We start from the raw sequence: 51,756 nt of genomic DNA, 5'->3' as shown, positions 1-51,756 counted from the left end.
GAGGGCCGGGGCCCGGCACGCCGAGAGCACGCACCTGACGCCGCGCGGCCCGCCCTCCGGGCGGACGACGGGAGTTTGACGACAGGACCTAGCCCCGAGCGACCGCTATGCCGTGCGCCAGGCGTCCTCCGCCGCGTAGTCGAACAGGTCCGGGTAGACCTGGGCGAGCAGCGGAAAGACCTCCCGCCAGTCCCGGCCGCGCAGCGCCCCGGTCAGCCACTCCACCGTCTCCGGCAGGCTCTCGGCGTACGACACCACCGGCCGGTAGCCCAACTCCCGCTCGGCGGCGGACATGTCGCACACCACCGGCCGCGGCACCGACCACGGCGTCCGCCCCACCGAGCCCTCCGGCGGCCCGTCGAGGTACACGGTGCGGGTCTCCACCCCCATCACGGCGTCGATCGCGGCACCGATCCCGGCGACCGTCGGCGCCTGACCGTCACAGGCGTTCAGCACCCGGGAGCCCGGCCGGGCCGCCGCCAGCCGCACCAGCTCGGCGATGTTCCGGACGCTCGCCGGATGGAACCGGCTCTCGCCCCGGTACGCCAGCACCCGGTCGTGCCGCCCGTCCAGCCTGCGCTTCACGAAGTACAGCTCGCGCGGCAGCGGGCTGTACGGCCCGTGCACCGCGCCCGCCCGCAGCACGGTGACCGGCAAGTCGGCGCCGCAGTCGAGGAGTTCCCGCTCCAGTGCGGCCTTGCGGGTGCTATAGGTGGCCTCACCCGGAGCGACGGCCGGCTGGGTCTCGGGGACCGGCACCGGGTAGTCCGGGAAGCCGTCCGGCTCGCCCATCGTGTCGAAGCCCCGTCCCGCGCCGTCCTCGTACACGGACACACTGGAGATCACCACCGCCGAGCCGATCCGGCCCGCGAGCCCCGTCACCTGCCGCGCGTGCCCGGCGTCGTAGGCGACCACGTCGACCAGCAGGTCGCAGCCGTCGCCCACCACCGCGGCGAGGGCCGTGCCGTCGGCGCGGTCCAGCCGGACCGTCCGCACCCCGTCGTCCCACACCGCGTCCCGGCCGCCGCCGCGCGAGGCGGCCGTCACCGCCCAGCCGTCCCGCGTCAGCGCCTCCACCACCGGGCGCCCGATCTGCCCGCTCGCCCCGATCACCACAGCTGTCTTCATACGGCGAGCCTAGGCATCCGGCCCCGGCCCGCTCCCTTCTTTCTGCCGACGGCAGAGGTCAGCTGAGCGGCGCCCGAGGGAACCTGCGTTTCGCGTTCTGCTCCGCCGCCTGCCGTTCCTTGACGACGGCGGCGTACTCGTCGACGTACTCCTGCCCGGACAGTGCCAGGATGGCGTAGATGATCTCGTCGGTGACCGCCCGCAGCACGGCCTTCTCGTGCTCCATGCCGGCATAGCGTGAGAAGTCCAGGGGATCGCCGAAGCGGATGGTCACCGGGCGGATCCTGGGGACGATCTTCCCGGGCGGCTGTGCCTCGAACGTGCCGATCATCGCGCACGGCACCACCGGCACCCCTGCCGTCAGGGCCATGACGGCGACCCCGACCTTGCCCTTGTACAGCCTGCCGTCGTGCGAACGGGTGCCCTCCGGGTAGATGCCGAGCAGCTCCCCCCTGCGCAGCACCCCGAGCCCCTCACGGATCGCGGCCTGCCCCGCGTCCTTGCCGGAGCGGTCCACCGGGATCTGCCCGGCGCTGCGGAAGAAGAACGCGGTGAGCCGGCCCTTCACCCCGGGGCCGGTGAAGTACTCCGCCTTGGCGAGGAAGGTGATGCGGCGTTTCAGCATCGCCGGCATCAGGAAGTGGTCGGAGAAGGACAGATGGTTCCCGGCGATGATCGCCGGCCCCGACGCGGGCACGTGCTCCAGGCCTTCGATCCGGGGCCGGAAGACCACTCTGAGCAGCGGGCCCAGGACCACGTACTTGAGCAGGTAGTAGAACACGGCTCGCTCCTCACTCGACCAGCTCCGCCTGGAACCGGCGTTTCCCCAGGTCAGCGCAGGGATCACGCACATGGGCTGATGTGCGCCTGCCGTCATCTGTAACCATGTTCGAGCGGTCTTATGCTGACCCGTTGGCGAGTCAGCTGATGGCCAGTCAGGTCTGGATGCCGCGGTCCGGCCCGAGGCTCGCCATCGGTCAACTTCGACAGCGATTTTTCCGGTCACGCGACAGCCTGTGTGGCGTGCCCTCAGACTGTGAACTGTCCCCGCCATCCCCGCCATCGCTTGCCGCGCAGCCTGGCATGATCGGCGGATGTCCAGTGAACCTACGCGGCCGGGCCGCATGAAGTGCGTGCTGTTCGACGTCGACGGCACGTTGATCGACGCGGTGAGCAACCAGCGCGAGGTCTGGAGGACTTGGGCGGAGCGGTTCGGGCTGGATGCGGACGAGGTCTACCGGGTGGCTCTGCGGACGCGGCCGACAGAGACGTTCGCCCAGGTCGCTGCGGACCGGGATCCGCGCGAGTGTCTGGCCACGCTGCATGAGCTGGAGGACGAGGACGTCCGATCCGGCGTCTACGCGGCCTTCGACGGCGCGTCGGAGCTGCTGCACGGCCTGCCACTGACGTCCTGGGCGCTCGTGACCTCGAACTACGAGCACCGGGTACGCGGCCGTTTCCTGCGGACGGGCTTGCCGATGCCGGGGGTGATCGTGGACGCGGCTGCTGTCGAGGAGGGCAAGCCCTCGCCCGCACCGTATCTGCTGGCCGCTGAGCAGCTCGGAGCCGAGCCGGGAGACTGCCTGGTGATCGAGGACGCCCCTTCCGGGGTGCGGTCCGGGCTATGCGCCGGAATGACGGTGTGGGGGGTGAACGCCGCCGCCGCGGTGGAGGGCGTGGATCGCCACTTCGTCACTCTGCGTGAGGCGGTTCCTCACATCCTGGCCTTCGTCTCCGACTCCCACGGGAATGCCGCAGCCTGAGCCTGTTCGTCGCGGGACCACACGGTTGCCGAAGAACTGCACGTACGCGGACGACGGCTACCGCGGACGGCCGTGTCAGCGGAAGGCTGCGGTCGCGCTGAGCACGGGCGTGATGATCTCGTCGGCGAGCCATCGCACGACCTGTGAGGGATAGGGGCTGCGCAGGCTCAGCACGATGTGCGTCATGCCTGCGGCGATGAGTTCCGTGATGGCCTCGCGGTCGGCGGCCGGATCGTCGTAGGAGACGATGTACTGCACGGAGCGGGTGATCGTCCGCGGATCACGGCCGATGGCGGCGCAGTGGTCGTCCAGGACGGCGCTGCGCTCGGTGATGTAGTCCAGTGTGCTGTGCGGCGGTCCGGGGATGTTCCGGATGTCGGCGTGCTCGGCGACCAGGCGGAGCGTTCGGTTGCCCCAGCCCCCGATCAGGAGGGGCGGGCCCGGTGTAGTAGCGCCCCTGGAAGTCGAAGACGTCCCGCGTCCACATGCCGCGGAGGATGGCGATGGTCTCCTCCATGCGGGCGATGCCTTCGCCGGGCGGGACGAGCGTGAGGCCGTAGGCGGCGTACTCCGCGGCGGCCGGGTTCTCGCCGGTGACACCGCCCGCGTCGGGTGGCTGGACGGTGCCGCCCACGCCGAGGCCCATGATCAGGCGGCCCCAGGAGATCGCGTCGATGGTTGTGGCGATCTTGCCGAGCACGGCGGGCGGCCGGATCCGATTGCTCGTCACGAGCAGCCCCAGGCGCAGCCGCTGGGTTCTGGCGGCCAGGGCGCTCACGAGCGTCCACCCTTCGAGGATCTGCCCGTCCCCCCTTGGGGCCGGCGATCGGCATCAGGTGGTCCCACAGCCAGGCGTCCGCGATCTCGGGCAGGTCGTCGGCCTCTCACTCGGCATGACGGACGTGACGGTGACCACCTCCGCGAACCCCGGCGATACGGGTCTCCAGCCGTTTCGGGCCGGGCTGCGTGAACCCTGGGGTGCGTTCGACGAGCCGGCCGCGTTCGAAGCGGGCTCCCAGGTGCGGTGAAGCGCTGCGCCCGCAGATCCCCAGGACCCGGTGCGGGTCGCCTCGGCGGGCGTGCCGACCCGCACCGAGCCGCTCGGGAAGCCGCCCGTACGTCCGTGTGACCGCACACCAGATCCCGTACGCGGCACAGCGGTACCGTTCGGCCGGGACCGGAGGATCCCGCGCGCGACCTCGACACCTGGGTGAGGACGACTTCCGTCAGGTCCTCATGGCGGCATCGACACGTGCGTATCGACCTTGGAGGAAGAGCAGCGGGCCCCCAGCGCCCGTCGAAGCAGCCAGGTCGCGTACGCGGCCCAGGACGAACCAGTGGTCTCCGGCGTCGGAGACCGTGTCGATGTCGCACTCGATCCAGGCGATGACGTCCTGGAGAACGGGTGCGCCGTTGGAGGCGCGGTGCCAGCGGATGCCTGTGAACTTGTCGCCGCCGCTGGTGGCGAAGGCGCGGCAGACGTCCTGCTGATGGTCGCCCAGGACGTTCACCACGAACGAGCCGGCACGCTGAATGAGTGGCCAGCTGGTCGAGGACTTGCCGGGAAAGAAGCCGACCATGGGCGGATCGAGGGAAACGGAGGCGAAGGACCCTACGGCGAAGCCGACCGGCTCGCCGTCGGCGATGGCGGTGATCACTACCACCCCGGTGGGGAAGTGGCCCAGGACTCGGCGGAAGTGGGCTGAGTCGATCGGCGGAGGCGCCTTGATCGTCGTGGGCGGCTTGCCGGTTGCCGTGGTCACGTCCGTAGCCATGCGGACTCCCTGGAGGAGAGTGGTGGACAGTCAGTCGTCCTGAAGGGCCAGGTCCCTGATGTTGCGGTTCCCCTCGGCCCAGATGATGTTCATGGTCAGTGCGCTGATGCGCCAGCCGTCTGCCGTGCGGGTCAGGCCGTAGTGGTACTCGCCGCCCAGTGTCCAGGTCGGACCACCGAACGGGTTCGGCAGCAGGTGGGTGGCCTGGAACATCGCTGTGGCGCGCGCGGTGGCTCCCTCGACGGTGACGAGGTGGTTGGAGACCAAGTGCTGTGTGGCCTGGAGGCCTTGGCGGTTGCTGCGCCACTTGCCGATGACGTCCTTGCGCGGGAGCGTCACCGGCTCCCCGCCGTTGAGGCTGGTGTAGTCCAGGCGGATCTCGTCGGTGAACAGGTCGAGGAGCTGGTCCCATTCGCAGTGGTCCAGATGCCACCCCATGCGGGCGCACAGCTCAACGATCTCGTACCGGTCGCGGAGTTGCTGATCGGTCACGGTGAACTCCTTCGTCGGGTGGGACGGTTCGCTGGCGAGTATCGGCAGGGCGGTCCGCGCGCTGCCAGAGCGGATTTCTGCTAGGGGCCGCAGACGTGGTGGTCGAAGCACCAGGGCACCGTCTCCCCGCCGCTCCCATGTGCCCCTGTTTAACCCTCCGTTACGCGTCGTAAAAAACCTTCCGGAAGGTTTGACAGTGCGGGAACGTCCTGTCTAGCGTCGATCACGTGGCCAAAGATTCAACGGTGGGCAGTTCCAGAAGGCAGCGTGAGGCGTTACGCCACTTCCTGCGGTCCCGCAGAGCACGGCTTTCACCCGACGACGTCGGGTTGCTTGCTACCGGTCGGCGGCATACGCCGGGGCTGCGGCGTGAGGAGGTCGCGGTCCTCGCCGGAGTCAGCGCCTCGTGGTACACGTGGCTCGAGCAAGGGAGGGATATCAAGGTCTCGGACGGCGTTCTGGACGCGATCAGTCAGGCTCTGAGACTCGACGACATCGAACGGGCGCACCTCTACCGGCTGGCCGGGGTCAATCCGCCGCAGTCGGTGCCGGCAACCGCGGGACACACAGAGACGTCCCGGCTCCAGCTCATCGTGGACGGCTGGCTGCCGGCACCCGCTTTCGTCGTCGACCGCTACTGGAACACCCTGGCGGTCAATCAGTCGGCACAGTCCCTGCTGGGCGTGGAGGCGGGCGGCCGGAACTACCTCGCGGCGTTCTTCGCCGAGCCGTCCGTTCGCACCCGCTACCCCGACTGGGACAAGCTGGCGACCCGACTGGTCGGTCAGTTCCGTGTCCAGGCGGCACGTTTTCCGGAGGATCCGCGGTTCGACAGGATGGCTCGCAAGCTGTGTGCCACCGACCCGGCCTTCGCCGCGCTCTGGGCCCGGCACGAAACCTGTGACACGGCGACGACGAGTGTGCGGGTGCGACCGCCGGGTCAGGAAAGCGTCCGCTACGAACACCTGATCCTGTCGCTTCTAGAGAACGCGGATCTGCGGCTCATGCTCTACATGCCCCAGGGCAGGCACGTCTCCGCCGAGACCGGTCTCCGGCTGGTGGCCAGTTGACCTTCCTGGCGCAGGGTTCCTCCGCCGCGTCCCCGGTCGTCCGACGACGTCACGACCTGCCGAGCGGCACATCCGTTCCCTGACTGCCTGCAGGGCTGCGCGGCTGCCGGAACAGGCAGACGCGTGTACACACCCACGGAAAGCCAGAAAGCACCCGAAGGAGTTATCACCATGACCAACACCCGCACGTCCCTGCGCATCGGTGTCCTCGGTGCGGGCAATATCGGTCGCCCGATCGGGCGGCACTGGGCGGTGTCCGGTCACGAGGTGGTGTTCGGATCGCGCACCCCCGAACAACTCACAGAGTTCGTGGGCGCCCTCGGCCCGGCCGCGCGGGCCACGACACTGGCCGAGACCGCGGAAACGAGCGACGTGCTCCTGCTGTCGGTGCCCTACGCCGCCTGGGACGACCTCCTGCGGACGGTCGGCGACCGACTGGCCGGCAAGCTCGTCATCGATGCCACCAACCCCATGGGCCTGTCCGAGGAAGGCCGCATCATCTCCACCCTCGACCCGGGCGTGACCCAAGGCCGACACGCCGCGAAGCTGCTGCCGGATGCCACGGTCGTGCGGGCGTTCACGCACATCATGGACGAACTCCTGTGGTCGCGCGGCACGCAGCAGAAGCACTTCTGGGGGATGGCGTACGCCGGCGACGACGCCGGCGCGAAGGATGTCGTCGCCGGCCTGATTCACGACACGGGATTTACCCCCGTCGATCTGGGAGGCCTCGACGACTCCGCCGCACTCGACCCGGGCGGTGTCCTCTTCCCCCACATGTTCACCCCGGCCGACCTGCGCGCGGCGGCCGGCCTCAGCGCGTGAGCGAGCAGGAGAGCCGTCCGGCAACCGGCCGGACGGCGCCACCTGGCCGGGAACCAGCCATCCGAAGGGACAGATTCGTGCCCAGCACAGCTCCGCCTTCCGCCACGGCAGCGCCACTGTTCGGGCCCTTCACCGTGGGATCACTGGCTCTCGAGAACCGGATCGTCATGGCCCCGATGACCCGGGAGCTCTGCCCCGAAGGCGTACCCGGGCCCGAGGTGGCTGCGTACTACGCACGCCGCGCCCGGAACGGCGTGGGCCTGATCATCACCGAGGGGGCCGCCATCGGGCACCCCTCGTCCGAGCGCCGCGCCGCGGTTCCCCGTCTCCACGGTGCCGACGCCCTTGCCGGGTGGGCGAGAGTGACCCAGGCAGTCCATGCGGCCGGCGGCCGGATCGCCGCCCAGCTCATGCACGTGGGTCTGGATCCGCTGCTGTGGGGCGTGACTCCCGCGGAGACGGACGTCGCTTCGCCGGCCGGTTTCGAGCTGGTCAGTCCGTCGGGCATCGATCCGTCGCAGCCCGAGGCGGGCACCGTGGGGCGCGTGATGAGCGACGCCGACATCACGCGTGTGATCGACGCCTACGCCCGTGCCGCCGCGGACGCCCGTCAGGTCGGGTTCGACGCCATCGAGTTGCACGCCGCTCATGGCTACCTCATCGATCAGTTCTTCTGGGCTGTCACCAATCGGCGCAACGATCGCTACGGCGGGGACCTGTCGGCCCGCACACGTTTCGGCGCCGAGGTGGTGCGAGCCTGCCGTCACGCCGTGGGGGAGGATTTCCCGATCTTCCTGCGGTTCTCCCAGTGGAAGGTCGGGCACTACGCGGCGCGGCTCGCCAACAGCCCGGACGAACTCGCGGCCCTGCTCGGCCCGCTGGTGCAGGCGGGGGTGGACGCCTTCCACTGCTCGACGCGCCGGTTCTGGCAGCCCGAATTCGAGGGATCGGATCTCAACCTGGCCGGCTGGACCAAGAAGGTGACGGGCCGGCCCGTCATCACGGTCGGCTCGGTCGGGCTGAAGGACAGCGACTTCCTCACCTATCTCGACGGCAAGGGAGCCGACGTCGGAGATGTCGGTGCGGTCGCCGACAGGCTCGCACAGGGCGAGTTCGATCTCGTCGCCGTGGGGCGTGCCCTGATCGCCGATCCCGCCTGGCCCGCCAAGGTGCGGGGCGGGCACTTGGCCGATCTGGTCCCCTTCGACGCACGAATGCTCACCAGCCTGCAGTGACGCCGTCCACGGCGGTGACGCCACGGCCCGGGTCGTTTTTCGCGGAGGCGGGCCCGGGCCGCGCGCTGTGGGAGCGGGCAGGCTCGTTCGGTGCCCGCCCGCTCCTGCGGCCGGCCTCACGCGCCTCCGGCGACGTCCAGAACGATCTTTCCGAACTTCGGTGCCGTCTCGGCGAGTTCATGTGCCTTGGCAGCTTCGGCAAGCGGCAGCACCGTATCCACCACCGGCGCAAGCCGCCCCTCACCGACCAGCTCGGTGAGGGCGAGCAGACCCTGGCGATCGGGTTCGACCAGCATGAACACCGCACGCTTGTCCTGCTCGGCTGCGTGCCGGACCAGCGCGTCCTCGGGCGGGCCGGGCAGGGTCACCAAGATGCCACCCGGCCGCAGCACGGACAGTGACCGCAGTGCGCAGTCTCCGCCCACGGTGTCGATGACGACATCGACGTCCCGCACGCTGTCGGTGAAGTCCTCGCTGACGTAGTCGATCACGTCATCCGCGCCCAGCGCCACCAGCCCGCCGTGCTGGGACTGTCGGGCGGTCCCCGTCACCTTCGCCCCGAGGGCTTTGGCGATCTGCACCGCGAGGTGGCCCACACCGCCGGCGGCGCCGTGCACCAGTACGTGCTGCCCCGACCGAAGGTTCGCGGTGTCCGTCAGTGCCTGCCACGCCGTGAGGCCGGCCAGGGGCAGTGCCGCGGACTCCCGGTGGCCCAGCCGGTCGGGAGCCTGGACGAAGTGCCGTGCGGGGCCCGCCACGAACTCCGCGTACGCCCCCGCCGGATGCGGGAAGCCCGGCATGCCGATCACCGTGTCGCCCGGCCGGAAGAGCGTGACGCCCACACCCACCGACTCGACGGTTCCGGACACGTCCCACCCGAGCACGAACGGCGGGGAGCCGAGGGTGCCCAGTCCGCCGTCCGCGCGGGTGCGCCAGTCCACCGGGTTGACGCCGGCAGCATGGACCCGTACCAGGATCTCGTTGAAACCGGGCGCCGGCCGGTCCGCACTCACGACAGCGAGCACACCAGGCCCGCCGAATTCGCGCTGACTGATGGCGAGCATCTGCCTCACCAAGGTGTCCTCCTCGTCTCCAGGAACCAGTGCAGGAAAATCGTCGTCACGCCCGGGCCGGAGCGGAAGAGACCGGCATTCCTGGTTTCCCCACCACCACCATGGGCCGTACCAGCAGAATTTCGCTCTGGAAATCCGTCCGGCGACACCGGAATAGTGGCGTCACATCGATTGCACCTGTCGGGAAAACACTGGAGGGTGCATGCCAGTCAGCGGCTCCATATCGCCGAAACTGTTCCATCGCTCTGTCGACGACGTTCTGGGACCCAGGGAAAGACGCTTCTTCGGTGAGGGTTTCAAACGGGCCGAGCACCGGGTGTGGCACGTCTCCGTCGCCCCCGGGCCTGATCAGACGGCGCGCGCCGATGCCCGCGTCAGCGTGCGTTACCCCCCGGACTGGTCGCGCAAGGGCGACGCAGACCAGCGTCCGCACCTGTCCACCGTGGACGTCCTGGTGATCGGCGCCCAGCTCAGCGAGGTGCACCTGGCGCATGTCCTCGGGCTGAGCCCGGATCAGCGCGCACGGGCGGTGCTCCAGCGGGTCCGCATCAAAGCGGGCACGTCCCCGGTCGAGGAGGACCTGGCCGACTTCGCCGCCACCGCTCAGCTCGTGGCAACCGGCCCGTCCGGCCAGGCGGCCGGCCTCTTCGTCAGCACCGTGGAGTGCGTGGTCGGCACCCTGCGGATGCGGTGCGAGATCCGCCACGAGGCGGGCGTCCCGAACCAGGCCCCCGGCTCCTACGCATCACTGCGTGACCTGCTCGGTGACCCGCGTCCGCGGCTGTTCGGCGAGGGCTTCACCGCCCGCAGGCAGTTCGTCGAGGACGTCGTGGTCGACCCGCGGACCCGCGAGGCCGCCGCCGCCGTGCGCGTGACCACACGGCAGGACGTTCCCTCGCCTGCTGCCGGACTCGAGGGCGCGCATCACGACCGCGCGTCCGCGATCGACGCGTTCGTCATCGGGCTCCAGCTGGGCCAAGTGCTGCTCTACGCGCTCGACGACGTGCCACGCGCCAGGAGCAACACGCTGTGGATGCGCGAGACGGTGCTCCAACTCGATCCGCTGCGGGCTCCGCTGCCCGCGACCTCGACCGTGACCACGCGGCTCGAGCGCTGCAAGCGGCTCGAAACCAGCAAAGGTGAGGTCTGGCGATCGGCGGACATCGTCGGCGAGTTCCTCGGCGTGCGTCTGTGCTGCTCGGTCGCCCACCTCCTGCCCTGACCCGCTGTCCGCACCCGGTCGGCCGCCGGCCCGCCCCGCAGGACGGGCGGCATCCCACGAGCCGCCGCTTCTCATTTCCATGGATCTTCCGGGATCCGCAGACTCAAAGAAAGCAGAAAACTCATGAACCTGGCCATTTCCGGTACGTACTCGGTGGGCAAGACCCTGACCACCATGGCCGTCTCACACCTGACCGGACTTCCGCGCAGCGCTGCGAAGACGATGCGTGAACTGCTGCCGATTTCCGTGCCGGGGAAAACCCTCGAAGAGTGCACGGCACCCGAGATCATCATGCTGATCATGCGACGCAACCAGGAGCGCGCGGTCAACGAGAGCCACCTGCCCGGCGGATTCGTCTCCGACGGGTCCTCGCTCCACGAGTGGTGCTACGGGACCGTCCGCGTCCTGGTGGGCATCAACCCGAACGACTCGGTCAACCTCGAGAACGTCGAGATGACGGACGAGATACGGTTCTTCTCCGAGGTCATGGAGCAGATGGGCATCCCCGCCAAGCAGCACGCCAAGGCCTCGTACGACTCCTTCGTCCACCTGCCCATCGAGTTCCCGCTGGTCGAGGACGGCCACCGGCCCGTCAACGAGCGCTTCCGCTCGCTGGCGGACGAGATGCTGCTGAAGGTCCTCGACGAACTGCGGATCCCGGTGCACATCGTCGGCGGCACCATTCCGGAACGGCTGCAGAAGATCATGGACATCTACGACTTCACACCCCAGATGTCCATCGACGAAGCCATCGCCCGGGCCCAGGAGGACTACGCGAAGATCGACACCACCAGCGAGACCGACCGCGCGCCGGTCACGGCGGCATGAGCGGCGCGGGCGTTCTCGCCGGGCTGGGCACCGCTCTGCCGGCGCGGCTGGTCACCAACGAGGAGCTGTCCCGGCACCTGGACACGGACGACGAGTGGATACGGTCGCGGACCGGCATCAGGCAGCGCTACTGGAGTGACGGGGCGTCCACCGGTGACCTCGCCGTCGAGGCGGGGCGGCGGGCGCTGAAGGCCGCGGGAACGGACACGGTGGACCTGGTGGTGCTGGCCACCACCACCCCCGACCACCCGTGCCCCGCCACCGCTCCGGACGTCGCGGCCCGGCTGGGCCTGAACGGAGTCGCGGCGTATGACGTCGCCGCGGTGTGCAGCGGTTTCGTCTACGCACTCGCCTCTGCGGCCGCGCACATCACCGCCGGTCTCGCGGGCAGTGCCCTGGTCATCGGTTCCGAGACCTACTCCACCATCCTCGATCCGCAGGACCGGACCACGTCCGTCATCTTCGGCGACGGTGCCGGTGCGGCCGTACTGCGGTCGGGTTCCGTCGACGAACAGGGGGCGTTCCTCGGATTCGACCTCGGCAGCGACGGGGCACTGAAGGACCTCATCATGATCCCGGGCGGCGGGTCACGCGAGCGGGCCGGGGCGGTACGCCCCGAGCCGGCCGGGACATACTTCACGATGCAGGGCAAGCCGGTGTTCCGGCACGCGGTGACGCGGATGGCTTCGTCGGCCGACGCGCTGCTGGGCCGTACCGGCTGGTCGCCGGCGTCCGTCGACTGGTTCGTGGGACACCAGGCGAACGCGCGCATCCTGCACGCCGTCGCCGATCAGCTCGGCATCGACGGCGAACGCGCTGTCATCGATCTCGACCGAGTCGGCAACACCTCGGCGGCCTCCATTCCCCTGGCGCTGTCGCGTGCCGTCGGGGAAGGGCTGCTCTGGCCAGGTGCCCGAGTGCTGCTGAGCGCGTTCGGCGGCGGAGTGACCTGGGGATCCACAGCACTGCTGTGGCCCGACATCACCGCCCTGTGAGGTCCGCGCGTCGCATGCGAGCGGCGACCGGACCATTCATCCTCCTGCGTACGAAGGAGAACGGCATGACCGATCCCACGGTCGCGCGCATCATCGCGATCATCCGCGAGCACTTCGACACCGGTGACACGGAGGTGTCGGCGGTCACCGACTTCGAGTCCCTGGAGTTCGACTCGCTGGTCCTCGTGGAACTCGCGGTCATCCTCACCCGTGAGTTCGGTGTCGAGGTGACCGACGAGGAACTCGCCGACGGCAAGACCATCGGCGAAACCGCAGCCGTCGTGGCCCGGAAGAGCGCCGCTCTGGCCCGATGACCCCGCAACAGTCACCCGTCTCCAGCGAGGAGAGGTGACCGACCCGGGTGGGGAGGGTGCCGTCGGCGCCCTCCCCACCCGGGTCTTCCTTCTTTCGCCCACTTCCCGCCACACAGGAGAAAAGTGCCTGACGTCCCACGGTCCGCGGCCTTCTTCGACATCGACGGAACGCTGACGGCCACCACCACCATGTTCGATTTTCTCGCCCATCACCTGTCCGTTCGCGGCAGGTCCTCCGAGTACGCCGCACTGCGCGATCGACTGCGCGCCATGACGGAGGCCGGTGCGGGCCGCGCCGACCGGTGCCGTGCCTACTACCGCGTCTATGCGGGGACGGATGAGTCGAGTCTTCTCACCGAAGGCGAGCGATGGTTCCGCGACCGGGTCGGAACACCCGGCTTCTTCAACGAGCCCGCACGTGCCGCGTTCGGTGCCCACGCCGCCGCGGGCGATCTGACAGTCCTCGTGTCGGGTTCGTTCGCCGCGTGCCTGGAACCGCTCGCCGAGCACCTCGGCGCCGACGTCCTGCTGTGCTCGCGCCCCGAGGTCCGCGACGGACGCTACACGGGCGCCGTCACGACTCCGATGATCGGCGCCGCCAAAGCCGCTGCGGTGTCCCGTCTCGCCGCCGAGCGCTCACTGTCGCTGAAGGACTCCTACGCGTACGGGGACCACTTGTCCGATGTCCCGTTCATGGAGCTCGTCGGCAATCCGGTCGTCGTCGGTCGCGATCCCGGGATGGTCCGTCATGCCCGCGCACGCGGCTGGCGGTGCCTGGAGCACTCCCCGCTGCCGGGGACGGCACGGGGGAGCAGGTCATGACGCGCAGCCGCCCCCTACGGATCGCCGTCGCGGGCGCCTACGGCAACGGCAAGACGACGCTCACCACCGAGCTGTCCCGGCAGCTCGGGCTCCCGCGCACCCATGGCTCGCCCATGCGCGACCCGGCGGGAGGATCGGGCAAGTCGTTGGAGGACTGCACGGACCCGGAGCTGATTCAGCTCGCCGTCCGCCGGTTCACCGAACGGGTGGTGGACGAGGCCCGCTGGGCGGAGGGGTTCGTCTCCGACGGATCGGTCCTGCACGAGTGGATCTACACCAAGGTGCGTCTGGTGCTCGGCCGCCTGCCCACTCCGTCCGCCCGGCTCGACTCCACCTCGCGGCCGGCCGTGACCGCGGCGTACGAAGAAGTCACCGATCAGATCGGCCTGCTGGCCCAGGAGTACGCCTGCGACACCTATGACCTGGTGGTGCATCTGCCGGCCGACGTGCCGTTGCCCGAGGGGCACCGTCCGATCAGCGAGCACTTCCGCCGCGTGTCCGACCAGCTTCTGCTGGAGACGCTGGAGGCCTGGCGCATCCCGTTCCAGGTCGTCACCGGCAGTGTCCAGGAGCGGGTCCGCCGGTGCCGGGAGCTCGTCGAGACCTGGAGCGCGTGAGCAGCGACATGCGCAAGGAGGCCCCGACGCTGTCAGGGCCTCCTTGCGCGGGGTGCGGGTCCGCGGTCAGGCGGTCGCGGCAAGGGTGTCGCGGCGTTCGGACCGGACGATGAGCCGCCAGGCGCTGAGGCCGCCGAGGAGATAGGCGAGGCCGACGGCCAGGAAGGATGTCGCGGCTCCCTGGTCCCAGTCACTGGTCGAGTGCAGAACCACGCCCATGACCGCGATGCCGACGAGCGAGCCGATCTGCCGGTTGGCGTTGAGGACCGAGCCGGCCACGTTGGCGTTCTCCGGTCCGGCGGCGTCCACGAGGGCAGCGGTCATGCCGGGGGAGATGATCCCTGCCCCGATGTTGGCGACGCCCACCGCCACGGCCACGACCCAGTAAGGGGTGGACGCCGAGATGGTGACCATGGACAGGGAGGCGGCACCGGCAAGGAGCAGGAAGGTGGTCAGCAGAGTGCCGTTGGAGAACCTCGCGGAGATCCGCGCGTACACGATGTTCGCGACCGGGAAGAAGATCGTCATGGGCAGCAGTTCCAGCCCGGCCTGGAAGGGGGTGGCGCCCCGGGCGTGCTGGAAGTACAGACCGAGCATGAAGGTCGAGCCGAACAGCGCGAAGTTGAACAGGAAGCCGACGATGTTGGCTCCGGCGAATCCGGGGCCGCGGAACAGCTGCCAGGGCATGACCAGGTTGGCGGCACGGCGTTCGCGGAGCGTCAGCAGCGTGGCGGCGGCCACGGCACCCACGTACGCGATGAGCACGGGAGTCGCCGTCCAGCCCAGCTGCGGGCCTTCGATCAGGGCGAAGCTCACGGAGGCCAGCGCGATGATCCAGATCAGATGGCCCGGAACGGCGAGCCGGGTGGCGCGGCTTTCCGCGGCAGCGATGTAGCGATAGGTCATGACCATGCCGATGGCACCGATCGGCAGGTTGAGCAGGAAGATGGACTCCCAGCCGAAGGCGCTGACCATGAGCCCGCCGACGGTCGGCCCCAGGCCCGACGAGGTGGCGACGATCGCGGACCACAGCCCCAGCATGCGGGTGCGCTGCCGCTTCTCCGGGAAGGAGAAGACCAGCAGCGACAGGGAACTGGGCATGAAGAGCGCAGCGCCCGCGCCCTGTACCAGCCGGGCGGCGATCAGCGTCTCCGCCGTGGGAGCCAGGGCACAGGCCAGGGAGGCCAGGAAGAAGACGCCCATGCCCCACAGGTAGATGGTCTTCGCGCCGATCCGGTTGGCCAATCCGCCCGCGAGCATCAGCAGCGAGGCGAAAGTCAGTACGTAGCCGTCGACGATCCAGGTCAGCTGAGTCAGCGTGGTGCCCAGGCTCTCCTGGATGGTGGCTCCGGCGACGTTCACGACGGTGACGTCCAGGGTCGCCATGACGAATCCCGTGGCCAGAGCGGTGATCTTCACACCGCTGGGGACGTCCCGCCGGCCGCCCGCGGGGCCTGCGGCGGTCTGTGCCCCGCCTGTTCGGACAGTGGTCATGCTCTTCTTCTCCTGTGGGGGGGGTCGGATGACGGGCTGCGGTCCGCTGAGGAGTGGCCGGCAGATGGCGGCCAAGAGGGTGCTGCCGCCCAACTGCGCCTGAGACGCCGCGTGTTCTCCACTGAACCCCATATGACGATGGCTGTCAAACTTTGATGCTCATCAACCTATGATGGGTGTCGTAGCATGGCGGGAAGACACGCGACGAGGAGGCGGACAGCCGTGGCGGCACGGATCACCACAGAACGCATCACCGACCATCCCGATGCCGATGCCATCACTCTCCAGGGCGTCCTGGACGCGCTGGTCGATCCGGTGCGCCGCAGCATCGTCCGGCAGCTTGCCCAGGCACCCGAGGACATCGCCTGCGGCACCTTCGACATCACCGTGTCCCGCTCCACCGGCACCCACCACTTCAAGGTGCTGCGCCAGGCCGGGATCATCAGGCAGTACTACATCGGCACCTCGAAGATGAACGCGCTGCGCACCGACGACCTGGAGCAGGCCTTCCCCGGCCTGCTCACCGCGATCGTCAACGCTGCGGCCAAGGAGATCTGACCGGCCACCGCCCGTCCGCGCGGCGCTCCACCCGGCAGCCCGCCGCGGCGGACAGCCGCACGGCGTCCAGCAGCCGGTGCACCCCGAGTCCGTCGGCGAAACGGGGCACACGACTGCCGCCCGCGCGGATGTCCGCGGCCAGAGCCGCGTACTGCGCAGCCATGGTCTGCTGGGCGGCATCGAGACCGGCCGCCGGCCCCGCCGTGCCGCGGGAACCGGGAAGCGGCAGCTCCCGCAGGGCCGACCCCGTCCCCCGCGCTCCGAGCAGGGACAGTCCGCTGATCTGCAGCCCGCGGTCGCCCCCCGGCCCGGCGGACACGACGGCCAGCTCCCCTTTCGTGCCGGAGATCTCGATCCGCGTGCGTCCGCCGCTGTTCTTGGCGTCGTGGATGTGGGCGACCAGTACGGCGTCGCCTTCCAGCGTCGCGTGCAGCGCGACGTGATCCGGGCCGGTCGCCCCCACCTGCCGTGCGTCCTCGTCGAGTGTGATCCGCGGATGCTGAACGGACAGCGCGGCCGACACGCCGGTCACCTCCCTGCCGAGCAGGTACTGAACTGTGTCGAGCGTGTGCCCGCCGGCGACCTCGAGGGTCCCGGCGCCGTTCGTGGAATCGAGGGTGTAGGCGAAGGCGGCAGGCAACCGGGCCCCGGCCGCGACCCCCCGCGCGCTGTACACGGTGACGGAGGTGACCCGGCCGACGTAGCCCTGCACGATCAGTTCCCGGGCTCGGACGACCGCCGGGGCGTGCCGCGCCTGCAGACCGACGGCGTTCACCACGCCGGCCGCGTGAGCGGCTGCGGTGAGCTCGGTAGCCTCCTCAGTGGTCCGGGCGAGGGGCCATTCGCACAGGACGTGCTTGCCCGCTGCGAGCGCCGCTTTCACCAGCCGCGCATGGTCCGGCACCTTCACGACGATCGCGACCAGTTCCACGTCCGGATGTCCGGCCAGGCTGCGGGGGTCGGTGAAGGCGTGAGCCGCCCCGTACCGGCGAGCGGCCCGGTGCGCACTGTCCGCGTGACGGGTGCCGACCGCGGTGATCTCGTACTGCGGCAGGTGCCGCAGGACCGGAAGGTGTGCGGCGGCGGCCCAGCCCCGGTCAGGGGAGGCGCCGATGACGCCGATGCGTATCGGTTCGGTGGTCATGCGCTGTCGCTGTCGCTCCGAGGAGGGATGCCGTGCCCGGGGCGACCCTGCACGCCCGCGGGCACGGCGTGCAGGGTTCACGGGATGAGCTGCGGGAACAGGTCGCGGTTGTCCTGGTACCAGTGCACGGACTCGTACAGCCGCCGGGTGGAGCCGGTGAAACGCGGGGCGACGTAGCGGGCCAGCAGGTCGTAGCTCCGCTTGGTCTTCTCCCAGTCCGCCCAGTCCTGCGCGTAGACGAGCAGGGTCCCGAAGCCGCCGACCTCCTCACGGAGCCGCTCGATGCCGGCCACCACGTCGTCGACGGAGCCGACGATGACGCTGCCCGCTTCCGCGGCAGCCTCCAGAGCGTGCGCGCGCTTGACGCCGGGCACGCTGACATCGAGGCCGCGGATGTCGCCCCAGTAGCCGTATGCCCAGCGGTCGTAGCCCTCCCGGACGTCGGCGAGGGCTTGCTCGCGCGTTTCGGCCACGTACACCGGCAGGGTGATCCGCCAGTTCCTGCGGTCCACCGTGGTGCCGTGTTCGGCTGCCGCCTCCTCCGCATACGCCCACTGGGCCCGCATGTCGGGCCGGGGATGGCCCGGCCGCGGCGCGCCGAACGAGACGGTGCTGATCCCGTAGCGGCCGGCCAGCCGCATGCTGTTGCCGGACGCGACGCTGGCGGCGGCGATCTCCAGCCCCGACGCGCGGTACGGGGACAGCTGAAGCTTGGCATCCTTCAGCGTGAACCACGACGTCTTCTTCGTCACCCGCTCCTCGCCGTTGACCAGTGCGACGATCGCCTCCAGCGCCTCGCCGAACATGGCGCGCAGTTCACCCATCTCACGGCCGATCATGCGGGCGTCGGTCGGGATGCCGCCCGCGCCCACACCGAGCACGAACCGGCCACGGGTCAGATGGTCCAGGTGCACCGCGCGGCTCGCCACCATGAACGGGTGGTGGTAGGGCAGCGTCATGACGCCGGTGGCCAGGGTGATGCGGCGGGTCCGCTCGGCGGCCGCCGCAACCATCAGCTCGGGGTTGCCGATGGTGTTCCAGCCCATGGAGTGATGCTCGCCGACCCAGAATTCGCGGTAGTCGAGACGGTCGAGGAGCTCTATCAGTTCGAGATCGCGCTGGAACTGCAGCGTGGGGTCCTCGCCCAGCGGATGCATGGGGGAGAGGAAAGCACCGAATTCGAGCGTCTCGGGATACATGAACGTCCTCCAGTGTTGAGGGAAACGCTTTTACGAAGCGACGGTGGCAGGCATGGGCCACGCCGCGTCGGCAGCCCATTCCGATGGCTGTGCAAGCACGCTGCACAGCCGGTGAAAGAACGCGTCCTTCGATTCCGGGGTTTCGCGCGTGAAGAAATGTCCGCCGGGAATCCGGTGTACGCGGCAGCCTGCGCGGGTGTGGTACCGCCACGCGGCGGCCTCGGCGTCCGTCACCAGCGGGTCGCTGGTCCCGGTGAACACGTCCACCGGACACCGCAGCGGGTCACTTACCCGCTGCGGGGAGCCGTGACCGGTGCGCTCCGGACCGCTCGGTGCCGCCGGAGCGGCGCTGTCGCAGAGGCCGAGGTGCAGGCGCAGCCGTGCCGCGGCCGCTGCCGCCAGGCCGGGGGCTCGGTGCAGCAGGAGGGAGTGGCGCGCGGGCTGCGGCGGCAGCAGCGCGAGCAAATCCTCGTCAGGCAGGTGCGCGCAGCCGGCGAGCCGGTGCGGCAGATGGGGTGCCGGGTAGGCGCCGATGAGCAGCCGCTCCGGCAGGGACCGGCCGCGGGACTGCCGCAGGCGGGTGAGGTGGTATGCCACGAGGGCGCCCATGCTGTGTCCGTAGAAGACGAAGGGCCGCCGCAGCAGAGGACCGATGTCGTGGTCGATGGCCGCCACCACGGGGGCCATCGACATTTCGTTCCCGCCTGATCCCTCCGGCGAGACGTCCTCGGGCCGGGGCAGCCGGACGGGAATCACCTCCGCCCGCGCTCCGAGTCTCTTCTGCCATCCGAGGAATGCCGTTTCCTGGCCGCCTGCATGATGAAAACAGAACAGACGCAACGCTGCGGCCGGGGCTTCCGCCCGCGCGCTGGTTGTCGCGGTGTCCGCAATCATGCAGAGAACGTAATCGGCAACGGAGCACAGGGAGAAGAGTGAGATTCTCCTATCAGCGGCACCACCAGTTTTCCCGAACGCTCAGGCGCGGAGCGCGAAGAACATCAGCTCCCGCAGCTCCTCCCACCGTTCCATGATGTCCGCTCGCTGGTGCAGATTGTCGGAGATGTGCTGCATCCCGAAGAAGGCGGCCACCAGCGAGCGGGCCGCCGCTGCGGGGTCGACGCCCGCCCGCAACTGGCCGGTTTCACGGGCCTCCTGCAGCAGAACGGCCAGCAGGTGGGTCCAGTCCACATAGGGCAGCGGCAGTTCCGCGTCGATGAAGGCGCGCTCACTCTGGAGCCGGGCACCGGCCTGCATCACGGGGTCGTCACGGAAGGACTGCGCCGCGCGACGGAGCATCTCCTCGACCGTCTCCAACGGCGTGAAGCCCTGGGCGCGGATCTCTTCCATCGTCGCGGGCCAGCGCGTGTAGTGCTCCTCCACCACGGCGATGGCCAGCGACTCCTTGCTGGGGAAGTGGAAGTACACCGCGCCCTTGGTCATGCCGACACGCTCGGCGATGTCCTTGACGGAGGCTCCCCGGTAGCCGCGCGCCGCGAAGATCTCCGACGCCGCCTCCAGGATCTGGGCCCGGGTTCTGATCGACCGCTCCTGCTGCGGGTGAGGTCCGCGCGGCACGTTGGGCTGGGCCGTGAAAGCCGTGGGCTGTTGGACGCTCGTCATGGCTGCCTTCCTTCGTGGGTGCTCGCCCTGCGGGCGCCATGCTGCTTCGGCTGGAGCCGGGCACGAAACCCGTTGCAGAATACCTTCCCGCAGGTATATTTCTTCTGGTGATCACCTTACCGATCCCGGCTTCCTTGCAGCGCGGCAAGCCAGCCGGTGGTCCCGTATGAGGACACACCAGGAGACGTAGAGCCCCATGAACCACACCGACCGCCCGTCACCGTCCGCTCCCCACGCCCCCTTATTCGGCGGCTGTCCCTCGCTCTCCTTCGCCCGTCCCCTGCCGCCGGCCGACGTGCACAAGGCCGCCGCGGCGGAAGTGCTGCTCACCGACGCACGGCCACTGGGCGAGAACCGGTTCGCCGTGGCCGCCCTGTGGCCCCGGGACGCCTTCCTCACTCACCGCGCGACATCGAGCCCGTGCGACCCCCTCCTCGCCGCGGAGACCGTACGACAGTCGGCGATCCACCTCTGCCACACCTTCTACGACGTGCCGAAGGGCCACCACTTCGTACTGTCCGGCCTCGACTTCGATCTCGACCTCCCCGCCTGGGGCCCCGGTCCGCTGCCTGTCGTCCTGGACGTCACGAGTACGAGGACCACCACCAACCCGCGCCGGCTGGCCATGGCGTTGAGCGCCGACGTGTACGTGGCCGGAGTGCAGCGCGGCCGCTGCGGTATTCACTTCGAGGTCCTTGCCCCCCGGCGGTACGCCGTGATCCGCGACCGCACCAGGCTCGCAGAGCGCTCCGCACCGCAGGTGCCCGCCGGCGCAGCGACTGCCCTGCCTCCCGAGGCCGTCGGCTTCCGCGACGACCTGCACGTCCTGCTCGCCACCGCTCCCGGTCTTCCCGACCACACCTGGCAGCTGCGGCTGCGAAGGGACCATCCGGTGCTCTTCGACCACGAATCGGACCACATATCAGGCATGGCACTGCTGGAGGCCTGCCGTCAGGCCGCCACGGCCCTCACCCCACGCGCGCCCGGATCCTCCGGCCCACGACTGTGGACCCTCATGGCCGCCACGGCTTCCTACCAGGCATTCGGCGAACTCGACTCCCCTGTCACCGTCACCGCCCTCCCTGCCACCAGCGGACATACCCCGGCCTGCGGCACGCGCACGCTGCACCTCACCGCCCGGCAAGGCAGCCGGACGCTGACCACCGCGACCGTCACCACGACGACAGCCGGGACGATCAGACCCGGATGCGCGGTCCCGCACCGCGGCGACCGGGCGAAGGTGGCCTCATGACCGCGTCACCGGGTGCATTCTCCCCGGACGCGGTGGCACGCGCCGCGGCCCTCGCGGACCGGGACCGTCATGCCCAGGAGACGCGCCGGCGGCTCACGGATGACGTGGTCCAGGCGGTCACCGACGCGGGATTTCCACGCCACTTCGTCCCCCGGCGCTTCGGTGGCCGCGCCGGCACGTTCGGCGAACTGCTCACTGCGGCGACCATGCTCGCCCGGACCTGCGCCGCCACCGCCTGGTGCGCCACGCTGTACGCCGCCCACGGACGGCTGGCCTCGTATCTCCCCGAGCAGGGACAGCGCGAACTGTGGCACTCCTCGCCCGACGCCCGTATCGCCGCGGCCATCGTGCCCCCGTCGGGTGAGGCGAACGCCGAACCGGACGGCTGGCGGCTGACCGGCCGCTGGGGGTTCGCCAGCGGCGTCGACCACGCCGACTGGGTGCTTCTGGGGAGCCGGACACCAGGCCGCAACGATCCCGAGCGGCACCGCCTGTTCGCCGTCCCCAGGCACGAGGTGACAGTCACCGACACCTGGCACACCCTCGGCATGCGCGGCACAGGCAGCAACACCGTCGAGGCGCAGGGGGTGCTGGTCCCCGCCCACCGCACCTGCACACTGGCGGACCTCCTGCGCCCCCGGCCCGGCTCGGCCCGCTGCCACACGGTGCCCTATGCCATGGTGGGCGCGCTGATGTTCGCCCTTCCCGTCCTCGGAGCGGCCCAGGGAGCCCTCGACGCCTGGACACACGCCGCCGCCGGCCGGCAGCGCACCACACCGCCCTCGGCCTCCCACGCCCTCACCGTGACCAGAGCAGCAGCACACATACGCGCCGCGGGCCTGCTCCTGGGAGAAGCGGCGGACCGGGCCGACCGCGCACCGGTGACACCGCTCCTCGTCGCCGAGGGACAGCGGGACGCCGCCGTGGCCGTGGAGCTGTGCTCCGAAGCCGTCGACCAGCTACTGCGCGCATCGAGAACACGCGGCCAGGCAGAGGGCGACCCGGTGCAGCGCCACTGGCGGGACATCACCACGGCTGCCGCACACGCGACGCTGAGCGTCGACGCGGCGGCCAACGCGTACACGCCGACCCTGTTCGGCAGCGCGGACGCGGCGACCGGCGCCGGCCCGGCCGCCGAGCCACGCGGGTCGGCCGGCTCACCCGGCGGAACAGCCGCGACCGCACCAGGCACGGAAAGGCGTACGGCCTGATGTCCGCACCGCCGCACGAACGCCGCGCAGCCGCGAGCCGGTCGGCCGGCATCCGACGCATCGCGTTCTTCGACGTCGACGAGACGCTGATCACCGTGAAGAGCATGCTCGATTTCGCACAGCAGGCGCCCCACAGCCTGGGGGAGGACAAGACCGCGCAGCCGCACGAAGGACTCCACCGCGGTGGAACCGACCTGGCCGCGCTGCGGCGCCGCGGGGCGAGCCGAGCCGAAATGAACCGCGTGTACTACCGGCGCTACGCCGGCGTCGCCCTGGCCCGGCTTCAGAAGGCCGGCCGCGACTGGTACCACGCCTACCGCACGCGGCCGGACGGCTACATCACTGCCGGCTTGGCGGCACTCGCCCGGCACCGCCGGGCCGGTCACACGATCGTTCTGGTGTCGGGCTCGGCCCGGCCACTGCTCACGCCCCTGGCGGAGGATCTCGGTGCGGACCGGATCCTGTGCACCGAACAACTCGCCGACGCCCAGGGCATTCTCACCGGCGAGGTGGCCCGCCCGATGATCGGCGAAGCCAAGGCCGAGGCCGTGACCGAAGTGATGGCGCAGCTGAGGGTGCCGACCACGGATTGCTTCGCCTACGCAGACCACGCAAGCGACCTCGACATGCTGCGAGCCGTGGGAAATCCGGTCGTGGTCGGCCCGGATCCGGTGCTGGCACGCTACGCGCGGGCGTCCGACTGGCCGGTGCTGCCCGCCGACGCAGGCCCCCGCAGCGCACGCACCCAGCACCACGACGCGCACGGTCACGACGGCCCGGAGATCATTGCGCTCACTTCCGGCCAACCTACCGCCCCCCGAGATCAGGCACGTCAGTGACGCCTCGACACCGCTGTCGTCCACCGCCACCCGAGGTGGGTCCCCGATATGAGCGGAAGCCGGCGCCTGCGGCCCCACGGCGAAAACCCGCCGCGCGGCGGACACACCGCCCCCGATTTCCTCCCATGGCCGGGGACTTCCTCCCCGTACGCCGACCTCCCGAACTAACATACCTTCCCGAGGGTATGTTTTTCGGAGCGTTGGCTCACGACCTTGAGAGGACTCAGGCGTTGGTGAAGCAGGCAAGGGCGATGCGCACCCGGGATCAAGTGCTGGACGCGGCGGCTGAAGAGTTCGCCCTGAACGGCTACGCGGGCACCAATCTCGCGACGGTCGCCGTACGCACAGGTATGACGAAGGGCGCTCTGTACGGGCACTTCCCTTCCAAAAAGGCGCTCGCCGACGCACTGGTGAGCCAGTCGGCGGAGACGTGGAGCAGCATTGGCCGCTCCATCGCCGTCTCATGCGCGCCCGAAACCACCCTGCGCGCCCTCGTACTGGCCGTCAACCGTCAAATGAAGCACGACATCCGCTTCCGGGCGGCGCTGAGACTGGCGGCCGACTGCACCCTGCCCGTTGGCGGGGCGCCGGATCTCCTCGACCGCATCCGCCGCGAGATGGCCGCCGCCACCCGGCACGCCCAGCAGCAGCACACCCCCCACTCACCCTTGGTCACTCAGCCACCGGACGTAGTGGTCCACCTGCTCCTGACCGTCGCCTATGGACTGTCGTTCGTGGCAGAGCGCGGGGCGCCGGGACGCTCACCCGCCACGAGCGACAGAGTGTGGAAACTCCTGCTCACCGCATTGCAGTTGAAGGACGCATCAACTTGTCACCACTGACCGGACATGGGGCGACGGCGCCACGAGTGCCCGACACCGAGCTGCTGCTGATCCGGTGCGGGGACATCGGCCGCAGCCCGGCGTGCCCCCGCACTCCGGCCGCGTCCGGCCCTCGTACGATGTCCCCCATGACCGGCACCCGAGCACACGCCCCGCGACCGCCCCAGCGGCGGCACCGCGCGCTGCTCGTGCTCGCCCTGCTGGCCGGACTGCTCGGGATGCACGCGCTGGCGCCCGGCGGGGGCATGGCACACGCCGGACACGCCCGGGCCGCGCACGGCGCGGTCGCCGTCAGCGCGCCGGACGACTGCCCGGACCCCGCCGGTCACTGCGGCGGCCACCGGCTGCACCACGCCGACCCCAGCTGTGCCTCCGGCGCGCTGGACGGCGGCCCCCGGCTGCCCGTGCCGGCCCCCGGCCCGGTGGCCGTCGTCGCACCGGCACCCTGCCCGCGCCCCGGTCCGGCCACCGCGCCGGACGGCGCCCGCGCCCCGCCCGATCTGGCCGAACTCCAACTGCTGCGGATCTAGAGGCCGCCCCCGGCCGCCGCCCTGCCCCGGCGCAGGTGCCGCGGTCGTGCTCACGCGTCCCCGAAATCCCTTCAGAACAGACAGCAGGAGTTCACCGCATGACCATCCGTACCTTGACGCGCCGTGCCGCCCTCGCCATGGTCGCCGTGACGGGAGCCCTCGTCCTGGCCGCCTGCGGCGGCGACAGCGACAGCGCCGGCGGCCACACCGGCCACGGCTCCTCCGCCGCGGCGAGCGGGTCCGCCACCCCGAGCGCGTCGGCCACCGCGCACAACGCCCAGGACGTCGCCTTCGCGCAGGGCATGATCCCGCACCACCAGCAGGCCCTTCAGATGGCGAAGCTCGCCGACGGCCGGGCCTCCTCCGCGCAGGTGAAGGACCTCGCCTCGCGCATCGAGAAGGCGCAGGACCCGGAGATCCGCACCATGACCGGCTGGCTGACGTCCTGGGGCGAGCAGGTCCCCATGGCCGGCATGGACCACTCCGCCCACTCCGCGATGTCCGGGATGATGAGCGAGGCCGACATGACGGAACTGAAGAAGGCCACCGGCAAGGACTTCGACACCAAGTTTCTGTCGATGATGGTCGACCACCATGAGGGCGCCGTCCAGATGGCCGCCACCGAGAAGGAGAAGGGCCAGTACGGCCCCGCCAAGGCCATGGCGGACGCCATCGTCACCGCGCAGAACGCCGAGATCAAGGAGATGAAGCGGCTTCTCGGCACGGACTGACGGCACGGCGGGCGGGGACCGGCGCCGTCACCGGCCCCCGCCCGTCCCTCAGGCCAGCACCTTCTCCAGGGCCGCCAGCGCCGACCGCAGCTCCTCCGCCGTGATCGTCAGCGGCGGCGCGAGCCGGATCGTGGACCCGTGGGTGTCCTTGACCAGGATTCCCTCGCGCATCAGGCGCTCGCTGATCTCGCGGCCGGTGCCGAGCGCGGGGTCGACGTCCACGCCGGCCCACAGCCCGCGCGCCCGGAACCCGGTCACCCCCTTGCCGGTCAGCTCGGTCAGCCCGTCGCGCAGGATCACGCCCAGCTCGGCCGCCCGCCGCTGGAACTCACCGGTCTCCAGCAGCTCGACCACGGCCGTGCCGACCGCCGCCGCGAGCGGATTGCCGCCGAACGTCGAGCCGTGCTCACCCGGGTGCAGCACCCCCAGCACCTCGCGCCGGGCCACCACCGCAGACACCGGCACGATGCCGCCGCCGAGCGCCTTGCCGAGCAGCAGCACGTCCGGGACGACGTCCTCGTGCTCCACGGCGAGGGTACGGCCCGTGCGGCCGAGGCCCGACTGGATCTCGTCCGCGAGGAACAGACAGCCCTTGCGGCGGGTCAGCTCGCGCACCCCGGCGAGATAGCCGTCGTCCGGGATGATCACCCCGGCCTCGCCCTGGATCGGCTCGATCAGCACCGCCGCCGTGGTGTCGTCGACCGCCGCCTCCAGCGCGGCCAGGTCATTGTACGGCACGACCTTGAAGCCGGGCGTGAACGGACCGAAGCCGGCCCGGGCCGTCTCGTCCGTGGAGAAGCTGACGATGGTCGTCGTACGGCCGTGGAAGTTCTCCGCCGCGACCACGATCGTCGCCCTCCCGGCCGGGACGCCCTTCACGTCGTACGCCCACTTGCGGGCCACCTTGATGCCGCTCTCCACCGCCTCCGCGCCGGTGTTCATCGGCAGCACCATGTCCAGGCCGGTCAGCTCGGCGAGCCGCTCGGCGAACTCGGCCAGCCGGTCGTTGTGGAAGGCGCGGGAGGTGAGGGTGAGCCGGTCGAGCTGGCGGTGGGCCGCCTCGATGAGCGCCGGGTGCCGGTGGCCGAAGTTGAGGGCCGAGTAGCCGGCCAGCATGTCGAGGTAGCGGTTGCCCTCGACGTCCTCCACCCAGGTGCCCTCGGCACGGGCCACCACCACGGGCAGCGGATGGTAGTTGTGCGCGAGAACCGGCTCCTCCGCGCGGATCAGGTCGTCGGACGTACGGGTGCGCGCGGGTGCGGTCATCAGCGGATCTCCTGGGTGCAGCATTTGATGCCGCCGCCGGCCTTGTGGAACTCGGACAGGTCGACGGGGACGGGGACATAGCCGTGGCCGGCCAGGCGTCCGGCGAGCGCCTCCGCCCGGGGCGCGATGAAGACGTTCCGGCCGTCCGAGACGGAGTTCAGGCCGAACGCCATCGCGTCCTCGCGGGTGGCGAGCACAGCGTCCGGGTACAGCCGCTTGAGGACCTCCCGGCTGCCCGGCGAGAAGGCCTCCGGGTAGTAGCAGATGTTGTCGTCGTCGAGGACGAACAGCGCCGTGTCCAGGTGGTAGAAGTACGGGTCCACCAGGGTCAGGCCGATCACCGGGTGGCCGAGGAACTCCTGCGCCTCCCGGTGCGCCTCACGAGTCGTGCGGAACCCGGTGCCGGCGAGCACGTACCGGCCCGTCCACACCAGGTCGCCCTCGCCCTCGGTCACGGACTCGGGCCGGTGGACGTCGAAGCCGGCCGCCTTGAACCAGGTGTCGTAGTGCACCGACTCCGGCCGGCGCTCCGGAGCGTGGAACAGGGAGCCGAAGACCCGGCCGCCGACGACGAACGCCGCGTTGGCGGCGAACACCATGTCCGGCAGGCCGGGGACCGGCTCGACGGTGTCCACGGTGTGGCCGTGGGCCCGGTAGGCGCGGATCAGCGCCTGCCACTGTTCCTGGGCCAGGTCCACGTCGACGGGTTTGTCGGGATGCATCCACGGATTGATGGCGTACTGGACGGCGAAGTGTCTGGGTTCACAGACGAGGAAGCGCCGGGAACGCGGCACACGGCTGTCGGACACAGAGGGTTTCCTCCGTTTTCCTGTGTGTCACTGAGGGGTGACACCACGGTAGGAAGGCGGAAGACGGGCGACAAGCGAGGAAAGCTGCGCGGTTGCGCAGCATCGCTGCGTTGTTGCCGGAGGTCACGCACGACTCCTGCGCGCTGGTCCGGTCACTCGGGGGCCGCGTGGGTGGCGCCCGCTTCCGGGCTTTCCGGGAGCAGATGGGACAGGACCATCACGCTGATCGTCTTCCGGATGAACGGCTCGGCGCGGATCCGCTCCAGCACCTCCTCGAAGTGCTCCACGTCCCGGGCGCGCACATGCAGCAGCGCGTCGGCGCCGCCGGTCACCGTCATGGCCGCCGCGATCTCCGGATGGTTGCGGACGACCTCCGCCAGCCGCCGGGGCGGGGCCGCGCCCTCGCAGTACACCTCGACGTACGCCTCCGTGCGCCAGCCCAGCGCGGAGGGCTTGACCGTGGCCGTGAACCCGGTGATCACCCCGGTCTCCCGCAGCCGGTCCACCCGCCGCTTGACCGCGGTGGCGGACAGCCCGATCGCGGCTCCGATCTCGGCGAAGCTGGTCCGCGCGTTCGCCATGAGAGCGGTGATGATCTGGCGGTCCAGCTCGTCGAACGAGGGCGTCCTGCTGTTCATGCGGGCACTGTAGCCAGCCCCGCCCGCCCCGCGCGGCTCACGACTGGGTGACCACCAGGGCGAGCGTCAGCAGCCCCAGCACCACCCATCCGAACCACAGCCAGCCGTTGCTGCCGAGCGCGACCGTGTAGGCGGTCACGACGACCAGCCCGCCGACCGTGAGCGCCCCCATCGTCTTGGTGGAACCGTTCGTGGAACCGGGCATCGCGACACCCTCCTCATGGGTCCGTCCACGACCATGGTGCCCTGGTTCGGGCCCGGACGGGACAGGTGCGGCCGGCTCGCGCGCGGCGCGGCTAGGTCCTGTCGTCAAACTCCCGTCGTCTGCCCGGAGGGCGGGCCGCGCGGCGTCAGGTGCGTGCTCTCGGCGTGCCGGGCCCCGGCCCTCGTACTGGATGTACTTGGGTCGGGGCCCGGTGCGGCGAGAGTGCGTGCATGGCGTCGCGCGGCAGACGGGAGTTTGACGACAGGGCCTAGCCCTCGCGCGCGTTGAGCGAGGCCAGATAGGCGTTGTACGCCTCCAGCTCCTTGTCGCCGTCCCGGTCGGCGGCCCGGTCCTTGCGCTTGGCCTGCCGCTGCTCGGAGCGGTACCACTGGAACAGCAGCGCGATCAGCACCAGCACCGACGGGATCTCGCTGAACGCCCAGGCGATGCCGCCCGCCGCGCTCTGGTCGGACAGCGCGTCGATGCCCAGCGAGGCCGGCGGGTGCTCGAAGGTCTCCACCATCGGCGTCGACGCCATCATCAGTGCGATACCGAAGAACGCGTGGAACGGCATGCCCGCGAACAGCTCCAGCATCCGCATCAGATGGCCCGGCCGGTGCGGACCCGGGTCGACACCGATGATCGGCCAGAAGAACACGACACCGACCGCGAGGAAGTGCACCATCATCGCGATGTGCCCGGTCCTCGAACCCATCAGGAAGTCGAACAGCGGGGTGAAGTACAGGGCGTACAGGCTCGCGATGAACAGCGGGATGGTGAACGCCGGGTGGGTGATGATCCGCATGTACCGGCTGTGCAGCAGCATCAGCAGCAGCTCACGCGGACCCTTGCGGCCCTTTCCGGCGGGCGGCAGCCCGCGCAGCGCCAGGGTGACCGGGGCCCCGAGCAGGATCAGGATCGGCGACAGCATGCTGATCACCATGTGCTGCACCATGTGCACGCTGAACATGACCATGCCATAGTCGTTCAGCCTGGTGCACATCACCAGCGCGATGGTGAGCACGCCGACGACGTACGAGACGGTACGGCTCACCGGCCAGGCGTCCCCGCGCCGCCGCAGCCGCACGACACCCCAGCCGTACAGGGCCAGACCGGCCAGGCACGCGATGAGGAAGAAGGGGTCCGCCGACCATTCGAGCCCTCGCCCCAGCGTGAACGGCGGCAGATCCATCATCATGCCGTGCCCGCTGTGATCCATCCGGCGGCTCCTGTTTCGTGGGGGTTGTGCGAGTTGTCCGCCCCCAAGAGTAGAACCGCCCCCGGTCACGGCTGTGACCCGGGGGCTGATTTGTTCACGGCTGGACTACAGCACGCACTCCGCCTCGTCGTACCGCCCGGCGGGCACCGTCTTCAGCGTCTCCACCGCCTCCGCCAGCGACACCATGACGATGTCGGTCCCGCGCAGCGCCGTCATCTTGCCGAACTCACCCCGGTGCACGGCCTCCACCGCGTGCCAGCCGAAGCGGGTCGCCAGCACCCGGTCGTACGGCGTCGGCGTGCCACCCCGCTGCACATGCCCGAGGATCACCGGCCGGGCCTCCTTGCCGAGCCGCTGCTCCAGCTCGACCGACAGCTGCCGCGCGATGCCCGCGAAGCGCTCGTGGCCGTAGATGTCCTTGCCGCCCTCGTCGAACTCCATGGAGCCGGGCCTCGGCTTGGCCCCCTCCGCGGCGACCACGATGGCGAACCGCTTGCCCGCCTCGAACCGCTCGCCGACCTTCTTCGTCAACTCGTCGATGTCGAAGGGCCGCTCGGGCACGACCACGGCGTGGGCGCCGGCCGCCATACCGGAGTGCAGCGCGATCCAGCCGGTGTGCCGGCCCATGACCTCCACGATCAGCACGCGCTGGTGGGACTCGGCGGTGGTCTTCAACCGGTCCAGGGCCTCGGTCGCCACGGTCACCGCCGTGTCGAAGCCGAAGGTGACATCGGTGACGGCGATGTCGTTGTCGATGGTCTTGGGCACGCCCACGATCGGCAGCCCGCTGTCCGACAGCAGCCGGGCCGCCTTCAGCGTGCCCTCACCGCCGATCGGGATGATCGCGTCCAGGCCGAGGTCCGCGACATGGCCCTTGGCCCGCTCCACGCCGTCCCGCAGATGCTCCGGGCGGACCCGGGAGGACCCGAGGATGGTGCCGCCGCGCGCGAGGATGCCGCCCACGGCGTCCAGGTCGAGCTTCAGATAGTCGCATTCCAGGAGGCCCTTCCAGCCGTCCCGGAAACCGATGACCTCGTCGCCGTGGTCGGCGACGGCACGGTGCACGACGGACCGGATGACGGCGTTCAGGCCGGGGCAGTCGCCGCCGGACGTGAGGACACCAATGCGCATAGCCCGAAATACCTTCTCAACGTGGGCCGGGTAACCGGACCACGGTGTCCGGCGGATTCCCGGTCACCCTACCGGCGTGAGGGGGTGGCTCCGTAGCGGGCGTCCGCCTGCTGGACGCGCCCGCACATGTGAGCGGACGGACCGTCAGGCGGGCCCGCCACGAGCCTGCCGGACCACACTGACATCCGGCTGAAGAACGGATTACACAGGCTGCCGCGCAGCTGTTTTCACGCAGGCTGCTGCGCAGCCGCGATGCGCTCGTTGCGGAGCGCCTCGTACCAGCGGTCGTCGATCGGCGGCAGCGCGTTGACGTCGAGCGCCAGCTTCAGCAGCAGGTCGGCGATCTGCGGGTTGCGGGCGAGGACCGGCCCGTGCATGTACGTACCGAACACGGTCCCGTTGTACGCGCCCTCCGTCCCGTCCCCGGTGCCGTTGCCCTTGCCGATCTGCACCCGTGCCAAGGGGCGGGCCGTGGGGCCCAGGTGGGTGACGCCCTGGTGGTTCTCGAAGCCGGTCAGCGGGGGGAGACCCAGCTGCGGGTCGATGTCGGCCAGCACGTCACCGACGCACCGCTCGCCCTCGCCGCGCACCGAGACCACGTCGAGCAGGCCGAGGCCCGGCTCCCGCTGGCCGAGGTCGTTGATGAACTCGTGACCGAGGATCTGGTAGCCGGCGCACACCGAGAAGACGATGGCGCCGTTCTCCACCGCCCGGTGCAGATGCCCGTCCCGGCGCAGCCGCTCGGCCGCGAGCCGCTGCGGACGGTCCTCGCCGCCGCCGATGAGGTAGATGTCACCGGAGGTCGGGATCGGCTGGTCGCTGCGCACGTCCAGCCGGGCCACGTCCAGGCCACGCTGCCGGGCCCGGCGCTCCACGACCAGCGCGTTGCCCTGGTCGCCGTAGGTGCTCAGCAGGTCCGGGTAGATCCACACCAGCCGCAGTTGGTTGTCGCTCATGAGGTGATCGCCCTTCGAGGATCAGAAGATCAGTTGCCGACGCGGCGGCGCAGGTCCTGGAACGCGGTGTAGTTCGCGATGACCTCGATCCGGCCCGGCGGGCACATCTGCACGGCCTGGTCGAGGTTGTCGCAGACCTGGAAGTGCTGGTTGGCGACCTCCAGACGGACGGCGAGGTCCAGCTTCCGGTCGCCGATGACGAAGATCGGGTGGCCGGTCAGCCGGGTGTAGTCGACGTCCCACAGCCAGGAGGTGTCGGTGCCGTCGGCCCCGCGGGCGTTGACGGACAGGATCACCGGCGCGGGCGGCGGGTCGATCAGGGAGAACGTCTCCAGCCAGCCGGCCGGGTTCTTGGCCAGCAGCAGTCTGAGGTCGCGGTTCTGGAACTGGACGACGTCGTACCGGCCGGCCACCGCCTGCACCTGGTACATCCGCTCCAGGGCGACCTGCGGCGGCACCCCGAAGACGGCGGCGACAGCCGCGGAGGAGGCCGCGTTCGCCTTGTTGGCACGGCCCGGCAGCTGAAGGTGGATCGGCCAGGCGGACCCGTGCGGATCCAGCACATGGTCCCCGGACAGCGCCCAGGTCGGCGTCGGCCGCCGGAAGCCGCACTCACCGCAGAACCAGTCGTCGCCGGGGCGCTGCATCACGCCACCGCACGACGGGCAGGACCAGGCGTCGTCCTTCCACATCTGCCCGGCAGCGACCCAGATCACATTCGGGGACGAGGACGCGGCCCACACCACCAGCGGGTCGTCGCAGTTGGCGACGATGACGGCCTTGGAGCCGGCCAGGCCCTCCCGCCAGTTCTCGGCGAGCATCCGGGTCTCGGCGGCGCGGTCGAGCTGGTCGCGGGAGAGGTTCAGCAGGGCGATGCACTTCGGGCCGGTGTCCCGGGCCACACCGGCCAGGTACTTCTCGTCGACCTCGATGACACCGAACTTGGCGTCCGAGCCGCCCGCCAGCGCGGAGGTGATGCCGGCCGGCATGTTGGCGCCGAGCGCGTTCGACACGACCGGGCCGGCGGCGCGCAGCGCCTCCGCGATGAGCCGGGTGGTCGTGGTCTTGCCGTTGGTGGCGGACACCAGGACGACGTCCAGGTTCTGGGCGAGCCGCCCGAGCAGATCGGGGTCGAGTTTCAGCGCGACCCGGCCACCGATCACCGACCCGCTGCCGCGCCCCGCGGCGCGCGATGCCGCAGCGACCGCCTTGCCCGCGGTCACGGCCAGCTTGGCCCGCGGCGAGAGCGGGTCCGAGTTGCCTGCCATCAGTTCTCGATCCTCCTTGCGTACGCGCCGCGCCTGGGGCCATCCGGCAACGTGGTGTGAACCTCAGCCTATCGAGATCCATTCCCACACCCGAATCCCGGCCCAGGCCTTGAGCGGCGGGCATGAGCTGAACGAACCGTACCCTTGCCGCCATGCGACACAGTTCCATTCCGGGCGCCCACGGGCGCGTCCGGCCCCTCACCCTGCTCGGCGACGCGGTACTGCGCGAGCCCTGCCGGGACGTCACCGACTTCGGCCCCGGCCTCGCGGCCCTCGTGGAGGACTTGTTCGCCACGATGTACGCGGCGCAGGGGGTGGGCCTGGCCGCGAATCAGATCGGGGTCGGTCTGCGGGTGTTCGTGTACGACTGTCCGGATGACGAGGACGTGCGTCACCTGGGGCATGTGGTGAACCCCCGGCTGGTGGAGGCGGACGGTGTGGTGATCCGCGGTCCCGAGGGCTGTCTGTCCCTGCCGGGCCTGGAGGCGGGAACCGAGCGCTACGACCACGCGGTCGTCGAGGGCTTCACGCTGACCGGCGACCCGGTCACCCTCCACGGCACCGGCTTCTTTGCCAGATGCTTGCAACACGAGTGCGACCACCTGGAGGGCACGGTGTACGCCGACCGCTTGGTGGGATGGCGCCGCCGGAAGCTGATGCGACAGGTCTCCCGAGCCTCATGGCACCGGGCGAGTGGTCCGACTCAGGGGCGCGGGGAACCGCGCGACCAGCCCCCACCGGCCCGCGGCTGACGAGCGACCGTCAGAACCCCGGGCCTCCCACCTTGTCCCCGGCCGCGGCCAGGCGACCCCACAGCAGGTCGGCGAGAGACCGCACCAACTCAGCCCGGGAACAGGGCCGTTCCCCCAGCCACCAGTCACCCGCCGCGTGCATCATCCCGACGATCCCGTGCCCCCACACCCGCGCCAGCTGCTGACTCTCCGGCCCGAGATCCACCCGCTCCTCGATGACCTGAGCCAGCTCCTCGCCCATCCGCCGCAGCAGCGGAGCCGAGTGCTTGCCGACGTCGAAGCCCTGGTCGCCTCCCGTGCTCCCCTCCGCCGGATGCATGAGGAACCGGTACACCTGGGGCCGCGCCTCGATCGCGGCGAGATACGTGTCCAGCGTGGACTCGACGCGCTCGCGCCGGTCGACGGGCGCGTCCAGCGCCGCCCGCAGTGAGGCCAGCAACGCGTCGGTGTGCCGCTTGGCCAAGGCCGCGTAGAGGCCGCCCTTGTCGCCGAAGTGCCGGTAAAGGATCGGCTTGGTGATACCCGCTTCCGCCGCGATCGCGTTCATCGACGCCTGCGGGCCGTCGCGCAGCACCACTCGGTCGGCGGCCTCCAGCAGCTCGCGCCGTCGGCGGTCGGCGGACCGCTGCTGATCGGTCCGCTGCGTGGTGTCCATGTGCTCTCCCCACCCGTGCTGATTCGGTGACGCCTGCGCAAACTAACACTGACCGGGCCCCCGGCATCGAACGGGCTGCCGAGGCGTCATCGCCGGTTGACTTTTCCTACCGATCAGTAACACACTCGTGTTACCGCAAGTAACATCGCACCACCGCCGCTGGAGGGGACATGGCCGAGTTCACCATGGAGCTGAACGAGGAACAGAAGGAAGTACGCGACTGGCTCCATGGCTTCGCCGCGGATGTGATCCGCCCCGCGGCGGCGGAGTGGGACGAGCGCGAGGAGACTCCCTGGCCGGTCATCCAGGAGGCCGCGAAGGTCGGCATCTACTCCCTCGACTTCTACGCGCAGCAGTACTTCGACTCCACCGGCCTCGGCATCCCGATGACCATGGAGGAGCTGTTCTGGGGCGACGCGGGCATCGCCCTCTCCATTGTGGGCACCGGCCTGGCCGCCGTGGGCGTACTCGCCAACGGGACCGAGGAACAGATCGGCACCTGGATACCCCAGATGTACGGCGACCAGAACGACGTCAAGGTCGCCGCGTTCTGCTCCTCCGAGCCCGACGCCGGCTCCGACGTCGCCTCCATGCGCACGCGTGCCGTGTACGACGAGGCCAAGGACGAGTGGGTGATCAACGGCACGAAGACCTGGGCGACCAACGGCGGCATCGCCAACGTCCACGTCGTCGTCGCCGTCGTCGACCCGGAGCTCGGCTCCAAGGGCCACGCCTCCTTCATCGTCCCGCCGGGCACGCCCGGACTGTCCCAGGGGCAGAAGTTCAAGAAGCACGGCATCCGCGCCTCGCACACGGCCGAGGTCATCCTCGACAACGTCCGGGTGCCCGGCTCCTGCCTGCTCGGCGGCAAGGAGAAGCTGGACGAGCGGCTGGCCCGGGCCCGGGAGAAGGCGAAGAAGGGCGGCGAGCGCCTGAAGAACGCGGCCATGGCCACGTTCGAGGCGTCCCGCCCGGCGGTCGGCGCCATGGCGGTCGGCACCGCCCGGGCCGCGTACGAGGTCGCCCTCGACTACGCCACGACCCGCGAGCAGTTCGGCCGCCCGATCATCGACAACCAGGGCGTGGCCTTCCAGCTGGCGGACATGCGTACCCAGATCGACGCCGCCCGCCTGCTGGTGTGGCGTGCCTCCTGGATGGCGGTCAACGGCAAGCCGTTCACCGCCGCCGAGGGCTCCATGTCGAAGCTGTTCGCCAGTGAGACCGCCAAGAAGGTGACGGCTCAGGCGATCCAGATCCTCGGCGGCAACGGGTACACCCGCGAGTACCCGGTCGAGCGGATGCACCGGGACGCGGCCATCTACACCATCTTCGAGGGCACGAGCGAGATCCAGCGGCTGGTCATCGCGCGGACCCTGTCGGGGATGCCCATCCGCTAGCACTCACCGGTGCCTGAGCGGTGTGAGCTGCTCGATGTCGTACTTGGCCCGCAGCGCCTCGATGGCCTCCTGGTCGGGAGGGCCGCCGTTGCCGAGGATGTCGAGCAGCTCCTCGAAATAGCGCTCGTGGTCCGGTGGGGGAGCGGCCTGGAAGAACATCTTCGCCGGTGCCTCCGTCGGATTCGCGAACGCGTGCGGGCAGCCGGGTGGTACGACGATGACCGTGCCCGGCGTCGCCCGGACCACCCGGCTGCCCGAGGACGACTCCCACTTCTGCCAGTTGTCGGGGGTGCGCACGCGCGGCTCGAAGGCGAGGACGTCCAGTTCGCCTTCGAGGATGTAGAACAACTCCTCGCTGCGCGTGTGCACATGGGCGCCCACGTCGAAGCCGGGCGGGACCTCCACCTCGAAGGTGGAGGCCATGCGCGAGTGCAGGCCGGTGACCTTGAAGGTCACCCGCTGGGCCGGTGTCTCGACGACCCGGCCGTGGCCCGGTGGCACGTACAGTCCCTCGGTCTCTGTCATAGGGACCTCACCAGGTCACCGGCAGGCACTCGGGCCCCCGGATCAACGCGCCCTTCAGGAAGGGGACCTGATCCGGCGGTACGGCCAGTCTGAGGCCCGGTACCCGGTCCAGCAGGGCGTTCATCAGCAGTTCCTCCTCCAGCCGGGCCAGCATGCCGCCCGGGCAGTAGTGCGGGCCGAAGCCGAACGTCACATGCGGGTTCGGACGGCGGGAGAAGTCGATGGTGTCCGGCGCGGGGAAGACGTCCGGGTCCCGGTTGGCGGCCAGGTAGGAGACGTACACCGGATCACCCGCGCGGATGCGGACCCCTGCGATCTCCACGTCCTCCAGGGCGATCCGGGACAGGCCGACCGCGTTGCGGTGCGGGATGTAGCGCAGGAGTTCGTCGATCGCCCGGGGGCGGATCGCCGGTTCCGCGCGCAGCCGGGCGGTCAGACCGGGGCGGGTCAGCAGCAGGTAGAACATCTGCCCGCTGTTGGCGGTGACCGCCTCGCCGCCGATCTGGAGGAGGACGGCGAGGCCGGCGGCCTGCTCCAGGGTGATCTCGCGGCGGCCCACGGCGGCACCGAGCAGCGAGGTGACGTCCTCGCCCGCGCTGTCCTCGCGCAGCCCGATCAGGTCGGCGAAGTAGGCGCTCATCTCCCGCTTGGCCCGCTCGCTGACCTCCTTGCCGTGCGCGGCGGAGAGGATCAGCTGGGTCCAGGTGTGCATGCTGTGCCGGTCGCCGGCCGGCACGCCCATCAGCTCGCAGATCACCGCGATCGGGAACGGGCCGAGGACCGTCGCCGTGAGATCCGCGGGCGGGCCGGCCCGGAGCAGGTCCTCGATCAGCTCGTCCAGCATGCCGCGCGCCCGGTCGCGGACGCGCTCCACGCCCTTCGCCGTGAAGGCGGCGGCGACCGAGCGGCGCAGCCGGGTGTGGTCGGGCGGGTCGAGGAAGCCGACCGCGCCCCGGTCGGGGATGAAGTGCGGGGCGAGCCGGGTGACCGGCTTGTCCACGACCGCCTCCCGGCTGAAGCGGGGGTCGTTGGTCACCATGCGTACGTCGTCGTACCGGGTGACCAGCCAGGCCCAGCCCTCGCCGTTGGGCAGCTGGACGCGGGTGACCGGGCCCTCGGCCATCAGCTCGGCCAGCACCGGGTCGAAGTCCGTGCCCGTGAGGTCGAGCGCCGGCCAGTGCCGGACCGGGGGCATGACCTCGACGTCGGTGCGCGTCGCCTCCTCGATCATCGGGCGTCGCCGTCCGCGGTGACCCAGCGGCCCACCGACATCTCGGCGGTGATGCCGGGACCGAAGCCGGCGAGCAGTCCGCGCGCCCGGTCGTGGGCGCCGCCCTCGTCGAACAGCCGGCGCAGCGCGTCCAGGACGACGGCGCTGGCGATGTTGCCGTACTCGGTGAGCGTGGCCCGGCTGAACCGGAAGGCGTGCGGGTCGACCTGGAGGAACTTGCTGAGGTCGTCGAGTATGCGGGGACCGCCCGCGTGAATGATGTAGAAGTCCAGGTCGGACGCGTCCCAGCCGTGGTCGCCGGCCAGGTCCTTGAGCGCCGGGGCGAGCGGCTCCATGGTCGCGGGCACCCGCTTGTCCAGCAGGAAGTGGAAGCCGGTGGCCCGGACGTCGTAGGCGATCCAGTCCTCGGTCTTCGGGATCAGGTACGAGCCGTTGCGCTCCAGGCGGACGCCCGTGCCGCCGCGCCCGCGCACCACGGCGGCGGCGATGCCGTCGCCGAACAGGCCGTTGGAGAGCAGCGAGCCGACGCCGAGGTCGGTGGGCTGGTAGCACAGCGAGCAGAACTCGCAGGCGACGATGAGCGCGTTGGCGTGCGGGTAGGCCGAGCAGAAGTCGTGGGCCCGGTTGATGGCCGCGCCTCCGGCCGCGCAGCCCAGCTGGGCTATGGGGAGCTGGCGGGTGGTGCTGTCGAAGTCCATCTCGTTGATCAGCCACGCCGTGAGCGAGGGCATCATGAAGCCCGTGCACGACACGTAGATGATCACGTCGATGTCGGTGGTGAGCAGCTCCGCGTCGTCCAGCGCCTGCTGGATCACCGCGGGGACGCGGGCCTTGGCCTCGGCCTCGTAGAGCTTGTTGCGCTCCTCGAAGCCCGGGTGTTTCAGGGTCTCCTCGATGGGCTGCACGATGTGCCGTGTCCTGACGCCGGTGTTCTCGATCAGCCTCAGGGCCAGTGGCAGTTGCGGGTGGTCCGCGTGGCGCGAGCGCGCCAGCTCCAGCGTCTCCTCCATCGTGATCACATGCTCCGGGACCGACACCGAGGGCTTGCACAAAGTCGCCATGAACCGTCCCTGCTTTCCGCTCTCCGGGGGCCTTCGCCCACCGGCCAGAAGGTGGGTTCACCTCTGTGGGTGCTACACCCACCGTCACCCGGGAGGACGACGATCTCGCGCTGGGTTACTCCGAATCGGGGACCCGGGGGTCAGGCGCGCAGGGCGATTCATGCCGCCGGACGAGGGAAAACGCGGGTACGGCTGTTAGGAGGGGGACAGCTGTGAGCTGTGACGACAGGCACGCGTACGGCTGTCAGGGCGCCCCACTGCTGTGGGCGATGCACGCCACGTCGATCCGGTCGGCCAGCTTCGCCAGCTCGATGGTCAGCGCGGCGACCGTGTCCTCGTCCAGCCTCTGTTCCCCGGCCTCGACGAGATGCAGCCAGCGCGCACCCACGGTCCGCAACAACTTACTCACGTCGGCCGCGGAGACCTGCAGGACACCGCGGTCGTCGACGATCAGAGGCAGGGTCACTTCGCGGTTCACAAAACGGGATGGTAGCCGCGCGGCGCTCACGCACCCTGCCAAACCGTGGTGATGTTGCAGAACTCCCGGATTCCGTGCCCGGACAGCTCACGCCCGTACCCCGACCGCTTCACGCCGCCGAACGGGAACGCCGGATGGGAGGCGGTCATCCCGTTGACGTACACGGCGCCGGCCTCCAGGTCCCGCGCGAACCGCTCCACCTCGTTCTCGTCCCGCGTCCACACGTTGGAACTCAGCCCGAACGGCGAGTCGTTGGCGATCAGCACGGCCTCGTCCACGTCGCCTGCCCGGTACAGCGTGGCGACCGGCCCGAACGCCTCCTCGCGGTGGATGCGCATCTCCCGGGTGATACCGGTGAGGACGGTCGGCGGGTAGTACCAGCCGGGCCCGTCCGGCCGCTGCCCGCCGCACAGCGCCTCGGCCCCGCTCCGCCGCGCGTCGTCGACCAGCTCCTCCAGGTCGTTCCTGCCCTGCTCGCTGGCGAGCGGCCCGATCTCGGTGTCCTCCGCCAGCGGGTCGCCGGTCCTGAGGGCCTTCATGCCCGCGACGAACTTCTCGGTGAACGCGTCGTAGACGTCGGTGTGCACGATGAACCGCTTGGCGGCGATGCAGGACTGCCCGTTGTTCTGCACGCGCGCCGTGACCGCGACCTCGGCCGCGCGGTCCAGGTCGGCGGAGGGCATCACGATGTAGGGGTCGCTGCCGCCCAGCTCCAGCACCGTCTTCTTGATCATCTCCCCGGCGGTGGAGGCGACCGCCCGGCCCGCGGGCTCGCTGCCGGTCAGGGTGGCGGCCTTCACCCGCTCGTCGCGCAGGATGTCGTCCACCGCGGCCGAGCCGATCAGCAGCGTCTGGAAGCAGCCCTCGGGGAAGCCCGCCCGGTGGAACAGGTCCTCCAGGTACAGCGCCGTCTGCGGGACGTTGGAGGCGTGCTTGAGCAGGCCCACGTTGCCGGCCATGAGCGCGGGCGCCGCGAAGCGGACGACCTGCCACAGGGGGAAGTTCCAGGGCATCACCGCGAGCACCGGACCGAGCGGCCGGTAGCGGACCCGGACCCGGGAGGCGCCGGAGTCCGTCACGTCCGGCTCGGCCGGTTCCTCGTCGGCCAGCAGCCCCTCGGCGCGTTCCGCGTACCAGCGCATCGCCTTGGCGCACTTCGCGGCCTCCGCGCGGGCCTGCTTGACGGGCTTGCCCATCTCGGTGGTCACGATCCGGCCGATCTCCGGCTGGTCCTCGTCCAGCAGGTCGGCGGCCTTGTTCAGCAGTCGGGCGCGGTCGGCGAACGAGGTCGTCCGGTACGTGCGGAAGGTGGCCTCGGCGAGTTCGAGCCGGCGTTCCAGCTCGTCCTCGTCCATGGGCTCGTACGTCTTGAGCGTCTCGCCGTTCGCCGGGTTCACCGTCGCGATGGGCATGGCTGACCTCCCTGGGAGCGGGCTTGTCTCGACCTTCGCGCGCGGCCCGGCACGTCGCAACGCGACAGGCCCCCGTGTGGTTCCTACCGGTCGCCGCCGGGGCGGCTGCTAGCCCGAGTGCTCCGCCAGCCGGTCGAGAAACGCGGCCTGCGCCGTGACGATCACCTCACGGGCCCGGTCCAGAACGAACCACGCCACCCGGTCCAGCTCCGGGAACTCCTGCGTCCGGCCGGACCGCGGTGGCCACTCCATCGTGAAGGTCCCCGGGGTGATCGCCTGCGGGTCGAAGTCCGCCGCCACCGCCCAGGCCGTGACGATCTTGCCGTTGCGCTGCACGACCTCGCCCAGCGGTACGGCCTCCCCGTCGGGCGGCGCCACCCCCAGCTCCTCCCGGAACTCCCGCCGGGCCGCCTCCCAGGCCGGCTCCGCCGGGTCGTACTCGCCCTTCGGCACGGTCCAGGCGCCCGCGTCCTTCTTCGCCCAGAGCGGTCCGCCCATATGGCCGAGCAATACCTCCAGCCCCTGGTCGGTGTGGCGGAACAACAGCAGTCCCGCACTGCGCTTCGTCGTCCGCACCGTCACGGCGTGACCTCCGGGTGGGCTGCCAACAGGGTCTCCACGGTATCGGCCTCCTCGGGACGCTTGTCCTCGCGGTAGCGGACCACGCGGGCGAAGCGGAGCGTGACGCCGGCCGGGTAGCGGGGCGAGCGCTGGAGGCCGTCGTAGGCGATCTCCACGACGAGTTCGGGGCGGACCCGGACCACCCAGCCGTTGTCCTCGACCGCCAGTTCCCTCAGCCGCTCGGTCTGCCAGGCGAGCATCGCGTCGGTCATGCCCTTGAAGGTCTTGCCGAGCATGGCGAAGCCGCCGTCCGGGGTGCGGGCGCCGAGGTGGAGGTTGGACAGCTTGCCGGTGCGCCGGCCATGGCCCCACTCGGCGGCCAGCACCACCAGGTCGAGGGTGTGCACGGGCTTGACCTTCAGCCAGGCGGCGCCGCGCCGGCCCGCGCTGTAGGGCGCGTCGAGCGCCTTGACCACCACGCCCTCGTGGCCGCGGGCCAGGGTCTCGGCGAGGAACCGCTGCGCCTCCGGGATGTCCCGAGGGCCCGAGGCCACCGTGCGCCGGACCCGCATCGGCTCCGGCACGAGCCGGGCCAGTTCCGTGTGCCGTTCGGCGAAGGGCAGGTCGAGCAGGTCACGGCCGTCGACCGAGAGGGCGTCGAAGAAGACGGGGGAGACCGGGGTCTCCTCGGCGGCCCTCGCCACGTCCGTGCGCGAGCCGACCCGGCCCGCCGTCTCCTGGAAGGACCGGGGCCGGCCCGCCGCGTCGAAGGAGATCACCTCGCCGTCCAGGATGAACCGCTCGCCCGGCAACCCCCGTGCGGCGGCCGTCACTTCGGGCAGCCGGTCGGTGATGTCGTCGAGGGTGCGGGTGTGGATCCGGACCGTGTCGCCGTCCCGGTGGACCTGGACCCGGATGCCGTCCAGCTTCTCCTCCACCGCGCACGCGCCCAGCTTCTCCACCGCCTCCGCGACCGAGGACGCGCTGTGCGCCAGCATCGGCAGCACGGGCCGGCCGACCGTGAGCCGGAAACGGCCGAGCGATCCGGGTCCCTCGGCGAGCAGGGCCTGCGCCACCGTCTGCAGCGACCCCGCCAGCATCACGGCCCGCCGCACGTCCGCCGGGTCCGCGCCGGTCGCCCGGGCCAGCCCCTCCACCGCGACCGCGTCCAGCGCGCCCTGCCGGACCTCACCCGTGAGCAGGCCCCGCAGGAAGCGCTGCTCCTCCTCGGTGGCCGTGCCCATCAGCTCCCCGACGATCCGCGTCCGTTCCGCCTGGGAGCCGGGACCGGACACCTTGCCCAGCCCGGTGAGCCGGGCGTCGACCTCCCGCACGGTGAGGGAGGGCTCGGCGGCGGGCGGGACCGGGCGGCTCAGCACCTTCCAGCCGACGCCGAGCCGGCCCTGCGGCAGCCGGCCGGCGAGGTAGGGGATGACGACCGGCACGTCGTCCGCCTCCGCGTCCCGGAACAACTCCGCGAGCAGCGCGATCTTCCGGGACCGCGCCGCGGTCGCGGCGACCTCCCGGGACACCTGGGCCAACCGGGTCAGCAGCATGCAGTCATCGTGCCTCAGCGCTGTGCCGGGTGCGCGGTCCGTTCCGTGCGGGTGCGTGGGGCCTGAGCGCGCCCGCGCGGCGCCCAGCCGCACATCGGACGCAGCCCCGCGCCCCTCACGGGGCGCTGTCGTCCAGGTCGGCCATGAGGAGATCCGCGTTGATCGCCGCTCCCGCGCGGTAGCCACGGCTCGCCGCGTTGATCACCTGCTCCGCGAAACCGCTCGCGTTGCCGGCCGTCCACAGGCCGGGCACGGTGGTCAGGCCCCGTTCGTCGATCACCGGGTAGCTGCCGAACGGGGTCTCGCGCAGTTCGGCGCCCAGCCTGATCAGCAGGTCGTTGTTCGGGACGGCGCGCGGGGCGGCGTACAGGACCTCGCGGTCGTGGACCGTGCCGTCCGCCAGCCGGACGCCGGTGAGGCGGTCGTCGGCGGTCACGAGTCCCGCCACCTCGCCGGGGACGACCGTGACCCCGGCGGTGGCCAGGCGGCGCAGGTCCTGGTCCGTCAGCTCGGACTCGCTCACTTCGTGCAGGAAGAGCCGTACGTCCTTGGACCACTGGGTGACCATGAGCGCCTGGTGCACGCTGAGCGGCGAGGTGGCGAGGACGCCGGTCGGCAGGTCGCGGACCTCCCAGCCGTGGCAGTACGGGCAGTGGACCACGTCCCGGCCGAACCGCTCGGCGAGCCCGGGGACCGGTGGCAGCTCGTCCTTCAGGCCGGTCGCGATCACCAGCTGCCGGGCCCGTACGGTCCGGCCGCTCGCGAGGACGGCGGTGAAGTCCCCCTCCCGGGTCACGTCCACCACCCGGTCCCGGACCAGTTCCACCCCGTACCGGGCGATCTCCTCGCGTCCGACGGCCAGGAACCCGGCCGGGGACATGCCGTCCCGGGACAGGTACCCCTGCATGTGCGCGGACGGCGCGTTGCGCGGCTCGCCCGCGTCGACGACGAGCGTGCGGCGCCGGGACCGGCCCAGCACCAGCGCGGCGGACAGGCCGGCGGCTCCGCCGCCGACGACGACAACTTCGTACCTGGTGTTCTCGGTCATGAGGCGACGGTCGCCCGACGGCTGCGGGATTGACAAACAGATTTGCCGTTCCTGCAATAGTGGCCATGAGCACAGACGACGTACTGGCGGACGTGGGCCCGAGGCTGCGCCGCATCCGCAAGGAGCGGGAGGTGACCCTGGCCGCGCTGTCCGAGGCCACCGGCATCTCCGTGAGCACCCTCTCCCGGCTGGAGTCCGGCCTGCGCAAGCCCAGCCTCGAACTGCTGCTGCCGATCGCCCAGGCCCACCAGGTGCCGCTGGACGAGCTGGTCGGAGCGCCCCCGGTCGGGGACCCGCGGGTGCGGTCCAAGCCGATCGTCCGGGGCGGGCGCACCCACTGGCCGCTGACCCGCCAGCCCGGCGGCCTCCAGGCCTTCAAGGTCCTCGAACCCCAGCGCAGGCAGGAGCCCGACCCGCGGACCCACGAGGGCTACGAATGGCTCTACGTTCTCTCCGGCCGGCTCCGCCTGGTCCTCGGCGAGCACGACGTCGTGCTGTCCGCGGGCGAGGCGGCGGAGTTCGACACACGGGTGCCGCACTGGTTCGGGTCGACGGGGGAGGGGCCGGTGGAGTTCCTGAGTCTGTTCGGGCCGCAGGGGGAGCGGATGCACGTGCGGGCGCGGCCCTCCCGCACGTGACCCACGCGACTGTTCCCTGATCGGCAAGCGACCGCTTAGTATGCGATCGGACCCGGTCAGACGAAGCAGTCCCGTGGAGGCCCCGCATGCAGGCATGGCAAGTGCACGAGAACGGCGAGCCGAGCGAGGTGATGCGCCTCCATGACGTCGAGCGGCCCACGCCCGGCGACGGCCAGGTGCTGCTGCGGGTGCGCGCCGCCAACGTCAACTTCCCGGACGCGCTGCTGTGCCGCGGCCAGTACCAGGTGCGTCCGCCGCTGCCCTTCACGCCCGGCGTGGAGATCTGCGGCGAGACCGAGGACGGCCGCCGGGTGATCGCCAACCCCGCGCTGCCCCACGGCGGTTTCGCCGAGTACGCCCTCGCCGACGCCCGTGGCCTGCTCCCCGCGCCCGAGTCGCTGGACGACGCCGAGGCCGCCGCCCTGCACATCGGCTACCAGACCGGCTGGTTCGGCCTGCACCGCCGCGCCCGCCTGGAGGCCGGGGAGACCCTGCTGGTGCACGCCGCCGCCGGAGGCGTGGGCAGCGCCGCCGTGCAGCTGGGCAAGGCGGCCGGCGCCACGGTGATCGGTGTCGTGGGCGGCGCGGACAAGGCCGCCGTCGCCCGGCGGCTGGGCTGTGACGTGGTGGTCGACCGGCGCTCCGAGGACGTCGTCGCCGCCGTGAAGGAGGCCACCGGCGGCCGGGGCGCCGACGTCGTCTACGACCCCGTCGGCGGCGAGGCCTACGCCCAGTCCGCCAAGCTGGTCGCCTTCGAGGGCCGGATCGTCGTCGTCGGCTTCGCCAGTGGCACCATCCCGAGCCCGGCCCTCAACCACGCCCTGGTGAAGAACTACTCGATCGTCGGCCTGCACTGGGGCCTGTACAACACCAAGAACCCGAAGCTGGTCCAGCAGTGCCACGAGCAGCTCACCGAGCTGGCCGCCCAGGGCGCCGTCAAACCGCTCGTCAGCGAGCGGGTGCCGCTCGCCGGAGCGGCCGGCGCCGTGCAGCGGGTCGCCGACGGGGTGACCACGGGCCGGATCGCCGTCGTGCTGGAGAACGGAGCCGTCGCATGACCGACGCCGAAGAACTGCGCCGCCGTACCCGGGAGCTGCTCGCGCAGCATCCGCCCGCGCGCACCGACCGCCTGGACTTCCTCCGGGCCCGCTTCGACGCCGGCCTCGCCTGGGTGCACTACCCGGAAGGCCTCGGCGGGCTGGGCGCCCCGCGCACCCTCCAGGGCGTCGTGGACGCCGAGCTGGCAGCGGCCGGCGCCCCCGACAACGACCCCCGGCGCATCGGCATCGGCCTCGGCATGGCCGCGCCGACGATCCTGAAGTACGGCACCGAAGAACAGAAGCGGCGCTATCTGCGCCCCCTGTGGACCGGCGAGGAGGTCTGGTGCCAGCTGTTCAGCGAGCCCGGCGCCGGCTCCGACCTGGCCGCGCTCGGCACCCGGGCGGTCCGTGAGGGCGACAGCTGGGTGGTCAACGGGCAGAAGGTGTGGACGTCCAGCGCGCATGTCGCCCGCTGGGCCATCCTCATCGCCCGCACCGACCCGGACGTGCCCAAGCACCAGGGCATCACCTACTTCGTCTGCGACATGACCGACCCGGGCGTCGAGGTCCGGCCGCTGCGCCAGATCACCGGCGAGGCCGAGTTCAACGAGGTCTTCCTCACCGACGTCCGCATCCCCGACGACCGCCGCCTCGGCGAGATCGGCGACGGCTGGCGGGTCGCCCAGACCACGCTGATGAACGAGCGCGTCTCCATCGGCGGCATGGCCCTGCCCCGCGAGGGCGGCATGATCGGCCCGGTCGCGAAGACCTGGCGCGAACGCCCCGAACTGCGCACCCACGACCTGCACCAGCGCCTGCTGAAACTGTGGGTCGAGGCGGAGGTCGCCCGGTTCACCGGCGAACGCCTGCGCCAGCAGCTCGTCGCCGGCCAGCCCGGCCCCGAGGGCTCCGGCATGAAGCTCGCCTTCGCCCGCCTCAACCAGGAGATCAGCGGCCTGGAGGTCGAACTCCGCGGCGAAGAAGGCCTGCTGTACGACGACTGGACCATGCGCCGGCCCGAACTCGTCGACTTCACCGGCCGCGACGCCGGCTACCGCTATCTGCGCTCCAAGGGCAACAGCATCGAGGGCGGGACCAGCGAGGTCCTGCTGAACATCGTCGCCGAGCGCGTCCTGGGCCTGCCCGCCGAGCCGCGCACCGACAAGGACGTCGCCTGGAAGGACCTCGCCCGATGACCGATCTGCTGTACTCCGAGGAGGAAGAGGCGCTGCGGGCCGCCGTCCGCGACCTGCTCACGGACCACTGCGCACCGGCCGACGTGATCACCCGCGCCGAGTCGGACGCCCCGCACGACCGTGCCCTGTGGAAGCTGCTCGCCGACGGCATGGGCCTGGCCGGCCTCCTGGTGCCCGAGGAGCGGGGCGGCCAGGGCGCCTCCGCGCGCGAAGTCGCCGTCGTCCTGGAGGAGTTGGGGCGGGCGGTGGCTCCCGTGCCGTACCTCACCAGCGCGGTCGTGGCCACCGAGGCCCTGCTCGCCTGCGACGACGCCGAGCTGCTGGGGCAGCTGGCCTCCGGGCGCACCATCGGCGCCCTCGCGGTCGGCCTGCACACGGCCACGGGCGCCGGCGTCACGGCCGTACGGGTCGAGAACGGCACCCTGCACGGCGAGCTGACGGGGATCGCGGACGCGGCCGTCGCCGACGTCCTGCTCGTCCCGGCCGACGACGGCGGCCTGTACGCCGTCGCCGCCGACGCCGTCACCATCACCCCGCAGGTCTCCCTGGACCTGACCCGCCCCCTGGCGAGCGTACGGCTGGAGGGTGCCCCCGGCCGCCGGATCGGCGACGCCGAACCCGCCGTACGCCGTGCCCTGCGCGCCGCCGCCGGACTGCTCGCCTCGGAGCAACTCGGCGTCGCCGACTGGGCGTTGACGGAGACCGTCCGGTACCTGAAGGAGCGCACACAGTTCAACCGGCCGGTCGGCGGCTTCCAGGCGCTCAAGCACCGGCTCGCCCAGCTGTGGCTGGAGGTCGTGCACCTGCGGGCCGCCGCCCGCGCCGCCGCCGACGCGCTCGCCGCCGGCGAGGACGCGGAGGTCTCGGTCGCCGTCGCGCAGGCGTACGCGGCGCCCGTCGCCGTCCGTGTCACCGAGGAGGCGTTGCAGCTCCACGGCGGGATCGGGATGACCTGGGAGCACCCGGTCCACCTGTATCTGAAGCGGGCCAAGGCCGACTCGATCGCGTACGGCACGGCGGGCGCCCACCGCGAGGCGCTGGCCGCGCTGGTCGACCTCCAGGCGCCCCTCCGGACAGGCTGACGCACCCACGGTGAAGCCCGCCCCGCCCGGGGCGGGCTTTGCCGTGTGCGCACACCGGCGAAGTGAACAGAGCACCAACTCCCCGTGCGAGGCGGCTCCTTCGGGGGCAAGGGCACGCATACTCTCCCCGGTCCCCATCACCCCCAGGGAGGCAGCGCATGGCCCTCACCACTCGCCGCGGAGCCCTCACCACCCTCGGCGCCGCCCTCGCGGGCACGTTCGACCTGCCCGCGAGCCGCGCGCCGGCCGGTGCACGGACGCGTCATCCGCGCCCGCTGTGGCACGCCCACGCCCACAACGACTACGAGCACCCGCGGCCCCTGTTCGACGCCCTCGACCACCGCTTCGGCAGCGTCGAAGCCGATATCTTCCTCGTCGGCGACCAACTCCTCGTCGGCCACGAGGCATCCGACCTGGACCCGTCCCGCACCCTCGAATCCCTCTACCTGGAACCGCTCGCCGCCCGGGTCAAAGCCAACCACGGCCAGGTTTACCGGGGTTCGCGCCGGCCGCTCCAGCTCCTCATCGACATCAAGACCGAGGGCTCCGCCACGTATCTCGAACTCGACCGCCACCTGCGCCGCTACCCGCACCTCTTCACCCGGTACGCGCACGGCCGCGTCCACCCCGGCCCGGTCACCGCGGTCGTCTCCGGCGACCGGGCGGCCCGTACCCCGATGGCGGCGCAGACCGAGCGCCGGGCCTTCTACGACGGCCGCCTCGCCGACCTCGGCGGCCCCGCCCCGGCCTCCTTCATCTCCCTGATCAGCGACAACTGGACGCAGAACTTCACCTGGACGGGCGTCGGAACGTTCCCGGACGCCGAGCGGCGGAAACTGCGGAGCATCACCGGCGCCGCCCACGCGCGCGGGCAGCAGGTCCGGTTCTGGGCCACCCCCGACACCGCGGGACCCGCCCGGGACGCGCTGTGGACGGAACTGCTCGCCGCAGGCGTCGACCACCTCAACACCGACGACCTCGCCGGCCTGGAGGCCTTCCTCGACGCCCACCCCTCCGCGTAAGACCACTCGATCGGAGGACACGTCAGCAGCCCGGACGAACCCTCCGCTACGCCACACTTGCGGCCGAACGCCGCACATGGGGCGTGGCGGAGGAGGGTTCCCGATGGCCGTTTCCATCTCTGTGGTGCTGCTGCTTCTGATCCTGGCCGTGATCTTCATTCGCAACTGCTCACTGAAGATCTCCCACGCCCTGGTCTGTCTGCTGCTCGGCTTCTACCTGGCCAGCACCAGCATGGCGCCCACCATCCACAGCGGGCTCACCGCGACCGCCGAGCTGGTGAGCAGCCTGCGGCCCTGAGCCGGCCGGCCTCACGCGGCGGAGAAGACGCCGATGCCGTTGGGCACCGGGCGTTCGGCGCCGCCGCTCGGATGGTTGCGCACCGTCACGGCGCGGTCGTCCGTGTCACGGGCGACCAGCTCCGTCGAGCCGCCGCCGTCGAGGTTGAAGGCGGCGGTGGCCCCCAGCGAGCGCATGGTCTCCGCCTCCTCGGCGACGGTCAGCCCGCCGCGGTACTTCGCCGAGCCGTCCAGCGCCAGCAGCAGCATCTGCTGTCCGCCGCCCTTGTATCCGACGACCGTCCGCACCGCCGACGTCCCGTCGTCCAGGCCGGACAGCGGGCTGCCGTCGCGCAGGATCGGGAAGCCACCGATCGCGAACGAGTACGGCACCCCGGACGAGGCCGCCACCAGGGTGTGCTTCACATCCACCGGGTCACCGACCGACAGCTTGCGCAGCTGCCGCGCGCCCTCCTCACGCCCCAGCAGCACCGTGGTGTCCGCCGGGATCGAACCGCTGCCCGGGGCGCCGGTGGCGGAGACCACCCGGCCCCCGCGCACCCTCACCTCGTAGGTGTCGTCGCTGCACGGCGCCGCGCGTTCGGTGTCCGTGCCGCACACGGCCCGCACCCGGGAGGCGCTGCCCCAGCGCGCGGTGAAGGCGCCGACCGAATCCACCGGCAGCGCGTACTGGTTGAGACCCTTCAGCGGCAGCTGTCCCTCCGGCGTGCCGACCGAACCGGAGAGGGAGAGGCGGTCCAGGCGGGCCCGCCGGTCGGTGCCCACACCGAACACGTCCCGGGTGGTCGTGCCCGGGGGCAGCGCGGGCCCGAACCGCTGGCCCTTCGGCACCGCCGCCTTGAGTACCTGCCCGTCGGCCACGGCCGGTCCTACGGCCGCGCCCGTGGCCTCCACGCCCGGGTGCTGCGTCTCGGTGATGTCGAAGAAGTCGCCGTTCACCCCGGCGACCGCACCGGCCGAGTCCGCCAGCCGGGAGACGGTCGCCCGGGCCGCCACCGCGCCCGGGTACAACAGGTCCACGTGCACCTGCGGATCGGCCAGGTCCACCGTGAGCAGGTGGGCCCGGGCCGTCCCCGCCGCCGCGTCGATGTCGAACTGCCGGTAGGTGACACCCGGCGCGAGCCGCCTGCCCGCCGGCGCGGCACCGGCCGGCGCCGCCCCCGCCAGGGCCGCACCGGCCAGCACACCGAACGCCGTGACAACCGTGAGAACCGCTCTGCCCGCCGCCGAACGCCTGCGAGGTCTCGCCACCGTGCCCCCTGATGTCTCGTCAACTTCCCTGCGCGCAGGGGCAGTGGACCAGACTCGGGCGGCCGAGCGGGCCGACTAGGCGTCGACGACGCGAGAACGGGTGAGAAAACGCACCCCCTCGGGTGCCTCCAGGGAGAAGCCGCTGCCCCGTCCCGGCACGACGTCCACGATCAGCCGGGTGTGGCTCCAGGCCTGGTACTGGCTCCGCGACATCCAGAACGTGACGGGCTCCGGCACGCCGTCCACCGTGAGTTCCGCCAGCAGCACGTCCGACCCGCCGGTGCGGAACTCGCCGTCCGGATAGCACATCGGGGCGCTGCCGTCACAGCAGCCGCCGGACTGGTGGAACATCAGCGGGCCGTGCTCCGCGCGCAGGCGGCGCACCAGCTCCGCGGCCTGCGGGGTCAGCGCGACGCGCGGGATCTCCTCGTCCATGTCACCGTCCTGGACAGCTGGGGTGCCGGATCGTCGGCTCCAGTCTCACGGATGGTCACGAACCCGTCCAGAACGCCTCCTCACCCGCCGCATCCGCTCTCGCGGCGAGCTGGGACCATGGGGCGCATGCACCCTTCCTTCCCGGGCCCGCCCGAGCCGCGCCTCGTCCCCGCAGGTGAACACCCGCTGTGGGACGAGGCGCTGGCGGCGGTCAACCGGGACCTCGCGGCCACCCTGCCCGGGCAGCGCCCGCTGTGCCTCCTCGCGTACCCGGCGGACGAACCCGACGACGAACAGGTCTACGTCGCCCTGGCCGACGGCAACGCGCACGGCAACTCCCTCGGGCGGCCCCGCTCCGCCGGCTGGGCGCTGCGGATCGTCGCCGAGGCCGCGCAGGACACGATCACGGGGTGCCTGTGGCAGGCGTGGCCGGTCTGCACGCTCCACGGCCTCGGGATGCACATGGGGGAGGAGGCCGGCCGCCCGGTCTGGAGGTGCGCCGGCGGCGGCCGGCCGGGCGATCCGGCCCATGTACGCGCGGCGGTGGGAGAGCTGGACACCGTCCACGGACCTCGCCGGCCGAACCGGAAGCGGCGTAAGGACGGCAAGGACAGCCAGGGCAGAACGAACGCCGGCGAGAACGGCGCGGCGCGCCGGGCCGGCTGAGTCGCGGCCGGACCCCGCTGCGATCATCTGCGGATGCGAGAGATCGACGAGCTGGTGCAGGTGGCCGATCCGGCCTGGCCGGAGCTTGAGCAGGCGTTCGCCGGCAGCGCCGTACCCGTCCGCGTGCTGCCCGCCGACCCCGACGAGGGCCGCCGCTGCCTCCTCCAGTTGCAGGTGACGGCGAGATCGGTGCTCGGTGCGCTGACCCTGCACTGCGGCGGACTGGTCCTGGACGACGGCTGGCTGCGGGTGTACGGCGCGGGCAGCGCCGGCCGCGGGCTGCCGAGCCTAGGTCCTGTCGTCAAACTCCCGTCGTCCGCCCGGAGGGCGGGCCGCGCGGCGTCAGGTGCGTGCTCTCGGCGTGCCGGGCCCGGGCCCTCGT

General features: G+C 71.1%; 58 protein-coding genes. 27 read left to right on the top strand and 31 right to left on the bottom strand.

Translation table 11 applies throughout. The annotated features are described in order from the left end of the window. Window positions 1-105: 105 nt before the first annotated feature. On the bottom strand, window positions 106-1,128 hold the full coding sequence (locus AB0L21_RS34675; RefSeq protein WP_365788233.1) for an NAD-dependent epimerase/dehydratase family protein: 1,023 nt from the start codon (window positions 1,126-1,128) through the stop codon (window positions 106-108). A 58-nt stretch (window positions 1,129-1,186) separates the two neighbouring features. Next, window positions 1,187-1,909, bottom strand: a complete 723-nt coding sequence (locus AB0L21_RS34670; protein ID WP_365700956.1) for a lysophospholipid acyltransferase family protein — start codon at window positions 1,907-1,909, stop codon at window positions 1,187-1,189. 313 nt (window positions 1,910-2,222) lie between these two features. Between AB0L21_RS34670 and AB0L21_RS34665 the strand changes: the two genes are divergently transcribed. Continuing rightward, entirely contained in the window at window positions 2,223-2,891 is a 669-nt protein-coding gene (locus AB0L21_RS34665) for an HAD-IA family hydrolase (protein WP_365788232.1), read from the top strand. Window positions 2,892-2,966: 75 nt separating this feature from the next. On the opposite strand, the gene AB0L21_RS34660 is transcribed toward AB0L21_RS34665, so the two are convergent. The 4 genes from AB0L21_RS34660 to AB0L21_RS34645 form a co-directional block, all read right to left on the bottom strand. Then, window positions 2,967-3,149 (bottom strand): hypothetical protein, encoded by a 183-nt coding sequence (locus tag AB0L21_RS34660; RefSeq protein WP_365788231.1) that lies wholly within the window; start codon window positions 3,147-3,149, stop codon window positions 2,967-2,969. Between the two features lie 22 nt (window positions 3,150-3,171). Then, complete coding sequence (locus tag AB0L21_RS34655; RefSeq protein WP_365788230.1) at window positions 3,172-3,669, bottom strand: LLM class flavin-dependent oxidoreductase; 498 nt, start codon at window positions 3,667-3,669, stop codon at window positions 3,172-3,174. A 448-nt stretch (window positions 3,670-4,117) separates the two neighbouring features. After that, window positions 4,118-4,666: a flavin reductase family protein gene (locus tag AB0L21_RS34650; protein WP_365788229.1), complete on the bottom strand. Its 549-nt coding sequence runs from the start codon at window positions 4,664-4,666 to the stop codon at window positions 4,118-4,120. Window positions 4,667-4,696: 30 nt separating this feature from the next. Next, entirely contained in the window at window positions 4,697-5,158 is a 462-nt protein-coding gene (locus tag AB0L21_RS34645; RefSeq protein ID WP_365700950.1) for a nuclear transport factor 2 family protein, read from the bottom strand. A 329-nt stretch (window positions 5,159-5,487) separates the two neighbouring features. On the opposite strand from AB0L21_RS34645, the gene AB0L21_RS34640 reads away from it, so the two are divergent. The 3 genes from AB0L21_RS34640 (at window position 5,488) to AB0L21_RS34630 (ending at window position 8,288) form a co-directional block, all read left to right on the top strand. Beyond that, window positions 5,488-6,228, top strand: coding sequence for a helix-turn-helix transcriptional regulator (locus AB0L21_RS34640; RefSeq protein WP_365700948.1), 741 nt, complete (start codon window positions 5,488-5,490; stop codon window positions 6,226-6,228). A gap of 171 nt (window positions 6,229-6,399) precedes the next feature. Then, window positions 6,400-7,053 (top strand): NAD(P)-binding domain-containing protein, encoded by a 654-nt coding sequence (locus AB0L21_RS34635; protein WP_365700946.1) that lies wholly within the window; start codon window positions 6,400-6,402, stop codon window positions 7,051-7,053. 77 nt (window positions 7,054-7,130) lie between these two features. After that, complete coding sequence (locus tag AB0L21_RS34630; RefSeq protein WP_365701063.1) at window positions 7,131-8,288, top strand: NADH:flavin oxidoreductase; 1,158 nt, start codon at window positions 7,131-7,133, stop codon at window positions 8,286-8,288. A gap of 116 nt (window positions 8,289-8,404) precedes the next feature. On the opposite strand, the gene AB0L21_RS34625 is transcribed toward AB0L21_RS34630, so the two are convergent. Continuing rightward, window positions 8,405-9,352 carry an NADP-dependent oxidoreductase gene (locus tag AB0L21_RS34625; RefSeq protein ID WP_365701061.1) on the bottom strand — a complete coding sequence of 316 codons (948 nt, stop codon included), beginning with the start codon at window positions 9,350-9,352 and terminating at the stop codon, window positions 8,405-8,407. A 211-nt stretch (window positions 9,353-9,563) separates the two neighbouring features. Here AB0L21_RS34625 and AB0L21_RS34620 point away from each other — a divergent pair, with 211 nt between their 5' ends. The 6 genes from AB0L21_RS34620 to AB0L21_RS34595 all read left to right on the top strand — a co-directional run bounded on the left by AB0L21_RS34620 (window position 9,564) and on the right by AB0L21_RS34595 (window position 14,159). After that, on the top strand, window positions 9,564-10,583 hold the full coding sequence (locus AB0L21_RS34620; protein WP_365788228.1) for an AvrD family protein: 1,020 nt from the start codon (window positions 9,564-9,566) through the stop codon (window positions 10,581-10,583). Between the two features lie 123 nt (window positions 10,584-10,706). Next, on the top strand, window positions 10,707-11,411 hold the full coding sequence (locus AB0L21_RS34615) for an AAA family ATPase (RefSeq protein ID WP_365788227.1): 705 nt from the start codon (window positions 10,707-10,709) through the stop codon (window positions 11,409-11,411). Continuing rightward, window positions 11,408-12,406 carry a beta-ketoacyl-ACP synthase III gene (locus AB0L21_RS34610; protein WP_365788226.1) on the top strand — a complete coding sequence of 333 codons (999 nt, stop codon included), beginning with the start codon at window positions 11,408-11,410 and terminating at the stop codon, window positions 12,404-12,406. The genes AB0L21_RS34615 and AB0L21_RS34610 overlap by 4 nt, the downstream gene beginning before the upstream one ends. Before the next feature lie 65 nt (window positions 12,407-12,471). Next, entirely contained in the window at window positions 12,472-12,720 is a 249-nt protein-coding gene (locus tag AB0L21_RS34605; protein ID WP_365700938.1) for an acyl carrier protein, read from the top strand. Between the two features lie 123 nt (window positions 12,721-12,843). Then, entirely contained in the window at window positions 12,844-13,542 is a 699-nt protein-coding gene (locus AB0L21_RS34600) for an HAD-IB family hydrolase (protein ID WP_365788225.1), read from the top strand. Then, complete coding sequence (locus tag AB0L21_RS34595) at window positions 13,539-14,159, top strand: AAA family ATPase (RefSeq protein ID WP_365788224.1); 621 nt, start codon at window positions 13,539-13,541, stop codon at window positions 14,157-14,159. Before AB0L21_RS34600 ends, AB0L21_RS34595 begins: the two co-directional genes overlap by 4 nt. Before the next feature lie 66 nt (window positions 14,160-14,225). Here AB0L21_RS34595 and AB0L21_RS34590 read toward each other — a convergent pair whose 3' ends face one another. Beyond that, window positions 14,226-15,653, bottom strand: a complete 1,428-nt coding sequence (locus AB0L21_RS34590) for an MFS transporter (protein WP_365700932.1) — start codon at window positions 15,651-15,653, stop codon at window positions 14,226-14,228. 222 nt (window positions 15,654-15,875) lie between these two features. Between AB0L21_RS34590 and AB0L21_RS34585 the strand changes: the two genes are divergently transcribed. After that, window positions 15,876-16,211, top strand: a complete 336-nt coding sequence (locus AB0L21_RS34585) for a helix-turn-helix domain-containing protein (RefSeq protein WP_365788223.1) — start codon at window positions 15,876-15,878, stop codon at window positions 16,209-16,211. On the opposite strand, the gene AB0L21_RS34580 is transcribed toward AB0L21_RS34585, so the two are convergent. The 4 genes from AB0L21_RS34580 to AB0L21_RS34565 form a co-directional block, all read right to left on the bottom strand. Continuing rightward, window positions 16,186-17,355: a Gfo/Idh/MocA family oxidoreductase gene (locus AB0L21_RS34580; RefSeq protein WP_365788222.1), complete on the bottom strand. Its 1,170-nt coding sequence runs from the start codon at window positions 17,353-17,355 to the stop codon at window positions 16,186-16,188. The two genes, AB0L21_RS34585 and AB0L21_RS34580, sit on opposite strands and share 26 nt — an antisense overlap. Before the next feature lie 77 nt (window positions 17,356-17,432). Next, a complete protein-coding gene (locus AB0L21_RS34575; protein ID WP_365700925.1) occupies window positions 17,433-18,554 on the bottom strand; it encodes an LLM class flavin-dependent oxidoreductase in 1,122 nt (373 codons plus the stop codon). Window positions 18,555-18,584: 30 nt separating this feature from the next. Beyond that, window positions 18,585-19,448 carry an alpha/beta fold hydrolase gene (locus AB0L21_RS34570; RefSeq protein ID WP_365788221.1) on the bottom strand — a complete coding sequence of 288 codons (864 nt, stop codon included), beginning with the start codon at window positions 19,446-19,448 and terminating at the stop codon, window positions 18,585-18,587. An 81-nt stretch (window positions 19,449-19,529) separates the two neighbouring features. Further along, on the bottom strand, window positions 19,530-20,174 hold the full coding sequence (locus AB0L21_RS34565; RefSeq protein ID WP_365700921.1) for a ScbR family autoregulator-binding transcription factor: 645 nt from the start codon (window positions 20,172-20,174) through the stop codon (window positions 19,530-19,532). A 196-nt stretch (window positions 20,175-20,370) separates the two neighbouring features. On the opposite strand from AB0L21_RS34565, the gene AB0L21_RS34560 reads away from it, so the two are divergent. The 6 genes from AB0L21_RS34560 to AB0L21_RS34535 all read left to right on the top strand — a co-directional run bounded on the left by AB0L21_RS34560 (window position 20,371) and on the right by AB0L21_RS34535 (window position 25,579). Further along, window positions 20,371-21,426 carry a ScbA/BarX family gamma-butyrolactone biosynthesis protein gene (locus AB0L21_RS34560; RefSeq protein WP_365788220.1) on the top strand — a complete coding sequence of 352 codons (1,056 nt, stop codon included), beginning with the start codon at window positions 20,371-20,373 and terminating at the stop codon, window positions 21,424-21,426. Then, entirely contained in the window at window positions 21,423-22,637 is a 1,215-nt protein-coding gene (locus AB0L21_RS34555; protein WP_365700917.1) for an oxidoreductase, read from the top strand. The genes AB0L21_RS34560 and AB0L21_RS34555 overlap by 4 nt, the downstream gene beginning before the upstream one ends. Then, window positions 22,637-23,476, top strand: a complete 840-nt coding sequence (locus AB0L21_RS34550; RefSeq protein WP_365788219.1) for an HAD family hydrolase — start codon at window positions 22,637-22,639, stop codon at window positions 23,474-23,476. Before AB0L21_RS34555 ends, AB0L21_RS34550 begins: the two co-directional genes overlap by 1 nt. A gap of 233 nt (window positions 23,477-23,709) precedes the next feature. After that, window positions 23,710-24,318: a TetR/AcrR family transcriptional regulator gene (locus AB0L21_RS34545; protein WP_365701059.1), complete on the top strand. Its 609-nt coding sequence runs from the start codon at window positions 23,710-23,712 to the stop codon at window positions 24,316-24,318. Window positions 24,319-24,446: 128 nt separating this feature from the next. Then, window positions 24,447-24,848 (top strand): DUF6153 family protein, encoded by a 402-nt coding sequence (locus tag AB0L21_RS34540; protein ID WP_365788218.1) that lies wholly within the window; start codon window positions 24,447-24,449, stop codon window positions 24,846-24,848. Between the two features lie 98 nt (window positions 24,849-24,946). Next, window positions 24,947-25,579: a DUF305 domain-containing protein gene (locus AB0L21_RS34535; RefSeq protein WP_365700911.1), complete on the top strand. Its 633-nt coding sequence runs from the start codon at window positions 24,947-24,949 to the stop codon at window positions 25,577-25,579. Between the two features lie 48 nt (window positions 25,580-25,627). Here AB0L21_RS34535 and rocD read toward each other — a convergent pair whose 3' ends face one another. The 8 genes from rocD to AB0L21_RS34495 all read right to left on the bottom strand — a co-directional run bounded on the left by rocD (window position 25,628) and on the right by AB0L21_RS34495 (window position 33,071). Further along, window positions 25,628-26,845: an ornithine--oxo-acid transaminase gene (gene rocD / locus AB0L21_RS34530; protein WP_365700909.1), complete on the bottom strand. Its 1,218-nt coding sequence runs from the start codon at window positions 26,843-26,845 to the stop codon at window positions 25,628-25,630. Beyond that, complete coding sequence (gene ddaH, locus AB0L21_RS34525) at window positions 26,845-27,654, bottom strand: dimethylargininase (protein ID WP_365788217.1); 810 nt, start codon at window positions 27,652-27,654, stop codon at window positions 26,845-26,847. The genes rocD and ddaH overlap by 1 nt, the downstream gene beginning before the upstream one ends. 152 nt (window positions 27,655-27,806) lie before the next feature. Continuing rightward, window positions 27,807-28,292 carry an Lrp/AsnC family transcriptional regulator gene (locus AB0L21_RS34520; protein ID WP_208030937.1) on the bottom strand — a complete coding sequence of 162 codons (486 nt, stop codon included), beginning with the start codon at window positions 28,290-28,292 and terminating at the stop codon, window positions 27,807-27,809. 37 nt (window positions 28,293-28,329) lie between these two features. After that, complete coding sequence (locus AB0L21_RS34515; protein WP_014671269.1) at window positions 28,330-28,497, bottom strand: hypothetical protein; 168 nt, start codon at window positions 28,495-28,497, stop codon at window positions 28,330-28,332. Between the two features lie 268 nt (window positions 28,498-28,765). Further along, on the bottom strand, window positions 28,766-29,716 hold the full coding sequence (locus tag AB0L21_RS34510) for a cytochrome c oxidase assembly protein (RefSeq protein ID WP_365700904.1): 951 nt from the start codon (window positions 29,714-29,716) through the stop codon (window positions 28,766-28,768). 105 nt (window positions 29,717-29,821) lie between these two features. Further along, complete coding sequence (locus AB0L21_RS34505; RefSeq protein WP_365700903.1) at window positions 29,822-30,847, bottom strand: 6-phosphofructokinase; 1,026 nt, start codon at window positions 30,845-30,847, stop codon at window positions 29,822-29,824. Between the two features lie 227 nt (window positions 30,848-31,074). Then, window positions 31,075-31,803, bottom strand: coding sequence for a glutamine amidotransferase (locus tag AB0L21_RS34500; protein WP_365700900.1), 729 nt, complete (start codon window positions 31,801-31,803; stop codon window positions 31,075-31,077). A gap of 29 nt (window positions 31,804-31,832) precedes the next feature. Further along, window positions 31,833-33,071, bottom strand: a complete 1,239-nt coding sequence (locus AB0L21_RS34495; RefSeq protein WP_365788216.1) for a MurT ligase domain-containing protein — start codon at window positions 33,069-33,071, stop codon at window positions 31,833-31,835. Between the two features lie 152 nt (window positions 33,072-33,223). On the opposite strand from AB0L21_RS34495, the gene def reads away from it, so the two are divergent. After that, the gene (def, locus tag AB0L21_RS34490) at window positions 33,224-33,823 is read left to right on the top strand and encodes a peptide deformylase (protein WP_365700896.1); all 600 of its coding nucleotides are present in this window, start codon (window positions 33,224-33,226) and stop codon (window positions 33,821-33,823) included. Between the two features lie 10 nt (window positions 33,824-33,833). Here the strand turns inward: def and AB0L21_RS34485 are convergent, their stop codons facing one another. Next, a complete protein-coding gene (locus AB0L21_RS34485; RefSeq protein ID WP_365700894.1) occupies window positions 33,834-34,478 on the bottom strand; it encodes a TetR family transcriptional regulator in 645 nt (214 codons plus the stop codon). 170 nt (window positions 34,479-34,648) lie between these two features. Between AB0L21_RS34485 and AB0L21_RS34480 the strand changes: the two genes are divergently transcribed. Next, window positions 34,649-35,875, top strand: coding sequence for an acyl-CoA dehydrogenase family protein (locus AB0L21_RS34480; RefSeq protein WP_365700892.1), 1,227 nt, complete (start codon window positions 34,649-34,651; stop codon window positions 35,873-35,875). A 3-nt stretch (window positions 35,876-35,878) separates the two neighbouring features. On the opposite strand, the gene AB0L21_RS34475 is transcribed toward AB0L21_RS34480, so the two are convergent. The 8 genes from AB0L21_RS34475 to AB0L21_RS34440 all read right to left on the bottom strand — a co-directional run bounded on the left by AB0L21_RS34475 (window position 35,879) and on the right by AB0L21_RS34440 (window position 43,747). Continuing rightward, the gene (locus AB0L21_RS34475) at window positions 35,879-36,400 is read right to left on the bottom strand and encodes a cupin domain-containing protein (RefSeq protein ID WP_365700890.1); all 522 of its coding nucleotides are present in this window, start codon (window positions 36,398-36,400) and stop codon (window positions 35,879-35,881) included. Between the two features lie 7 nt (window positions 36,401-36,407). After that, window positions 36,408-37,631, bottom strand: coding sequence for a cytochrome P450 (locus tag AB0L21_RS34470; protein ID WP_365788215.1), 1,224 nt, complete (start codon window positions 37,629-37,631; stop codon window positions 36,408-36,410). Continuing rightward, window positions 37,628-38,692 (bottom strand): type III polyketide synthase, encoded by a 1,065-nt coding sequence (locus AB0L21_RS34465; RefSeq protein WP_365700886.1) that lies wholly within the window; start codon window positions 38,690-38,692, stop codon window positions 37,628-37,630. The genes AB0L21_RS34470 and AB0L21_RS34465 overlap by 4 nt, the downstream gene beginning before the upstream one ends. Before the next feature lie 244 nt (window positions 38,693-38,936). Further along, window positions 38,937-39,170, bottom strand: a complete 234-nt coding sequence (locus AB0L21_RS34460) for a DUF6213 family protein (RefSeq protein WP_356148676.1) — start codon at window positions 39,168-39,170, stop codon at window positions 38,937-38,939. 26 nt (window positions 39,171-39,196) lie between these two features. Further along, entirely contained in the window at window positions 39,197-40,582 is a 1,386-nt protein-coding gene (locus AB0L21_RS34455) for an NADP-dependent succinic semialdehyde dehydrogenase (RefSeq protein WP_365700884.1), read from the bottom strand. A 108-nt stretch (window positions 40,583-40,690) separates the two neighbouring features. Next, window positions 40,691-41,164 carry an NUDIX domain-containing protein gene (locus AB0L21_RS34450; RefSeq protein ID WP_365788214.1) on the bottom strand — a complete coding sequence of 158 codons (474 nt, stop codon included), beginning with the start codon at window positions 41,162-41,164 and terminating at the stop codon, window positions 40,691-40,693. Continuing rightward, on the bottom strand, window positions 41,161-42,699 hold the full coding sequence (locus AB0L21_RS34445; RefSeq protein WP_365788213.1) for an ATP-dependent DNA ligase: 1,539 nt from the start codon (window positions 42,697-42,699) through the stop codon (window positions 41,161-41,163). The genes AB0L21_RS34450 and AB0L21_RS34445 overlap by 4 nt, the downstream gene beginning before the upstream one ends. Before the next feature lie 115 nt (window positions 42,700-42,814). Continuing rightward, on the bottom strand, window positions 42,815-43,747 hold the full coding sequence (locus tag AB0L21_RS34440; RefSeq protein WP_365788212.1) for an NAD(P)/FAD-dependent oxidoreductase: 933 nt from the start codon (window positions 43,745-43,747) through the stop codon (window positions 42,815-42,817). Between the two features lie 65 nt (window positions 43,748-43,812). Here AB0L21_RS34440 and AB0L21_RS34435 point away from each other — a divergent pair, with 65 nt between their 5' ends. From AB0L21_RS34435 to AB0L21_RS34410, 6 genes are all read left to right on the top strand, one after another. Beyond that, entirely contained in the window at window positions 43,813-44,385 is a 573-nt protein-coding gene (locus AB0L21_RS34435; protein ID WP_365700876.1) for an XRE family transcriptional regulator, read from the top strand. A gap of 86 nt (window positions 44,386-44,471) precedes the next feature. Continuing rightward, complete coding sequence (locus tag AB0L21_RS34430) at window positions 44,472-45,443, top strand: NADPH:quinone oxidoreductase family protein (protein WP_365700874.1); 972 nt, start codon at window positions 44,472-44,474, stop codon at window positions 45,441-45,443. Next, complete coding sequence (locus tag AB0L21_RS34425; protein ID WP_365700872.1) at window positions 45,440-46,621, top strand: acyl-CoA dehydrogenase family protein; 1,182 nt, start codon at window positions 45,440-45,442, stop codon at window positions 46,619-46,621. The genes AB0L21_RS34430 and AB0L21_RS34425 overlap by 4 nt, the downstream gene beginning before the upstream one ends. After that, the gene (locus AB0L21_RS34420; RefSeq protein ID WP_365788211.1) at window positions 46,618-47,703 is read left to right on the top strand and encodes an acyl-CoA dehydrogenase family protein; all 1,086 of its coding nucleotides are present in this window, start codon (window positions 46,618-46,620) and stop codon (window positions 47,701-47,703) included. The genes AB0L21_RS34425 and AB0L21_RS34420 overlap by 4 nt, the downstream gene beginning before the upstream one ends. 158 nt (window positions 47,704-47,861) lie before the next feature. Next, on the top strand, window positions 47,862-48,725 hold the full coding sequence (locus tag AB0L21_RS34415) for a phosphatidylinositol-specific phospholipase C/glycerophosphodiester phosphodiesterase family protein (RefSeq protein ID WP_365788210.1): 864 nt from the start codon (window positions 47,862-47,864) through the stop codon (window positions 48,723-48,725). Between the two features lie 103 nt (window positions 48,726-48,828). After that, entirely contained in the window at window positions 48,829-49,023 is a 195-nt protein-coding gene (locus AB0L21_RS34410; RefSeq protein ID WP_365700866.1) for a hypothetical protein, read from the top strand. A gap of 11 nt (window positions 49,024-49,034) precedes the next feature. Here AB0L21_RS34410 and AB0L21_RS34405 read toward each other — a convergent pair whose 3' ends face one another. Further along, window positions 49,035-50,207, bottom strand: coding sequence for a phosphodiester glycosidase family protein (locus tag AB0L21_RS34405; RefSeq protein WP_365788209.1), 1,173 nt, complete (start codon window positions 50,205-50,207; stop codon window positions 49,035-49,037). 141 nt (window positions 50,208-50,348) lie between these two features. Next, the gene (locus tag AB0L21_RS34400) at window positions 50,349-50,708 is read right to left on the bottom strand and encodes a DUF779 domain-containing protein (RefSeq protein ID WP_365700862.1); all 360 of its coding nucleotides are present in this window, start codon (window positions 50,706-50,708) and stop codon (window positions 50,349-50,351) included. A 126-nt stretch (window positions 50,709-50,834) separates the two neighbouring features. On the opposite strand from AB0L21_RS34400, the gene AB0L21_RS34395 reads away from it, so the two are divergent. Continuing rightward, window positions 50,835-51,374, top strand: coding sequence for a hypothetical protein (locus AB0L21_RS34395; protein WP_365788208.1), 540 nt, complete (start codon window positions 50,835-50,837; stop codon window positions 51,372-51,374). A gap of 33 nt (window positions 51,375-51,407) precedes the next feature. Beyond that, the coding region (locus AB0L21_RS34390; protein WP_365788207.1) for a DUF2625 family protein at window positions 51,408-51,756 on the top strand (349 nt) is incomplete at its 3' end.

Origin of the sequence: Streptomyces sp. NPDC052721, from assembly GCF_040678315.1 — a bacterium.
Classification (GTDB): domain Bacteria; phylum Actinomycetota; class Actinomycetes; order Streptomycetales; family Streptomycetaceae; genus Streptomyces.
This window is presented reverse-complemented; position numbering and strand designations above follow the sequence as displayed.

Coding starts and splice junctions, on each gene's coding strand:
- AB0L21_RS34610 (WP_365788226.1), top strand. CDS start 11,408: ATGAGCGGCGCGGGCGTTCTCGCCGGGCTGGGCACCGCTCTGCCGGCG.
- AB0L21_RS34535 (WP_365700911.1), top strand. CDS start 24,947: ATGACCATCCGTACCTTGACGCGCCGTGCCGCCCTCGCCATGGTCGCC.
- AB0L21_RS34410 (WP_365700866.1), top strand. CDS start 48,829: ATGGCCGTTTCCATCTCTGTGGTGCTGCTGCTTCTGATCCTGGCCGTG.
- AB0L21_RS34435 (WP_365700876.1), top strand. CDS start 43,813: ATGAGCACAGACGACGTACTGGCGGACGTGGGCCCGAGGCTGCGCCGC.
- AB0L21_RS34520 (WP_208030937.1), bottom strand. CDS start 28,292: ATGAACAGCAGGACGCCCTCGTTCGACGAGCTGGACCGCCAGATCATC.
- AB0L21_RS34575 (WP_365700925.1), bottom strand. CDS start 18,554: ATGTATCCCGAGACGCTCGAATTCGGTGCTTTCCTCTCCCCCATGCAT.
- AB0L21_RS34550 (WP_365788219.1), top strand. CDS start 22,637: ATGTCCGCACCGCCGCACGAACGCCGCGCAGCCGCGAGCCGGTCGGCC.
- AB0L21_RS34605 (WP_365700938.1), top strand. CDS start 12,472: ATGACCGATCCCACGGTCGCGCGCATCATCGCGATCATCCGCGAGCAC.
- AB0L21_RS34515 (WP_014671269.1), bottom strand. CDS start 28,497: ATGCCCGGTTCCACGAACGGTTCCACCAAGACGATGGGGGCGCTCACG.
- AB0L21_RS34665 (WP_365788232.1), top strand. CDS start 2,223: ATGTCCAGTGAACCTACGCGGCCGGGCCGCATGAAGTGCGTGCTGTTC.
- AB0L21_RS34595 (WP_365788224.1), top strand. CDS start 13,539: ATGACGCGCAGCCGCCCCCTACGGATCGCCGTCGCGGGCGCCTACGGC.
- AB0L21_RS34475 (WP_365700890.1), bottom strand. CDS start 36,400: ATGACAGAGACCGAGGGACTGTACGTGCCACCGGGCCACGGCCGGGTC.
- AB0L21_RS34420 (WP_365788211.1), top strand. CDS start 46,618: ATGACCGATCTGCTGTACTCCGAGGAGGAAGAGGCGCTGCGGGCCGCC.
- AB0L21_RS34510 (WP_365700904.1), bottom strand. CDS start 29,716: ATGGATCACAGCGGGCACGGCATGATGATGGATCTGCCGCCGTTCACG.
- AB0L21_RS34470 (WP_365788215.1), bottom strand. CDS start 37,631: ATGATCGAGGAGGCGACGCGCACCGACGTCGAGGTCATGCCCCCGGTC.
- AB0L21_RS34440 (WP_365788212.1), bottom strand. CDS start 43,747: ATGACCGAGAACACCAGGTACGAAGTTGTCGTCGTCGGCGGCGGAGCC.
- AB0L21_RS34395 (WP_365788208.1), top strand. CDS start 50,835: ATGCACCCTTCCTTCCCGGGCCCGCCCGAGCCGCGCCTCGTCCCCGCA.
- AB0L21_RS34560 (WP_365788220.1), top strand. CDS start 20,371: ATGAACCACACCGACCGCCCGTCACCGTCCGCTCCCCACGCCCCCTTA.
- AB0L21_RS34505 (WP_365700903.1), bottom strand. CDS start 30,847: ATGCGCATTGGTGTCCTCACGTCCGGCGGCGACTGCCCCGGCCTGAAC.
- AB0L21_RS34590 (WP_365700932.1), bottom strand. CDS start 15,653: ATGACCACTGTCCGAACAGGCGGGGCACAGACCGCCGCAGGCCCCGCG.
- AB0L21_RS34565 (WP_365700921.1), bottom strand. CDS start 20,174: ATGACGAGCGTCCAACAGCCCACGGCTTTCACGGCCCAGCCCAACGTG.
- AB0L21_RS34400 (WP_365700862.1), bottom strand. CDS start 50,708: ATGGACGAGGAGATCCCGCGCGTCGCGCTGACCCCGCAGGCCGCGGAG.
- def (WP_365700896.1), top strand. CDS start 33,224: ATGCGACACAGTTCCATTCCGGGCGCCCACGGGCGCGTCCGGCCCCTC.
- AB0L21_RS34555 (WP_365700917.1), top strand. CDS start 21,423: ATGACCGCGTCACCGGGTGCATTCTCCCCGGACGCGGTGGCACGCGCC.
- AB0L21_RS34650 (WP_365788229.1), bottom strand. CDS start 4,666: ATGGCTACGGACGTGACCACGGCAACCGGCAAGCCGCCCACGACGATC.
- AB0L21_RS34415 (WP_365788210.1), top strand. CDS start 47,862: ATGGCCCTCACCACTCGCCGCGGAGCCCTCACCACCCTCGGCGCCGCC.
- AB0L21_RS34495 (WP_365788216.1), bottom strand. CDS start 33,071: ATGGCAGGCAACTCGGACCCGCTCTCGCCGCGGGCCAAGCTGGCCGTG.
- AB0L21_RS34635 (WP_365700946.1), top strand. CDS start 6,400: ATGACCAACACCCGCACGTCCCTGCGCATCGGTGTCCTCGGTGCGGGC.
- AB0L21_RS34500 (WP_365700900.1), bottom strand. CDS start 31,803: ATGAGCGACAACCAACTGCGGCTGGTGTGGATCTACCCGGACCTGCTG.
- AB0L21_RS34430 (WP_365700874.1), top strand. CDS start 44,472: ATGCAGGCATGGCAAGTGCACGAGAACGGCGAGCCGAGCGAGGTGATG.
- AB0L21_RS34480 (WP_365700892.1), top strand. CDS start 34,649: ATGGCCGAGTTCACCATGGAGCTGAACGAGGAACAGAAGGAAGTACGC.
- AB0L21_RS34675 (WP_365788233.1), bottom strand. CDS start 1,128: ATGAAGACAGCTGTGGTGATCGGGGCGAGCGGGCAGATCGGGCGCCCG.
- rocD (WP_365700909.1), bottom strand. CDS start 26,845: ATGACCGCACCCGCGCGCACCCGTACGTCCGACGACCTGATCCGCGCG.
- AB0L21_RS34580 (WP_365788222.1), bottom strand. CDS start 17,355: ATGACCACCGAACCGATACGCATCGGCGTCATCGGCGCCTCCCCTGAC.
- AB0L21_RS34445 (WP_365788213.1), bottom strand. CDS start 42,699: ATGCTGCTGACCCGGTTGGCCCAGGTGTCCCGGGAGGTCGCCGCGACC.
- AB0L21_RS34625 (WP_365701061.1), bottom strand. CDS start 9,352: ATGCTCGCCATCAGTCAGCGCGAATTCGGCGGGCCTGGTGTGCTCGCT.
- AB0L21_RS34540 (WP_365788218.1), top strand. CDS start 24,447: ATGACCGGCACCCGAGCACACGCCCCGCGACCGCCCCAGCGGCGGCAC.
- AB0L21_RS34485 (WP_365700894.1), bottom strand. CDS start 34,478: ATGGACACCACGCAGCGGACCGATCAGCAGCGGTCCGCCGACCGCCGA.
- AB0L21_RS34425 (WP_365700872.1), top strand. CDS start 45,440: ATGACCGACGCCGAAGAACTGCGCCGCCGTACCCGGGAGCTGCTCGCG.
- AB0L21_RS34455 (WP_365700884.1), bottom strand. CDS start 40,582: ATGCCCATCGCGACGGTGAACCCGGCGAACGGCGAGACGCTCAAGACG.
- AB0L21_RS34615 (WP_365788227.1), top strand. CDS start 10,707: ATGAACCTGGCCATTTCCGGTACGTACTCGGTGGGCAAGACCCTGACC.
- AB0L21_RS34465 (WP_365700886.1), bottom strand. CDS start 38,692: ATGGCGACTTTGTGCAAGCCCTCGGTGTCGGTCCCGGAGCATGTGATC.
- AB0L21_RS34620 (WP_365788228.1), top strand. CDS start 9,564: ATGCCAGTCAGCGGCTCCATATCGCCGAAACTGTTCCATCGCTCTGTC.
- AB0L21_RS34570 (WP_365788221.1), bottom strand. CDS start 19,448: ATGATTGCGGACACCGCGACAACCAGCGCGCGGGCGGAAGCCCCGGCC.